The 51,500-nt window shown below is 68.6% G+C and carries 42 protein-coding genes and 1 pseudogene; 29 read left to right on the top strand and 14 right to left on the bottom strand.

Annotated features, from left to right (window positions below; genetic code table 11):
* Nucleotides 1-89: 89 nt before the first annotated feature.
* Entirely contained in the window at nt 90-1,733 is a 1,644-nt protein-coding gene (locus tag ACIA3K_RS07650; protein WP_396799728.1) for a lectin, read from the bottom strand.
* 329 nt (nt 1,734-2,062) lie between these two features.
* On the opposite strand from ACIA3K_RS07650, the gene ACIA3K_RS07655 reads away from it, so the two are divergent.
* Nucleotides 2,063-2,539 (top strand): GNAT family N-acetyltransferase, encoded by a 477-nt coding sequence (locus ACIA3K_RS07655; protein ID WP_396799729.1) that lies wholly within the window; start codon nt 2,063-2,065, stop codon nt 2,537-2,539.
* A gap of 124 nt (nt 2,540-2,663) precedes the next feature.
* On the opposite strand, the gene ACIA3K_RS07660 is transcribed toward ACIA3K_RS07655, so the two are convergent.
* Nucleotides 2,664-3,746 (bottom strand): trypsin-like serine peptidase, encoded by a 1,083-nt coding sequence (locus ACIA3K_RS07660; protein WP_396799730.1) that lies wholly within the window; start codon nt 3,744-3,746, stop codon nt 2,664-2,666.
* 356 nt (nt 3,747-4,102) lie between these two features.
* On the opposite strand from ACIA3K_RS07660, the gene ACIA3K_RS07665 reads away from it, so the two are divergent.
* The 10 genes from ACIA3K_RS07665 to ACIA3K_RS07710 all read left to right on the top strand — a co-directional run bounded on the left by ACIA3K_RS07665 (nt 4,103) and on the right by ACIA3K_RS07710 (nt 16,056).
* Complete coding sequence (locus tag ACIA3K_RS07665) at nt 4,103-4,615, top strand: flavin reductase family protein (protein WP_396799731.1); 513 nt, start codon at nt 4,103-4,105, stop codon at nt 4,613-4,615.
* Nucleotides 4,616-5,680, top strand: a complete 1,065-nt coding sequence (locus ACIA3K_RS07670) for an ABC transporter substrate-binding protein (RefSeq protein WP_396799732.1) — start codon at nt 4,616-4,618, stop codon at nt 5,678-5,680.
* Complete coding sequence (locus tag ACIA3K_RS07675; RefSeq protein WP_396799733.1) at nt 5,677-6,513, top strand: ABC transporter permease; 837 nt, start codon at nt 5,677-5,679, stop codon at nt 6,511-6,513. The genes ACIA3K_RS07670 and ACIA3K_RS07675 overlap by 4 nt, the downstream gene beginning before the upstream one ends.
* A complete protein-coding gene (locus ACIA3K_RS07680; protein ID WP_396799734.1) occupies nt 6,489-7,226 on the top strand; it encodes an ABC transporter ATP-binding protein in 738 nt (245 codons plus the stop codon). The genes ACIA3K_RS07675 and ACIA3K_RS07680 overlap by 25 nt, the downstream gene beginning before the upstream one ends.
* A gap of 2 nt (nt 7,227-7,228) precedes the next feature.
* Nucleotides 7,229-8,560, top strand: a complete 1,332-nt coding sequence (locus tag ACIA3K_RS07685) for an LLM class flavin-dependent oxidoreductase (RefSeq protein ID WP_396799735.1) — start codon at nt 7,229-7,231, stop codon at nt 8,558-8,560.
* Between the two features lie 20 nt (nt 8,561-8,580).
* Nucleotides 8,581-9,645 carry an aldo/keto reductase gene (locus ACIA3K_RS07690; RefSeq protein WP_396799736.1) on the top strand — a complete coding sequence of 355 codons (1,065 nt, stop codon included), beginning with the start codon at nt 8,581-8,583 and terminating at the stop codon, nt 9,643-9,645.
* Nucleotides 9,646-9,694: 49 nt separating this feature from the next.
* Nucleotides 9,695-10,930 carry a vanadium-dependent haloperoxidase gene (locus tag ACIA3K_RS07695; protein ID WP_396799737.1) on the top strand — a complete coding sequence of 412 codons (1,236 nt, stop codon included), beginning with the start codon at nt 9,695-9,697 and terminating at the stop codon, nt 10,928-10,930.
* A gap of 62 nt (nt 10,931-10,992) precedes the next feature.
* A complete protein-coding gene (locus ACIA3K_RS07700) occupies nt 10,993-12,054 on the top strand; it encodes an LLM class flavin-dependent oxidoreductase (protein ID WP_396799738.1) in 1,062 nt (353 codons plus the stop codon).
* Nucleotides 12,055-12,209: 155 nt separating this feature from the next.
* Nucleotides 12,210-15,704 (top strand): NACHT domain-containing protein, encoded by a 3,495-nt coding sequence (locus tag ACIA3K_RS07705; RefSeq protein WP_396799739.1) that lies wholly within the window; start codon nt 12,210-12,212, stop codon nt 15,702-15,704.
* 64 nt (nt 15,705-15,768) lie between these two features.
* Nucleotides 15,769-16,056, top strand: a complete 288-nt coding sequence (locus tag ACIA3K_RS07710; RefSeq protein ID WP_396799785.1) for an NUDIX domain-containing protein — start codon at nt 15,769-15,771, stop codon at nt 16,054-16,056.
* A 117-nt stretch (nt 16,057-16,173) separates the two neighbouring features.
* On the opposite strand, the gene ACIA3K_RS07715 is transcribed toward ACIA3K_RS07710, so the two are convergent.
* Genes ACIA3K_RS07715 through ACIA3K_RS07725 form a run of 3 tightly spaced genes read right to left on the bottom strand, consistent with a single transcriptional unit; the run spans nt 16,174 to nt 18,356 of the window.
* Nucleotides 16,174-16,437: a phosphopantetheine-binding protein gene (locus ACIA3K_RS07715; RefSeq protein WP_396799740.1), complete on the bottom strand. Its 264-nt coding sequence runs from the start codon at nt 16,435-16,437 to the stop codon at nt 16,174-16,176.
* Nucleotides 16,438-16,468: 31 nt separating this feature from the next.
* Nucleotides 16,469-17,569, bottom strand: a complete 1,101-nt coding sequence (locus tag ACIA3K_RS07720) for a nucleotidyltransferase family protein (protein WP_396799741.1) — start codon at nt 17,567-17,569, stop codon at nt 16,469-16,471.
* Nucleotides 17,570-17,600: 31 nt separating this feature from the next.
* Complete coding sequence (locus ACIA3K_RS07725) at nt 17,601-18,356, bottom strand: hypothetical protein (RefSeq protein WP_396799742.1); 756 nt, start codon at nt 18,354-18,356, stop codon at nt 17,601-17,603.
* A gap of 627 nt (nt 18,357-18,983) precedes the next feature.
* Between ACIA3K_RS07725 and ACIA3K_RS07730 the strand changes: the two genes are divergently transcribed.
* The 4 genes and pseudogenes from ACIA3K_RS07730 to ACIA3K_RS07745 all read left to right on the top strand — a co-directional run bounded on the left by ACIA3K_RS07730 (nt 18,984) and on the right by ACIA3K_RS07745 (nt 23,492).
* Nucleotides 18,984-20,258 carry a condensation domain-containing protein gene (locus ACIA3K_RS07730; protein WP_396799786.1) on the top strand — a complete coding sequence of 425 codons (1,275 nt, stop codon included), beginning with the start codon at nt 18,984-18,986 and terminating at the stop codon, nt 20,256-20,258.
* Between the two features lie 37 nt (nt 20,259-20,295).
* Nucleotides 20,296-20,436 (top strand): annotated as a pseudogene (locus ACIA3K_RS07735) (MbtH family NRPS accessory protein); the annotation flags it as partial.
* Between the two features lie 48 nt (nt 20,437-20,484).
* Nucleotides 20,485-22,269 (top strand): non-ribosomal peptide synthetase, encoded by a 1,785-nt coding sequence (locus ACIA3K_RS07740; protein ID WP_396799787.1) that lies wholly within the window; start codon nt 20,485-20,487, stop codon nt 22,267-22,269.
* Nucleotides 22,266-23,492, top strand: a complete 1,227-nt coding sequence (locus tag ACIA3K_RS07745; RefSeq protein ID WP_396799743.1) for a cytochrome P450 — start codon at nt 22,266-22,268, stop codon at nt 23,490-23,492. The genes ACIA3K_RS07740 and ACIA3K_RS07745 overlap by 4 nt, the downstream gene beginning before the upstream one ends.
* Nucleotides 23,493-23,542: 50 nt before the next feature.
* On the opposite strand, the gene ACIA3K_RS07750 is transcribed toward ACIA3K_RS07745, so the two are convergent.
* The 6 genes from ACIA3K_RS07750 to ACIA3K_RS07775 form a co-directional block, all read right to left on the bottom strand.
* Nucleotides 23,543-23,818, bottom strand: coding sequence for a phosphopantetheine-binding protein (locus ACIA3K_RS07750; protein ID WP_396799744.1), 276 nt, complete (start codon nt 23,816-23,818; stop codon nt 23,543-23,545).
* Nucleotides 23,819-23,829: 11 nt separating this feature from the next.
* Complete coding sequence (locus ACIA3K_RS07755) at nt 23,830-25,650, bottom strand: non-ribosomal peptide synthetase (RefSeq protein ID WP_396799745.1); 1,821 nt, start codon at nt 25,648-25,650, stop codon at nt 23,830-23,832.
* Nucleotides 25,634-26,344, bottom strand: a complete 711-nt coding sequence (locus tag ACIA3K_RS07760) for a thioesterase II family protein (protein WP_396799746.1) — start codon at nt 26,342-26,344, stop codon at nt 25,634-25,636. The genes ACIA3K_RS07755 and ACIA3K_RS07760 overlap by 17 nt, the downstream gene beginning before the upstream one ends.
* A 5-nt stretch (nt 26,345-26,349) precedes the next feature.
* The gene (locus ACIA3K_RS07765) at nt 26,350-27,015 is read right to left on the bottom strand and encodes a hypothetical protein (RefSeq protein ID WP_396799747.1); all 666 of its coding nucleotides are present in this window, start codon (nt 27,013-27,015) and stop codon (nt 26,350-26,352) included.
* Nucleotides 27,016-27,085: 70 nt separating this feature from the next.
* Nucleotides 27,086-28,162, bottom strand: coding sequence for a pyruvate kinase (locus ACIA3K_RS07770; RefSeq protein WP_396799748.1), 1,077 nt, complete (start codon nt 28,160-28,162; stop codon nt 27,086-27,088).
* Nucleotides 28,163-28,324: 162 nt separating this feature from the next.
* Complete coding sequence (locus ACIA3K_RS07775) at nt 28,325-29,707, bottom strand: aspartate aminotransferase family protein (RefSeq protein ID WP_396799749.1); 1,383 nt, start codon at nt 29,705-29,707, stop codon at nt 28,325-28,327.
* A 214-nt stretch (nt 29,708-29,921) separates the two neighbouring features.
* Between ACIA3K_RS07775 and ACIA3K_RS07780 the strand changes: the two genes are divergently transcribed.
* From ACIA3K_RS07780 to ACIA3K_RS07825, 10 genes are all read left to right on the top strand, one after another.
* Nucleotides 29,922-31,250, top strand: a complete 1,329-nt coding sequence (locus ACIA3K_RS07780; protein WP_396799750.1) for a hypothetical protein — start codon at nt 29,922-29,924, stop codon at nt 31,248-31,250.
* On the top strand, nt 31,247-32,254 hold the full coding sequence (locus ACIA3K_RS07785) for an aminotransferase class I/II-fold pyridoxal phosphate-dependent enzyme (RefSeq protein WP_396799751.1): 1,008 nt from the start codon (nt 31,247-31,249) through the stop codon (nt 32,252-32,254). The genes ACIA3K_RS07780 and ACIA3K_RS07785 overlap by 4 nt, the downstream gene beginning before the upstream one ends.
* A gap of 399 nt (nt 32,255-32,653) precedes the next feature.
* Nucleotides 32,654-34,147: an FAD-binding oxidoreductase gene (locus tag ACIA3K_RS07790; RefSeq protein ID WP_396799752.1), complete on the top strand. Its 1,494-nt coding sequence runs from the start codon at nt 32,654-32,656 to the stop codon at nt 34,145-34,147.
* Nucleotides 34,140-35,186 carry an aspartate carbamoyltransferase gene (locus tag ACIA3K_RS07795; RefSeq protein WP_396799753.1) on the top strand — a complete coding sequence of 349 codons (1,047 nt, stop codon included), beginning with the start codon at nt 34,140-34,142 and terminating at the stop codon, nt 35,184-35,186. The genes ACIA3K_RS07790 and ACIA3K_RS07795 overlap by 8 nt, the downstream gene beginning before the upstream one ends.
* On the top strand, nt 35,183-36,376 hold the full coding sequence (locus tag ACIA3K_RS07800) for an acyl-CoA dehydrogenase family protein (protein WP_396799754.1): 1,194 nt from the start codon (nt 35,183-35,185) through the stop codon (nt 36,374-36,376). The genes ACIA3K_RS07795 and ACIA3K_RS07800 overlap by 4 nt, the downstream gene beginning before the upstream one ends.
* Nucleotides 36,376-37,380 (top strand): phosphotransferase, encoded by a 1,005-nt coding sequence (locus tag ACIA3K_RS07805; protein ID WP_396799755.1) that lies wholly within the window; start codon nt 36,376-36,378, stop codon nt 37,378-37,380. Before ACIA3K_RS07800 ends, ACIA3K_RS07805 begins: the two co-directional genes overlap by 1 nt.
* Nucleotides 37,381-38,226 (top strand): hypothetical protein, encoded by an 846-nt coding sequence (locus ACIA3K_RS07810; RefSeq protein ID WP_396799756.1) that lies wholly within the window; start codon nt 37,381-37,383, stop codon nt 38,224-38,226. It abuts the gene before it with no gap.
* A gap of 51 nt (nt 38,227-38,277) precedes the next feature.
* Nucleotides 38,278-38,568, top strand: coding sequence for a hypothetical protein (locus tag ACIA3K_RS07815; RefSeq protein ID WP_396799757.1), 291 nt, complete (start codon nt 38,278-38,280; stop codon nt 38,566-38,568).
* A gap of 4 nt (nt 38,569-38,572) precedes the next feature.
* Nucleotides 38,573-40,216 carry a carbamoyltransferase N-terminal domain-containing protein gene (locus tag ACIA3K_RS07820; RefSeq protein ID WP_396799758.1) on the top strand — a complete coding sequence of 548 codons (1,644 nt, stop codon included), beginning with the start codon at nt 38,573-38,575 and terminating at the stop codon, nt 40,214-40,216.
* Nucleotides 40,216-41,292 (top strand): pyruvate kinase, encoded by a 1,077-nt coding sequence (locus tag ACIA3K_RS07825; RefSeq protein WP_396799759.1) that lies wholly within the window; start codon nt 40,216-40,218, stop codon nt 41,290-41,292. The genes ACIA3K_RS07820 and ACIA3K_RS07825 overlap by 1 nt, the downstream gene beginning before the upstream one ends.
* 244 nt (nt 41,293-41,536) lie before the next feature.
* Here the strand turns inward: ACIA3K_RS07825 and ACIA3K_RS07830 are convergent, their stop codons facing one another.
* Nucleotides 41,537-41,806, bottom strand: a complete 270-nt coding sequence (locus ACIA3K_RS07830) for a hypothetical protein (protein WP_396799760.1) — start codon at nt 41,804-41,806, stop codon at nt 41,537-41,539.
* Nucleotides 41,807-42,023: 217 nt separating this feature from the next.
* On the opposite strand from ACIA3K_RS07830, the gene ACIA3K_RS07835 reads away from it, so the two are divergent.
* Nucleotides 42,024-44,075 (top strand): hypothetical protein, encoded by a 2,052-nt coding sequence (locus tag ACIA3K_RS07835; RefSeq protein WP_396799761.1) that lies wholly within the window; start codon nt 42,024-42,026, stop codon nt 44,073-44,075.
* A gap of 33 nt (nt 44,076-44,108) precedes the next feature.
* A complete protein-coding gene (locus ACIA3K_RS07840) occupies nt 44,109-45,377 on the top strand; it encodes an MFS transporter (RefSeq protein WP_396799762.1) in 1,269 nt (422 codons plus the stop codon).
* On the opposite strand, the gene ACIA3K_RS07845 is transcribed toward ACIA3K_RS07840, so the two are convergent.
* On the bottom strand, nt 45,348-46,466 hold the full coding sequence (locus ACIA3K_RS07845; RefSeq protein ID WP_396799763.1) for an SDR family oxidoreductase: 1,119 nt from the start codon (nt 46,464-46,466) through the stop codon (nt 45,348-45,350). The genes ACIA3K_RS07840 and ACIA3K_RS07845 overlap by 30 nt on opposite strands.
* Entirely contained in the window at nt 46,463-48,046 is a 1,584-nt protein-coding gene (locus ACIA3K_RS07850; RefSeq protein ID WP_396799764.1) for a class I adenylate-forming enzyme family protein, read from the bottom strand. The genes ACIA3K_RS07845 and ACIA3K_RS07850 overlap by 4 nt, the downstream gene beginning before the upstream one ends.
* Before the next feature lie 263 nt (nt 48,047-48,309).
* Between ACIA3K_RS07850 and ACIA3K_RS07855 the strand changes: the two genes are divergently transcribed.
* Both ACIA3K_RS07855 and ACIA3K_RS07860 read left to right on the top strand, forming a co-directional pair.
* A complete protein-coding gene (locus ACIA3K_RS07855; protein WP_396799765.1) occupies nt 48,310-50,214 on the top strand; it encodes a B12-binding domain-containing radical SAM protein in 1,905 nt (634 codons plus the stop codon).
* A complete protein-coding gene (locus ACIA3K_RS07860; protein ID WP_396799766.1) occupies nt 50,211-51,371 on the top strand; it encodes a MalY/PatB family protein in 1,161 nt (386 codons plus the stop codon). Before ACIA3K_RS07855 ends, ACIA3K_RS07860 begins: the two co-directional genes overlap by 4 nt.
* Nucleotides 51,372-51,500 lie beyond the last annotated feature (129 nt).

The following is a 51,500-nucleotide window of genomic DNA, read 5'->3' on the forward strand; positions in this document are numbered from 1 at the left end:
CCGGTCGGGGCCGCGCGGTGGCGTGTCACCGGCGTGTGGTGGTGGTTGGGCCGCGCCGCCGAGGCCGACTTCCCCACGCCGCTCTGGTTCTAGACGAGGTCGAAGGACTCCCACGGGCCGATCGCCGTGCGGTTCGCGATCAGGGCCCCGGCGCCGGCGTCCTCCGCGCAGACGTACCTGCCGTTCGCGGCGCTGCGGAAACTGACGCTGCCGTCCGGGTTCGTCACCTTCGTGAACGTCTCCCAGCCGCCGATCGCGTCGCGGTCGGCCACCAACGCCGCCGCGCCGGCCTCCTCCGCGCAGACGTACTTGCCGGTCCTGCTGGATCGAAGGGCCACCAGACCGCCACCGGCGTCGACGACGGTGAAGGTCTCCGACGCCGAGGTCAGCGAGGCGACCAACGGCGAGCCTCCGACGAAGCGGCCGTTGGCCCGGGCTCGGATTCCGACGGCGGCGGGCGGGGTCGGAGTGGAGCCGAGCACCGGTGCGGTCGGGCGGGTAGGGGTCAACGCGATCGCGCCCTTGAGCATCCGACCACCGTCACCGCTGAGCCGCAGGTAGTAGTCCGCCGAGCACTTCGTGCCGTCCTCGTCCAACGGCAGGAACTTCGAGCCGACCGGGACGAACGCGGCCGTCTCGGCCGTCTTGGCGATCTGGTTGCCCTCGTTGTATTCGTCGAACATGGAGATGTAGATCGCCGGCGCGCCGGCTCTGATCACGTTGTAGAACTGCCGCCACATGAAGTCACCGTGCGCACGCTGACGTTCCTGCAGGTCACCGGGGAGCACGCAGGGCTGGTAGTCGATGCCGTGCGCCACGCAGTCCTGCACGTCGGGCAGCGTGACGTTCGTGTAGAACCAGTCCGACCCGGAGACGTCACCGATCCGGCCCACCATCCACGGCGAGATCATGTCGTACGCGTGGTAGACGTCGGAGAAGCCGGACCGCGAGTCGCCGTTGCTGTCGCCGCTGCGCCAGTGCGTCGGCGTACCACCCATGACGTACACGCCCTGCGCCTTGAACCAGTTGATGACGTCCAGGCAGACCGGGGCGCTCCACGGATGGTTGCTGTCGTTGAAGCCGAATCCCCAGATGCCGACGACGGGCTTGCCGTTCTGCCTCGCGTACGCCGGGGAGACGGTGTACGCCTTCATCTTGTTCGTCCAGTCGTCCTTGATCTGCTGCTGCATGTCCGTCCAGCCGCTGACGTCGTACATGATGTAGAACTTGCGGCCGAACTCCTCGGCCGCGTTGCGGACCTTGATCGTGACGGCGTCGCGGATCGGCCCCTCTCCGCCGACCGGGTTGAAGCGCTGTAGCGCGGCGGTGTCCAGCCCGTTCTCCCGCATCCAGCGGAAGTGCGTGTCCACGGTCTGCTGGTCGTAGGACGAGAAGAGCGACGCGGGCTGCCCGTTGCCCAGGTTCTGGTATCCGGTCTTGTACACCCGGTCGTAGTCGCGCACGTCCGGCCACGACTTGAGCGCCTCGTTGACGGGCGACGGGGTCTTCTGCCAGTCCTGACCGTAGTGCCACCAGCCCGACAACGGGCTTCCGTCGCCGGCCCCGGTGAACCACCCCTGGTAGCCGACGGTGATCTTGCCGACCACGTCGCCGGGCGGGCTGACCGCGGCAGCGGCGGGACCGGCCGTCAGGGCGTCGAGCGAGACGCCGGCGACGGTGGCCGCGGTGCCGGCCATCGCGGAGCCGAGCAGGGTACGGCGGGACAGCCTCATGACAGTGGCAACTTTCCTCAGGGGACGTTTCGCCCGGATCGTGGAGCTGAGGGTGATCCGGACGGGATGAGGTTAGTGAGCCGGTTTGCCGAGCATCAAGTGGAGCGGAAGAACTTCAAAGAACCTTAAGAGTACGAGGATTCCGGCCGCGGATCGTCGACGGCCGACCGCTGCGCCCGGTCAGTGGCCGGATGTGAGCCGGGTCATCCCGTCGGCCCCGAACTTTGTCCTCCGCCGCGAGCATCTTGCCAGGTGGAGGGCCGGTACGGACCTTGGATCATCCCCGATTCCGCTGAATGAGGCTTCTCGTGAATGTGTGCTCTGAAACAGTGCGGGAGGCAGCCGGCTCGGCCGCCGAGGTGGCCACCGCGGCGGGTCACCGGCTGCGGATACGCCGGGCCGCGGCCGGCGACCTGGACCTCGTCAATCACTTTCACCTGCGAAACTGCTCCGCCGCAAGCCGGGTGGCCCGCTACCACGCGGGCCGGAACCGGATCCGGGCGAGCGAGTGGCGACACCTGACCCGACCCGACAACGGCTATACCGTCCTGATCTCGACGTGTGACCAGGATCGCCTGGTGGGCCTCGCCCATCTCCTCTGGCAGGAGCACGCGCCGCCGGAGGTCGCGATACTGATCGCCGACGACTGGCAGGACATCGGCGTCGGTACGGCGGTCGCCCGGTGGCTGGCCGGACTGGCCGCCGCGCACGGGCACCTCGTTCAACAGGCCTACATCGCGCCGGACAACGTACGCGCCCTGCGGCTGGCCCGGCACTTCGGCGCGATCGTCGATCGCATCGGCTGAACGACGGCAGGTGGCTGCGCGACGGTCGCCCTCATCCGCCGCGGCCGCGCGCCGTGTCGAGGCGCTGCTGAGCGGCACACCTGAAAGGTGTGCCGCTCAGGACCGCATCCGCCCCCGGCAGAGGTCAGGAGTTACCCGTCCCGGCCCGCTGGGCGCGGTCGTAGAGCGGCCTGGTGATCGCTGAGGTGAACTGGGGACCGATCAGGTGACGGGTGCAGGTCTCGTTGTCGGATTCACACACCTCGTGGGTGGCGTCGAAGTAGTCGGCCCAGGTGTTGACGCCCACGACGCTTCCCAGGCCGGACAGGGGATCGAATCCCGCCATGCGCGGGCCGCCGCTGGAGCCACCACCCATCACGCAGGCCGCACCCCACTGGCCCTTCGGAGTGGGCCAGTCGGCGGTGCCGGGATGCTCCCAGGCCCGGCCCGCGCAGTAGGCCAGTCGCCGCCCGGTGTACTCCGCGAGGCCCTCCCTGGCCGGGTCGGAGGCGGAGCGTGGGTATCCGAACTGGACGACCCTCTGCGCCCCCGGCACGTCGAAGCCGACGCTCTGCGCGGCCCCGACCGCGTCCTGCACCCGCCGGCCACGCTCATTCTTGTTGAGGACGACGAAGGCCTGGTCGTACGAGTCGAACGTCGGGTCCTGGCCATCGTTCCGCGTCCAGGCCGAATCGACGACCGCGACGCGTCCAACGAACCTGCCGTAGGGCGCCCGACCCGCACTGTAGCCGGGTACGAACATCACCTGCGTCGCCCACTCGCCGTTCTCGCCGAGAAGGTCGGTGCTGTGTACGCAGTGCCCGGCCGTCACCACGGTGCTCCGGTTGGCGCTGTCGACGACGGTCGCCGTGCAACTGGAGTCCTCGCCCCGGCTGGTGAAGAAGAGCCGGCCCACGGTCTGCACCACGGCGTTGGACCGGGTCCAGGGAGCACCGTCCGGTCCGCTGGTCGGAGGATTGGCGGACAGGGGCTCGTTCAGTGCCGCGAGCCGCGCCGAGGTCCAGTAGTCGAGGACCGCCTGCCGCTCGGCGGAGCTGACGGCCTGCTCGTGCGTCGCCACGCTCGCCGCCCGGCCGACCGCCGACGGGACAGCCGCGGTGGCCACGCCCGGCATGGCTGTCCCACCACCGAGAACCAGCATCGCCGACGTCAGCATGATCGAGACGCGTCTGCCCTCGCCGGACCAGCGGCGTGTTGGTGTCGTCATGCGCGACAACCTACGGATCGGGTGTTAGGAACCTGTCAGAAAGCGTTGTGGATGTCTCAGCGCCTGAAATCCTACTTGACACATAGGAGATGTAGGTTAGCGTCGTATCCGTGACCAGCCAACACACCCTGCTTCAGGGCACCGCCATCGCGGTGTCGCGGGGATGCTGCCGTGGCTGGACCGCCGCCTGCGGCTGCTGCCGCTGAGCCCGCGATCCTCCCTGTTTCCCCTCGCGCCGCCGACTCGACGACGACCGGCAGCCGATTCCTCGTACCGATCGACGGTTGCTCGCCGCCCTGGGTCCACGCGTACCCGTGACGGCGCGTAGCTGTCGTCGTCGACCCAGGAGGACAGCCATGACCGTCATCGCCGAACCCGTGACCCCGCTCGACGCGACCATGTTTCGTGCTCTTCTGCGGCGGCACGCCGCCGGGGTCGCGGTGGTCACCGCCGCGGGCGAGCCACCGGTCGGGTTCACCGTCTCCTCGCTCACGTCGGTGTCGCTACGGCCGCCGTTGGTGTCGTTCTGCCTGGCCCGATCGTCGTCGAGCTGGCCGACGATCGCCGACGCGGAGCACGTCGCGGTGCACCTGCTCGGTGAGGACCAGGAGGACGTCGCGCGGACCTTCGCGACGAGTGGCATCGACCGGTTCGCGGCACATCCGGCGTGGCGGTACGGGCCGCACCGGGTGCCGCTGCTGGACGAGCCGGTCGCGTGGCTCCTGTGTCGCGTGACCCAACGGGTACCCGCGGGCGACCACACCATCGTGATCGCCGAACCGCTGGTCGCCAGCCACCGCGACGGTGCGCCTCTGCTCTACCACATGGGGCGCTACGCCGCCCTGCAACCAGCGACGAAGGAGTTGTAAGTGACCTCACCATCCCTCCTGGACCGTCGGGCCTTCCTGGCCGCGACCGTCGGCGCGGTCACACTGGGCCTGACCGGCTGCGCCGGTGACGACCCACCCGTTGCGGCGTTGGCCGCGGGCGCTCCGCTGCCGCAGGCCGTGCCGAAGGGCACCAAGCTCGTCGTCGGGGACAAGGAGCACCAGAAGGCGATCGAGTTCTCCGGCGAGGCGGACAAGTTCAGCTTCGAGGTGGAGTGGGCGAACATCAGCGGCGGCCCGCAGACCCTGGAGGCGTTCCGCGCGAAGGCGCTGGACATCGGCTCGGTGGCGGACATCCCGCCGATCCACTCGCACTGGACGGGCATCCCCACGAAGATCGTGGCCTCGAAGTTCCGCCAGGACCCCCTCAACCACGCCATCTACCGGCTCGGCATCGCACCGGGCGTCACGGTCGCCACCCTCACCGACCTCGCGGGGAAGAAGATCGCGTACAGCCCGGGCCAGGCGCAGGGCGCACTGGTACTGCGGGTACTGCACAAGGCCGGCCTCACCAAGAAGGACGTCAAGCTGGTCGAGCTGCCGAGCACGGGCGACGTCTACAACACCGCGCTCGCCAGCCGCCAGGTCGAGGTGGCGCCCATCGGCGGTGTGCAGATCAAGCGGTACGAGACCAAGTACACCCGGGACGGCGGCACGACGATCGCGCACGGCCTGCGCGACGACCCCGGTCACCTGTACGCGCCCGTCACCGTGCTCGGTGATCCGGCGAAGGCCGCGGCGATCCGCGAGTACGTGCAGGCGTGGGCGCGGGCATGGCGGTGGCGCGAGGCCAATCCGGACGAGTGGATCGAGCGCTACTACGTCAAGGACCAGGGCCTGACCGCCGACGACGGCAGGTGGCTGGTCGCCAACAGTGGCGTGGCCGACATCCCGGCGAGCTGGACCGAGGCCATCGCTCGGCACCAGGAGACCATCGACCTGCTGGCGAAGGAGACCGGCAACAAGCGCCTCACGGCTGAGGACCTGTACGACCGGCGGTACGAATCGCTGGGCGCGCAGGCCCTGACCGCCGGAGGTGCCCAGTGAGCGCCTCGACCCTGGTCCGACCCCGGTCGGACGCCGCCCTTCCCGTCGGCCGGCCGCGACGCCGGCTCACTCCGCGCCGCCCCATCCCGTTCGGGGCGGCGATCGGCCCGACCCTGCTGCTGGCGGTGTGGGCGGCCGGCTCGGCAACCGGCTGGATCGACCCCCGCACCCTGTCGGCGCCCTGGACCGTGGTGACCACGGCAGGTGACCTCATCGCCGACGGCCGGTTGCAGGACAACCTGGCCATCTCGGCTCAACGGGCGGGCCTGGGCCTGGCCATCGGCACGGCCGTCGGCACGGTGCTGGCCGTGCTCGCCGGTCTGAGCCGGTGGGGCGAGGCCATCCTCGACGGCCCGGTCCAGATCAAACGGGCCATCCCGGCCCTCGCGCTGATTCCGCTGCTCGTTCTCTGGTTCGGCATCGGCGAGCAGATGAAGGTCATCACCATCACGCTTGGCGTGTTCGTTCCCGTCTACATACATACCCACAACGGGCTGCGCACCATCGACAGCCGGTACGTCGAACTGGGCGAGTCGCTACGGCTGCGCCGTACCGCCTTCATCCGCCGGATCGTGCTGCCCGGCGCCCTGCCCGGCTTCCTGCTCGGCATGCGGTTCGCGGTCGTCGGGGCGTGGCTGTCCCTGGTGGTCGTCGAGCAGATCAACTCCACCAGCGGCATCGGCTACATGATGGAGCTGGCCCGCGAGTACGGCCAGACCGACGTGATCATCGTTGGGCTCGTGCTGTACGGACTGCTCGGGCTGCTGTCCGACGGCGCCGTCCGGCTCGCGCAGAGGAGGGCGCTGTCGTGGCGACGCACGCTGGCGGACTGACCGCGTCCCGCGCCGTGCGCGTGCACGGCCTGGCGCGAGGATTCGGGGACCGGGTGATCCTCGACGGATTCGACCTGGAGATCACCAGTGGCGAGTTCGTCGCGCTGCTGGGGCGCAGCGGCTCGGGCAAGAGCACCATGCTGCGTGCACTCGCCGGCCTGGACGGCGACGCCACCGGCGCAGGCCTGATCGACGTACCGGAAAAATCATCTGTCGTCTTCCAGGATGCCCGTCTCCTGCCGTGGCAGCGCGTGCTGGACAACGTCGTCCTCGGCCTGCGCGGGTCGGACGCCACCGAACGTGGCCGTGCCGCGCTCGCCGAGGTCGGCCTCGACGGCCGGGAACGGGCCTGGCCCAATGAGCTGTCCGGCGGCGAGCAGCAACGCGTGGCGCTGGCCCGGGCGCTGGTGTCCGAACCGGACCTCCTGCTCGCCGATGAGCCGTTCGGCGCGCTGGACGCGCTGACCCGCCTGCGCATGCACGCCCTCCTGCGCGTGCTGCATGCCCGACACCGACCCACGGTGCTGCTCGTGACCCACGACGTCGACGAAGCCATCACTCTCGCGGACCGCGTGCTGCTGCTGGACAGCGGTCGGATCGCCGTCGACCTCGCCATCGACCTGCCCGCCCCGAGGTCGTACCGACAGCCGCAGTTCCTCGCGTACCGCGAAACCCTGCTGCGGGCGCTCGGTGTCGACCAGACCGAAGGATGACCATGCTGCATCTCAACGCGTTCCTGATGGGCGTCGGCCACCACGAGGCCGCCTGGCGCCTGCCCGACAGCGACCCGTTCGCGCAGACCGACGTCGAACACTTCACGCGCCTGGCCCGGATTGCCGAGCGCGGCAAGCTCGACTCGCTGTTCCTCGCCGACAGCCCGGTGCTCTGGAACAGCATCGGTCGACGGCCGGGCGGCACGTTGGAACCGACCGTCCTGCTCACCGCCCTGGCCGGGGCGACGAGCCACATCGGGCTCATCGCGACGGCGTCGACGACGTACAACGAGCCGTTCAACCTGGCCCGCCGCTTCGCCTCGCTGGACCACGTCAGTGGCGGCCGGGCCGGCTGGAACATCGTCACCACCGCCGGCGAGAAGGCGGCCCGCAACTTCAACCTGGACGACCTGCCGGCGCACCGGGACCGGTACGAGCGGGCGGCCGAGTTCATCGAGGTGTCCCAGAAACTCTGGGACAGCTGGGACGACGCCGCGCCGCTCGGCGACAAGGACGCCGGGCGGTGGGGCGACGACGAGCTGCTCTATCCGCCGGAGCACTCCGGGCGGTACTTCAAGGTGGCTGGCCCACTCAACGTCCCGCGCTCACCCCAGGGCTATCCACTGCTGGTGCAGGCCGGGTCGTCCGAGGACGGCAAGGACCTGGCCGCCCGCTACGCGGAGGCCGTCTTCACCGCCCAGCAGACGCTCGGCGAGGCGCAGGCGTTCTACCGCGACCTAAAGCAGCGCGCCGCGAAGGTCGGCCGCGACCCGGACACCATCAAGATCCTGCCGGGCATCGTGCCGGCCATCGGGGCCACCGAGGCCGAGGCCCGCGCGCTGGAGGAGGAGTTGGACCGGTTGATCAAACCGGAGTACGCCCAGCAGCAGCTCGCCACGACGTTGCGGGTCGCCCCGGAGGACCTCGACCTGGACCGGGAACTCCCCGCCGACCTGCCGAGCGAGGACGAGATCGAGGGCGCCAAGAGCCGCTACACGCTGATCGTCACCCTGGCCCGGCGCGAACGCCTGACCGTCCGCCAGCTCATCGGCCGGCTCGGCGGCGGGCGCGGACACCGCACGTTCGCCGGCACGCCGGAGCAGGTCGCCGACGCCATCGAGCAGTGGTACCGCAGCGGCGCGGCCGACGGCTTCAACATCATGCCTCCGGTGCTGCCGTCCGGGTTGGAGACGTTCGTCGACCACGTCGTGCCGATCCTGCAACGCCGCAAGCTGTTCCGCACCGAGTACACCGGGACCACCCTGCGCGAGCACTACGGGCTGACCCGACCGACGAACCAGTTCACGCGGCAGCTCACCACCGCGTCCCGCTGACCCACCGGCAAGGAGAAGTCATGGTCGACCAACGGCCCTTCGGACGCACCGGCGTCCGCATCAGCTCCCTGACCCTGGGCGCGATGAACTTCGGACGACAGGGCGACCCGGACCACGCAGACGGCATCCGGATCATCCACCGGGCCCTCGACGAGGGCATCAACGCCATCGACACCGCGGACATCTACTCCAACGGCGAGTCGGAGGAGATCGTCGGAAAGGCCCTCGCGGGCGGGCGACGAGACGACGTCTTCCTGGCCACCAAGTTCCACGGCCAGGTCGGTGACAACCCGCAACACCGCGGCAACTCACGCCGCTGGATCGTCCAAGCGGTGGAGAACAGCCTGCGCCGGCTGGGCACCGACTGGATCGACCTCTACCAGGCACACCGGCCGGAGCCGGAGACCGACTTCGACGAAACCCTCGGCGCCCTCACCGACCTGGTACGCCAGGGCAAGATCCGCTACATCGGCACGTCCACGTTCGAGCCGTCCGCGATCGTCGAGGGGCAGTGGATCGCGCAACGACGCGGCCGGGAGCGGGTGGTCAGCGAGCAGCCGCCGTACTCGATTCTGGCCCGCGGCATCGAGCGCGAGGTGCTACCGGTGGCCCAGCGGTACGGGCTGGCGGTCATCGGGTGGAGCCCGCTGGCGGGCGGGTGGCTGTCCGGCCGCTACCACTCCGGTCTGAAGGCGCCGATCTCCGGACGCGCCGAACGGTTCCCGGCCCGGTTCGACCCGACCCTGCCCGCCAACGCCGCCAAGCTGGCCGCCGTCGACGAACTGACCACACTCGCCGACGAGGCCGGGCTCTCCCTCATCCATCTCGCGATCGCCTTCGTCCTCGAACACCCCGCGATCACGTCGGCGATCATCGGACCGCGCACCCTGGCACACCTGGAGTCTCAGCTCGGCGCCGCCAAGGTGACCCTGTCCGAGGACGTACTCGCCCGCATCGACGCCATCGTCCCGCCCGGCACCACCCTGAACCCCGCCGACGCCGGCTACCAGCCGCCGTCGCTGAGCGATCCGGCCAACCGCCGACGCGGCGGGACGACGCCACGCGCCGCCGGACCGGCCCGATGAGCAGCCTTTCCTCCCCCTGCACCCTTCCCCCGCGAGGAGCCACCGCATCATGATCCTGTCGAGCCGCCGCGGCTGGCGCCGTGGTGTGGCGATGATCGCCGCCGCCGTCCTGGTCACCGGCCTGCCCGCCGTGCCGGCCGCCGCCACCACCACGACCGACACCGCTCTGGAGTGGTACGACGCCACCGCTGCCGCCGTCGCGACCGGCACCCGGCCGCAGGTCACCAACAACCGCGCGTGGGCGATCAGCTGGCTCGCCGCGGCCCGCGCCACCCGCACCGCGCCCACCGGAAACCCCCGCCACTACCGGGACGCCGCACTCGCGTCCGCCGTCCACACCGCGCTGAGCACCCTGATTCCCGAGAATGCCGCCGCGCTCGACACGGCACTGCGGACCACACTGGACCGGATCCCCGACGGACGGGCCAAGGACCGGGGCACGTCCACCGGCCGCGCCGAAGCACGCTCGCTGCTGAGCCAGCGGGCGGGCGACGGGCTCGACCCCGCCTCCGTCAATCCGGCGTATCCGAACCCCGTACCGGGTCCGGGCATCTGGGAGCCCACCCCACCGGGCTTCTCCCCCGCTCAGCAGGCCGGAAACCGCTTCGCCCGGCCGTTCCTGCTCGACCGCCCGGACCGGTACCGGCCCGGTCCACCGCCCGCGCTGGACTCGGAGCGCTACCGGGCGGACCTCGCCGAGGTCCGGGCGTACGGGGCTGTGGACAGCGCCGTACGCACACCGCAGCAGACCGACCTGGCGACCTTCTGGCTCGGCTCCTCACTGACCCTCTACACCGGGATCCTGCGCGCCGCACTCGCGCAGTCCACCGGGCCGGTCGCCGGGCGGGCGAGCCTGGTGGCCATCTTCCACGTCGCGCTCGTCGACACCCAGATCGCGACCTCCGACGCCAAGTACGCCCACCTCCGCTGGCGACCGGTCACCGCCATCCGGAGCGGCGCGGGCGGGGATCCGGCCTGGACGCCCCTGCACACCACACCGGCGCATCCGGACTACCCGAGCGGGCACAACACCTACTCCGGCGCCGCCGAGCAGGTGCTCACCGCACTGCTCGGGCCGCAGGCCCGAAAGCCGTACACCATCACCAGCCCGAGCCTTCCCGGCGCCACCCGGACCTACCGCGACTGGCGACGACCCACCAGGGAGAACGTCGACGCCCGGGTGTGGTCGGGCATCCACACCCGTACCGCGGACGAGGTCGGCGTCCACCTGGGCCACGACGTCGCCGCGCACACGCTCCGCAACGCACGCCAGCTGTTCGGCTGACCGAACCCATCGGGGCGGGACGGCTGTCGCCGTTCCGCCCCCGAGAGCGGGGAGACCCTCCGATGAGCCTCGAGTTCCTCTGGTACATCCCGAACCAGGTCCAGCCCGGCCACCGCGGCGACGACGTGATCGACAACCACAACAGCCTGGAAACCCTCACCAACCACGCCAGGGCCCTGGAGGAGCACGGGTGGGGCGGCGCGCTCATCGGGACCGGTTGGGGCCGGCCCGACACCTTCACCGTGGCCACCGCGCTCGCCGCCCGGACGACCACGTTCCAGCCGCTGATCGCGATCCGACCGGGCTACTGGCGGCCCGCCAACTTCGCCTCCGCCGCCGCGACCCTCGACCACCTCAGCCAGGGCCGCACGTTGATCAACATCGTCTCGGGCAAGGACGACCTGGCCGCGTACGGCGACGGCGAGAGCGACCCGGCCCACCGCTACGCCCGTACCCGAGAGTTCCTGCAGATCGTGCGCAAGCTGTGGACCCAGGAGAGCGTCACCTACCAGGGGGAGCACTTCGCCGTAACCGGGTCCACCCTGGCGCAGCGACCGTTCGTCCGAGGCGAGCGCCGCCACCCCCGGCTCTACTTCGGTGGCGCCTCCCCCGCCGCCGAGGAGGTGGCCGCCACCGAGGCCGACGTCCAGCTCTTCTGGGGTGAGCCACTCGACGGCGTGGCCGATCGGATCGAGCGACTCAAGCAGCTCAGCGAGAAGCTGGGACGCGAACACGCTCCGCTGGAATTCGGACTACGGGTCACCACACTGGTGCGGGACACCACCGAAGAGGCCTGGGCCGACGCGGAGGCCAAGGTTGCCGCCATGGCCAAGGGCGCCGGTGTCGCCCGCGACCACAACTGGCAGACCGCCGTCGGCCAGCGCCGCCTGCTCGACCTCGCCGCACGCGGAGAGGTCCTCGACGACAACCTCTACACCACCCCCGGCAGGTTCGGTGGCGGCGGAGCGGGCACCACCTGGCTGGTCGGCTCCGCCGAGGACGTGGCGAGTTCGCTGCGCAGATACCAGCGGCTGGGCGTCACGCACTTCGTGCTCTCCGACACGCCGTACCTCGGGGAGATCAGGCGTCAGGGCGAACAACTGCTGCCGCTGCTGCGCACCTGACTCGGTGTAGCCCTTACCGGTCCGCCGTGCTGGGGAGTTCCGTGACTGCCCGGCCGAGCATGTCAGCCCGTGATCCGGATTCGCTCGCGTGAATCCGACTGACCCCCCGGGCGACGGGGCCCATGGGCCGACGCAGTGTGGTCGATAATGGCGAGGTGAGCTCGGACGGTCGCCACAAGTCACCGTGGGTCTGGAGGACCGTCGCCTTCTTCGTTGCCGCCGTCGGCGGTCTCGGATTCCTGATCTGGTTCATGTCCTCTCGGGGCCTTGAGGAATCGGACCAGTGGGCCAGCGTCCTGGGCGCGGTACTCGGCTACATCGGGGCGGTCGCCGCTCCCCTGATCTGGATGATGAACCGCGCGGGCCGTACCGCGGAGGTGGACGAGGAAGCTGCCCTGGTCCGATTGCGAGAAGCGGTACGCGGGACCTGGACGCGGGAGGTCGCCGCGCGCAGTCTGCACCTTCCGCGCCCCATTAGGCTGCACTGGCGTCCGACCACGCGGCCGAGCGTGCAGGTCGCCTCGGATCGCGGGCCACGGACATCGCAGCGTCAGGGTTCGCTGGTCACCGACGACGGGGCGCCACCCGGGGCAGTCCTTGTCGATATCGTCGCCGATCCGGGCTTGCGGCAGGTCGTCATCGTCGGCGAGCCGGGGGCAGGCAAGAGCACTCTCACGATCCTGTACGTCGTCGCTGCCGTCACGACCGATGAAGAGCGGGATGCCGTGCCCGTGCCGTTGTCCGCCGCGGGTTGGGACCCGACCCGGCCGGATGGCGTGGAGGGCTGGATCATCCAGCAGATTTGTCAGGACTATCCCCAGTTGCGCCCGGTCGAGGCGGATCAGTTGGTGCGCCGGCGCCGAGTGATTCCGGTGCTCGATGGCCTGGATGAAATGCCACCCGGTGTACGCAGCTCAGCCCTGGAACGGCTCGAAGAGGCGGTCGGCGCTGGGCTTCGCGCGGTGGTGACCTGCCGAACCGACGAGTTCGCCGAGGCAACCGGCGAGGTCGGCGCGCTCCCCCAGGCCGTCGTCCTGGAAATCGAACCGGTTGATCCCGAGGACGCGGCGACATACCTCACGGATCGCGAAACGCTGGTCAGTACCCGCTGGGACCAGGTCACCACCGCGCTGCGGACCGATCGTGACGGACCGATCGCGACAGCGCTGTCGACCCCCCTGATGATCTCTCTCGCCCGGCAGGTCTACCAGCGACCACAATCCAGGCCGGGGGAACTGGCCGGTCTGGACGACCCCGACGCGGTCCAGCAGCAACTACTGTCCCGTTTTCTGCCCTCGGTGTACGGGGCAGACCGTGCTGATCGCGCTGGCCGCTGGCTCGCGTTTCTGATCCGGCGTCTGGCGGCGGGACCGACGGACCCCGACCTGCGCTGGTGGCGGCTGGGGCAGACGCTGCCCCGCTGGCTGCTGATCGCGTCGATCACCGCGGTGTCCACGGCTCTGGGCCTGTTCTACGGGCTCATCGTCGGTGTCGTGATCCGCGATATTGGGCTCCTGCCCTGGCTGCTTCTCTTCGGCATCACCTCCTTCTTCCTCGGGCTGATCGGCTCCCTACACACGGCGCGGGTCACATCGCCTGAACCACCAAGACCATCCCGCTGGTCCGGCCTGCGGGACATCGCCTTGGGCATCGGCGACATCTATCTCGCGGCGGCCGTGATGTCGGGGATAGGTACGATCGTCATCCTCGCCCAGTACCTGGGCGCACCAGCGGCAGACGCGGTCAGCGTAGGCGTTGTGGACATTCTCGGCAGCTTGTCACCGCTGAGCATCGCCACAATCCTGGCCCTGATCGGTGTATCGCACGTCCTGGTCTACCGGCTCGGCTCCGGTCGTGCTGGGCTACCCCGTCGCAGCACGCCGGACCTGCGAGCGCTGTCATCGCATCTCGTACCCGGCCTCGGGGTCGGCTTGCTATTCGGGGTTCCGGTGGCGTTCGTCGGCCTCGCCGACATCGGGGTTACCCCTCGAGGGGCCTTGATCTCGGCGGGCGTCACCACCGCTTTCATCGCCGTGGTACTGAGTGTCGGGCGTTGGTTGAATTCTCCCGTTACCGACACACAGCACAGCCTCTCACCCCGGTCGGTCCTGGCTGCCGACCGGACCGCCCTACTGGCGACGGTCGGCGGTGTCATCGTGGCGGTGACGCTCTGCTCCGCCGCGGCACTAGGAGCATTCGACATCAAGGCCCCTCCCGCAGTAATCCTCGCGATGGGCTTCGGCCTGGCCAGCTTGACCGGGAACCTCGTTCTGGCCGGTTCGGCGTCGGCCTGGCTGTTGTACTCCGTTGCCCGGATATCTTTCGCCCTGCGGCGCCAGCTGCCCTGGCGGCTGATGGGATTCCTGCGCGATGCACACCACAGCGGGGTCCTCCGCCAGGCTGGTGCCGCGTACCAGATCCGTCACGACCTGGTCCGGTCACACATCGCCGATAGGTGGGCGGCATCGCCGATCGGCGTGACGACGCGGCCAAGTCCCGGGCCAGACCCGGTGCCGGGCAGCGGTTGGAAGACCGCCCGCCGGCGGATCGCCGTCATCGTCGTGGCCACTGTCGTACTGGCGGCGTTGCCCATCACCGCCCGACTCTCGGATCCCCGCGCCTTCGTGTATCTCGGAGAGTCATGGGCGGACCCGGTCTTCAGCTCCGACGGGCGGGTGGTGGCGACTCTCAGCGAGAGCGGAACGATCCACTTGTGGGATGGTCAGACAGGAAGGACGCGGGCCGAAACCACGGTTCGGATAAGCCGGCGCGGACCGATGGCCTTCTCGCACCTGGCCATGACGGCGGACGGGTCGCGCGTGACGGCCGTCGACGGCCTGTCCGAAGAGGTGTTGACGCTTGACACCCGGACTAATACCGAATCACACCTGGTGGACGTCGGTAGAGTGGTCGCCCTGGCTCAGGATGGACAGACGTTGGCTGTCGACTCTGGTCAAGATGGGTTCCGGCTATGGAACCCCTTCACCGGATGGTCAGCGGCTCTTGACGACGACCCACACCGAGAGTTGCTGCCCTACGGGCCGCCAAGCGCATTCAGTCCCGACGGCCGGACCCTGGTCGCGGTCGCCATCGGCAGTTGGCAGCTCTGGGACGTCCGGAGCCGCAAGCCGATTGGGGCACCGAAGCCGACCACAGCCGGGATCAACGAGCCCGCCTTCAGCGCCGACGGACGACTATTGGTCACCTCCGAGCTTGACGACGGGACCGTGTCGCTGTGGGACACCGGCACGGGATCGGAAATACACCGAGTCGTCACCGACCGAGACGGGGAGGCTGACCTCATGGTCAGCCCTGACGGGCAAATGGTGGCGATCAACGGGTTTGGTGAGGACCTCAAGGTCTGGGACCCCTCGACCGGCGGGCTCGTAGCCACCATCCACGGAATCGGCAGATACGTCGCCTTCCGCCCTGGTGGGCAGACCCTGGCCGTAGTTCGGGGCGGAGGCCACCTGCGGTTGTACAACCCCGACGCCTCCCGCGTCGCCGTACCGTGGATCGATCAGGCCCAGAGCGGGTTCTTCTTCAACTCCGACGGGACTCGGCTCCTTACTCGGGACGACGAGTTCAGGGTGCGTCTGTGGGACCTCACGTCTCGGCCGGGCCGACGCCACAGTACGCGCACGCCGTAGCACACCTAAGCGCTCCACTCAGGTCAAACGTTGTGCCGACGACGAACAGTTTGATCAATCCGGCCTGCGGGTCCCTGCTGGCACGGTTCGTGATGGCGAGCTCCCGGAGCAGGCTGTGCTGCGCGAGGCATTCGAGGAGACCGCCCTGCATGGACCACGCATCGAGCGGTACCTCGGCGTAGCGGAGTGGGACATGCGGCCCCACGCCGACGCGGTGCACGTGCGGAATACGGCGAAAATCGGCCACCAGCGCCGATGGTGGGCCGTCCCCACCGTCACTCGGTCAGTCACCCGATTCCTTCGGGACTGCGGTCGGCTCGTCCGTCCTCCGTCAACAGCCGCTTACTCGTGACACTCGTCGCCGCGGCGGTCAGAAACGACCAAGGTCATCTGATCCTTCGCCGCCACCCCGCCCACCGGGTCGAGTGCCGGCGTCCGCCTACGATGGACATCAGGCCGTGAGTCGATGTCAGATGCGCTCGCTGACGCCCGCACAGAGGGTGCCGAGCGACTTGAACAGGCTTCTGGAGAGGGCGCCCTCGTCGAATCTGATCGCCCACTCTTCCTCGATCGACAGGATCACGGTGACCGTCTCGAGCGACGACACACCGGCGGCGAGGAGATCCGTGTCCCGGTCGATCCCCATCGCATCAGGAATCCCGGTGTCCCGATCCAGGATCTCCCGCAGCCGCCGCTCGATGGCGGCATCCTTTTCGCTTACCGTGGACGTCATCGCCCTCTCCCCTCAGTCGCGTCGCCGAAAATCATCTGGGCAGTTCGCTCCGAGACTGGACAAATCGGCTTCGCTCCGGGTCGAACAGCCTGGTGACGAAGTCGATCGGCCAAGTCGCTTTGGCATGGTCCATCTCGCCGTACTGGTCGAGGTAGGCCACATCGTCCGGACGAAGCCGCGCGAGCAGCTCCTGCGGAATGATCGAGGGGAAGAGGATATCGGTGAAGTGGAGTGCGTAGTACACCTCACGGCACAGGTCGTACGACTCCACGAGCGAGCCCAACCGTGCCTCGTCCGGCCGTGAATCACCACTGGCGAAAATCGCCGCGATATCCAGGAACCGCATCAGGCGGAGGTCTTTGTTCGCATCGATCGACGCGAGAGTTATCGCTTCGCGGTAGAGATGGACGGCCACGTCGATCAAGAAGTGCTCGCGAGACGCCACGTGGAACGACATGCCGTACGCGTGGACGGCCTCGGCCCCGCCGAACCAGTCCTCCATGGGGAGGCTCTTCCCCGTGACCGGTTCAAGCAGCCCGAAGCGGAGATCGACGCGGTAGTGGTTGATGTAGTCATTGGCCGCCGGGCGGATGAAGATGGGGACCGACGACGCGTTCAACCGCCAGAACACCTCGGTCCGACGGGCGATGGGTTTGACGACGCGGGCGTCCTTCGTCAACGTGCCCTGCGCATAGCCCAGCTCGGTGAGAACTGCCGAAGCCCGCTCCCGATCGGATTCATGGATGAGGAGATCGAGATCGTTGAACTCCCTGACCGCGGCTTCCGGGTAGATGGAGTAGGCAAGATAGCCGCCTTTTCGGACCAACACCTCCAGATCATGAGCAGCCATCCGCTTCGTGATGCTCGCGATCTCCTGCGCGAACAGCCAACTGCGTTCGCGATTGTAGAGGTAATAGGTCTCGAGGAGCGTCGTGACGAATAGCGGCGCATTGAGGGATCGAGCAAAGGAACCGAGGACCGCGCCCACCCGGTGATAGGCGGCCAGATAGCTCAGCCGTGCCCACTCGTCTCCCGATAGCTTTACTTGTTCGCTTGCCTGATAGTCGGGCTGAAGCAGGCGCCGGCACAGGTCGATCAGCAGCCGGGCCTCATTTGAAATATCCATGATCATCCAACCGTCTACGCAGTCGTCGCCAAGGGGATTAATCGTTGGTCGGCTGACTGTTCCAAGTCTCCAGCATCGACCCGCACAGGTCCGCACTGGGATTGTCTGCGCCCAAGAAGATGGTCTGAGCCATCATGCGGAAACCCGACATCTTCTCGCGAAGGGTCTCGATCGACTCCTCCGGGTGGACCGAGTCGATGATCGCGTTCGGCCCGAATGCGTTGAACTGATGAGAAGTACCGCGTGGAATCTGCAGATCCGCCCACGTGTTGGGCGGAACGACCACGTTATAGCGGGTCGAATCGCCGAGGCTGTCCGGGAGCTGGTCCGTGAATGACTCGAACTCGATGGGGTCGCTTCCGACCGGCCCGCTCAGGACCTGCAGCGGAGACAGGCTCGACACCTGAATACACGTGTCGCGCCCGGTCATCATGCGAACGAATCGCAGACCGGTGTGAAAGTGCATACGCGAACAGATTCCACGCGACGTCACATCGAAGAAGTCCATCAGATATCTGTCGGCGAAGAATCCTGTGAAGGGTGACTCGAGCATGTAGACGTCCCCCTCCTCGAACGTCTGCGCGCGTACGACCCCCTCGCGGTCCGGAACGCTCGCGCGGCCCGAAGCGTGGGCGGCGCGGACCAGGTTTCCGAGGGCGTCGACGATGGCTTGGGCGACGTGCGGCTCCAGGGTCATCACAGGCGTCAACCGGCACGACGCCTGGTCGGTGAACTCCTCGAGATCATGCACTTCGTTTGTTGAGTCAGGGTCAGCCTTGAGCCTGTCGGTCACGATACCTCGCCCCCATGAAGAGATCGACGATCTTCCGCCGGGCGAGTCTACGTTCTGGCCGCCGACCCGACCAGCCCACACGGAATCACGCTGGTCAGGCCATCCTCCAGCGTGGACCGACGACGGCTCGTCCGCCGCCGACAGAACATGACCTTGCAGCCTCCGCTGGAGTCATGGATACTGATGCCTCAGCAGTCGGGGGTCGATGCGCATCGATCACTTGATGCCGCGCAACACACGCGACCTACGCTCGTCGGGGGGACGGACGCGACCGCATATTTTCCCGCGAAGGCCTCGTGCGTCATCCCACAGTGGAGGCTCCGCTCCGGCGCCTCTCGAGCGACGTGCCAGACGACGCGCGGGCCGCTGAGACGTTCGCCGCTCCGTCAGCGGGCAGGATGAATGTGGGCGGCAGAACACCCACCGTTGACATACTCGCTTTGTAGCGGGCGGGTGACGTAGGACTGCATCCGAATCAGGTGTGGGCGCGGCAGCGGTAGGCAGAGGAGCGGCGTGACGGCAGACAGGCAGGATCGACTCCAGTCTTTCTTTTCACCCGGCGAACAGGTGGAGCGTCCGGCCGCAGGTCATCCGAAGCGTTATCGGGCGAACGCCCTTCAACAGCAGATGTGGGCGCTGGACCAGCTTCAGGACGGGCCCGGGGCGTACGTTGCCGGGTTCGCCTGGCGCCTCAGCGGACGAATCGATCCGGAGAGGCTGGCCACCGCCGTTGACGCACTGGTCGCCCGCCACGAAGCGCTGAGGACGACGTTCGAGCGCGTCCAACACCGCATCGAGGCCGTGGTCCACCCGCCGCATGGCGGCCATCTGCGCATCTGGGACCTGACCCAATCGGCAACGGCAGCCGTGCCGACCGATCCGATGGCCCACATCGAGGGTGAGCTGCGGAAGCCGTTCGACCTGCGCAGGGGCCCGATCTTCAGAGCTCACCTCTATGTCGGGGGCCCAACCAGCGCCGTGCTGCTGCTGACCATGCACCACATCGCGGTGGACGGTGGCTCGGAGGGGGTCATCAACCGCGACCTCGGTGCCCTCTACCGCGGCGATTCGAACCTGCCCACGCTGGCGACGAGTTCTGATTTCCGGGCGCCGCTGGTGAACGGCGAAGAGGCGCCGGCGGAAACGATCGAGTTCTGGCGGAAGACCATGGCCGGAACGACCCGGACGAAGCTCCCGCTGGACCGGGCAGCGGGCGACCGCCTCGATCCCCGTGGCGCGACGCTCAGCTTCCCGTTGGCCGCCGAGGACGCGGCCGCCGTCCTCGCCGCGGCGAGACGGCAGCACGCCACCCCGTTCCTGCTGCTGCTCACTGCCCACATGATCGCCCTCGCGGCGTTCTGTGGCGACGACGACATCGTCACAGGCGTACCCGTGCAGCATCGCGACGCCGAGGAGCTGCAGGACGTGGTGGGGGTGTTCGTCAGCTCGCTGCCGATCCGGGTCCAGCTGGCCGGGGACGACGAGATCCCGGTGGTCCTCGACCGGGTCCGGGACGCGCTCTACGACGCGTTGGAGCACCGGAACGTTCCCCTGCAGACCATCGTCTCGGCTGCCGCCACGGAGCGGGACCCGACGGTCCATCCGCTGTTCCAGACCATCTTCAGCTACACCATGGTGGAGCGCTCAGACCTTCAACTCGGTGACGTCTCGGCCACCGCGCTCGAGCTTCCGTTCGGCACGGCCAAGTTCGACCTGACCCTGGCCGTTCGTCAGCAGCGGCAGGCGTTCACCGTCGCGGTCGAGTACCGCACGAGCATCTTCGAACAGGTGACGATCGCGGCCTTCGCGGAGCGGTACCTGGCGATCCTGCGCGCGGTAACGGCCGAGCAGCCCGCGCCGCTGGCCACGCTGCTGGACCATCGGCCCGCCCGACGGTCGTGACTTCTCCACCACAGCACAGAGAAACAGGAGCCGCAGCATGAACGGGGAAACCGAAAAAGAACATGACACGTGCCAGGTCGTCGTCAACGACCACGGCCAGCACAGCCTTTGGGATCAGGCGCGCCCGCTACCCTCCGGATGGCGTCCGGTGGGTCGGCCCGCATCCCGCGAAGACTGTCTGCGGTCGATCTCTGCCAGCTGGCTCGACATCCGTCCGCGAGGACCGGTGCCCCAGCCGACCGACGGCCGGCCCGCGACGCTGCTGGAGAGTTTCCGGCGCACAGTCACTGAGCATGCGGATCGGCCCGCCGTCAGCGACGACGACCAACGGCTCACCTACCGGGAACTCGACGCCCGGTCCACCGCGCTGGCGACACTCGTCGCCGACCGTGGCATCGGCGTCGAGGACAGGGTGGCGCTCTACCTGGAACGCGGCGTGGACTTCCTCGTCGCCGTGGTCGGCGTCCTCAAGGCCGGTGCGGCGTACGTAGCGGTCGATCCCCGGTATCCGGACAACCGTCGCGACTTCATGATCGGGGCCAGTGGCGCCCGGCTCATCCTGACCACGCCCGGCTGGTCCACCCGGATCAGCCACCTGGACGTCACCGTGGAGGAGTTTCGGAGCGCGCCGGTGTCCGGGGAGGCGGCGGGCCCGGCCCCCGCGATCGCGCCCGACAGCCTCGCGTGCCTGCTCTTCACCTCGGGCACGTCGGGCAGCCCGAAGGCCATCGCGCTCGAACACCGCAACCTGGTGGCGTTCGGGGCCAACCCGGCGCTCCCGGCCCTGCGCCCGGACGACCGGGTGGCCCAGGTGTCGAGCGTCTCGTTCGACGCGTTCCACTTCGAGACCTGGTGCAGCTTCGCCCACGGCGCGGAGATCGTCGTCCTGCCGTCCTTCCCTGACCTGATCGGCGGCGAGGTACAGCGTGAATTGCGACAGCGGCGCATCACCGCCATGCTCGCGCCGACGATGGCGGTGAACCAGGTGCTGCGCGAGGACCGGGACACGTTCACCGGCCTGCGGATCCTGCACACCGGCGGGGACGTCCTGCTGCCGGCTGCCAGCCGGGATCTGCTCGACAGCGGTTTCAGCGGCGAGTTCTTCAACCTCTACGGGCCCTCCGAGGGAACGACCGCCTGCACGGCGTACCAGGTACGGGAGGTGCCCGACGACGCCGACACAGTGCCGATCGGAGCAGCCCTGGCGGGGGTCCGGATCCACCTTCTGAACTCCGCCCTCGACCCGGTCGCGGACGGTGCGACCGGCGAGATCCACATCGGCGGCGACGGTGTGGCCAGGGGCTACGTCAACGACCCGGCGCTCACCGCCGAGCGTTTCCTGCCCGACCCCTTCGCTGGGGAGGGGCGACGGATGTACGCCACAGGTGACCTGGCCCGCGTCAACGCGGCCGGCCAGCTCGAGTTCCTCGGCAGGGTCGACGACCAGGTGAAGATCAGGGGCTACCGGGTCGAGCCGCGGGAGGCCGAACGCGCGCTCTACCAACACCCCGACGTACGCGACGCGGCTGTGCTCGTCGCCGGCACCGCGGACAATCGCCACCTCGTGGCATTCATCGTCCCCCACGAGACCGCGTCACCGAAGAGCGTCCGGGCGCACGCCGAGAAGGCGTTACCCGACTACCTGGTGCCGAGTGACTTCATCATCGTCCCCGCGATCCCCGGCGATGACCACGGGAAGCGGGATCTCGGCCACCTCCACCGCCTGCTGGCGGAGCACCAGTCCCGCCGTGAACGCTGGGTGGAGCCGAGCCGGCCCCACGAGAAGTACCTAGCCGATCTGTGGGAGAAGCTTCTGGCGGCCGAGAACATCGGCACCGCCGACGACTTCTTCGAGTTGGGTGGCCACTCGCTGCTGGCCTTCCGGGTGCAGCGCGCCATCCAGCGCGACCTCGGCATCAAGGTCGAGTTCCGGGCCATCCTCGAGAACGGTGTCCTGCGGTCGTTGGCCGAGGTGATCGAGCTTCAGCTCCAGGCGGACGGCACCCGATGACGCATTCGGATACCGCCATCGACCTGGCCGACGTCGACATGTTCGTGCGGCAGGAGCACCACCGTGCCTTCGCCTACCTGCGGCAGCACTCGCCGGTCTATTGGAACGAATCTCCCGACGGCTTGGCGTTCTGGGCGTTGACGCGCCACGACGACGTCCTGATGGCCTACCGGAACCATGCCTCCTTCAGCTCGCAACGCGGCGCGGTGCTCGGTGGCTCGTTCCGCAGCGAGAAGGACACGGCCGCGGGTCGCATGTTGGTCGCCTCGGACCCGCCGCGGCACCGCATGATCCGGCGGGCGCTGCACCCGGCGTTCGACCGGGACATGGTGCTGAAGGTCGAGCTCCAGATCCGTCAACTGGTCGACGAGGCGCTGACGCGCCTGGTCGAGGACGGCGGGGGTGACTTCGCGGAGCGAATCGTGCCGCAACTGCCGGCCGGTGCGGTCATGGCGATGATGGACGTCGACTACCAGACCGCCCACGAGCTGGTCGGTCTGACTCGACAGATGATCGGCTTCCGGGACCCCCTGTACGACGGTGGGATCGACTCCGCGCAACTCCGGCTCGCGTACTTCCAGAGCCAGATCTTCGACTTCTTCGCCGACCTCGTCCGGACCCGTCGGCAGAAGCCCGGCGACGACGTCGTCAGCATGCTGCTGCGCGCCGAGGTGAACGGGCGGCCGATGCGGGAGGAGGACATCCTCTACAACTGCATGAACGTCGCCGTCGGCGGCAACGAGACGACCTCTTACACGGCGTCGAGCGGAATGATCGCCCTGATGGAGAATCCCGGCGAGTACGACAGGCTGCTGAAGGACCCCGGAACGCGAGACACCGCGATCGAGGAGTTCCTCCGTTGGGCCTCGACCAACGCCTACGTGCAACGCGTGGCGACCCGCGACGTCCCGATCAGGGACACGCTGATCCGGGCGGGCGACTCGGTGACACTGTGGAACGTTTCGGCGAACCGGGACGAGGAACAATTCACGAACCCGGACCGCTTCGACGTGACCCGCCAGCCCAATCGCCACGTGTCATACGGAAGCGGCATCCATCGCTGCGCCGGGGCGGTCACCGGGCACACCGAGCTCACCGTCCTGCTCGACGCGATCATCGCTCGACAGCTGCGGCTGGAGCCCGCCGGCGCTCCACAGCACCTGAGGTCGAACTTCATCCTGGGTGTGAACAGCCTCCCGGTGGCGGTGGTCGGCACCCGATAGCTCCAGGAGACCGACGCATGCCGCACCGGACCGCTCCGGTGCGGCACGCGTCATCGATCGGAGGCCAGCCGCTGGTGGAGCTGCGACGCGAGCAAGGCGACGGTCGGGAACCTCAACAGCTCCACGATCGCGACCTCGCACCCGTCGATGGTCTCCTCGATCTCGGCCCGAACCATCAGCATCTTGAAGGAATCACCCCCGACCGCGAAGAAGTCATCGTCGTAGCCGAAGTCCGAGGTGCCGAGGACGGACCGCCAGATGGCGCCGATGCGGTCCTGGAGGTCCTCAACGGAGTTGATGTCGATGGCCTCTGCTCCTTGTCCCATCGATGTTCCGGTCAGGTACTGGCCAACGCGGTGGCCAGGGCGCGCGGAGTCGGGTTGCGCATCAGATCCACGAGTCGCAGTGTGATGCCGACGGCGCGCATCTCGACGAGGACGTTCACCGCTCGCGCCGAATTGCCGCCGACGACGAAGAAGTCGTCGTCCGGCCCGATCTCGGTGTCCAGCATCCGGGTCCAGATCTCCTGGATACGGCTGGTGAGGTCGACGTCCGGCGAGGTGGGACCGGGCGTTCCGGCCGTCGGCTCCGGCAACGCCGACACGTCGAGCTTCCCGTTGACCGTCAACGGAAGCGCACCCAGCACGGTGATGGTGGCCGGGCTCATGTACGCGGGCAGCGAAGCGCTCGCATGCGAGGCGACGTCGTCGGTGTCGACCGTGGCCGTTCCCGCCGCTACGACGTACGCGTCGAGCCGGGCGGTGTTCGGATCGTCCGCCGCCGCCCTGCGCACCACCACCGCCGAAGCGCCCACTCTCGGGTGACGTTGCAGCACGGCGCGGATCTCGTCGAGCTCGATGCGATGGCCCCGAACCTTGACCTGGTTGTCCAGTCTGCCGAGGTGTTCCAAGCCGCCGTCGGGCAGAAACCTGCCGAGGTCGCCGCTGCGATATGCGACTCCGCCCCGCAACGGATCCGGCAGGAATCGTCGCGCGGTCAGCTCATGCCGGTTGAGGTAGCCGAGCGCGACACCCGCACCACCGACGTGGATCTCTCCGGTGCGGCCCTGCTCGACGGGCGACCCGGCCTCGTCGAGAAGGTAGACGTACCAACCGGGTAATGGCCTCCCGACCGACCGGGAGCCTGTTTCAGCGAGCGCCCGGGTGATCGTCTGCTCGGTGACGTGCACGGTGGTCTCGGTAATGCCGAACATGTTGACGACGCGGCAATCCGGGTGTGCGTCGAACCAGGGCAGCAGGCTCCGGGTATCGAGTGGTTCCCCGCCGAAGATCAACAACCGCACGTCGACGTCGTCATGGGGTACGGCGAGCAGTTGAGCGAACGCCGACGGCGTCTGGTTGAGCACGGTGACCGACTCGCCGACCAGCAGGTCGCGGAAGCGCTCGGGGCTCCGGGAGTCAAGGCCGGACACGACGACGAGCCGGCCACCGGTCAGCAGGCAGCCCCAGATCTCCCAGACGGAGAAGTCGAACGCGCTGGAGTGGAAGAGGGTCCACACGTCGCCTTCGTCGAACTCGTACTCGCCCCTGGTTGCCTCGATCAGCCAGGTCACGTTCCGGTGTGGGACGACGACACCCTTCGGCTCCCCGGTGGATCCGGACGTGTAGATGACGTAGGCGGGGTCGTCCGGAGTTCGGTCCGGGGTGGGGCGGTCGGGGCCGGCGAGCCCGCGCAGCGCTTCGGGGGACGCGGTTCGCGCCGGGACCTCGATGCCGTTCAGCCGGGTGATCATGACGTTCGCCCCGGTGTCGTGGATGAGGTGGGTGAACCTGCCCACCGGGTAGGACGGGTCGGTCGGCACGTACACCGCGCCCGCCTTCAGCACCCCGAGCAGCACCGCGACCAGATCGGCAGATCGGTCGAGGCAGACGACCACCATGTCACCCGGAGCCACCCCGAGGGTGATCAGCCCGCGCGCCACCTCCCCGGCATTGCGCGCCAGTTCCGCGAAGGTCATGCTGCTGGCGCCGTCGGTGACCGCGACCGCGTCAGGCGTGCCCGCGGAGACCCGGTCGAAGGCCGAGGTGATCGTCCCGGGATCGGCGTCCACGGATCGCGGCGACGCCCCGAGCGCGATCAACTCGGCGGTCGGAGGGTCGCCGCGGAACAGGTCGCGCCGGTCAGACGCGGGGTTCACCCGGTCCCCCTCCGTGCACGGTCGCGTCGATGAGCGACAGCACCTGCTCGACGCTGTCGGTCAGGTACATGTGTCCGCCGGGCAGGTCGAACATGGCGAAGTCCTTGCTGGTCGCTCTCGACCAGCCCGCCACCTTGTCCCGGGGGACCAGCACGTCGTCCCTGCCGACCATCGCGGTGATCGGAACCGGCAACAGCTCTGCGGTGCTCGGCGCGTAGCGCTCGAACATCTCCACGTCGGCCCGCAACGTCGGCAGGATCAGCTCGCGCAGCTCGGGGTCGGACATCGCCGCGTCGGTGAACCCGGCGAACCCCGCCACCCGGTCGAGGAACGCGTCATCCGGCAGCCCGGTGGCCCCCAGCGAACGTTCTTCGGCCGGGGCGGCGGCCCCGCTGACGAACAGCGCGGCCACGGTGACGTCCGGTTCCGCGACGAGGCGGTGGGCCAACTCGAACGCGATCAGGGCGCCGAGACAGTGCCCGAAGAGCACCACCTCGCCGGCCACGGCCAGTGTGGGCAGGAGGTCGTCGACCGCCGCCTGCACATCCCGCAACGGTTCGGCGTCGATACGCCGCTCCCGACCGGGCAGGAGACCGGGCCGAATGTCGAAGCGGTCACCGCACAGCGGTCGCCACGCGTGGTAATAGGACGTGCCCGCGCCCGCGAATGGCAGACAGATCAGCGGCGTCGCCATGTGGGTCAGATCGCTGCGGAGCGCACCGACGCCGCGGCCCGGTCGTATTCCGCCACGGCTGCGGCGGCGACCTCCTCGGGGGAAAGGCCGTCCGTCGAGAGGATCAACCACGTCGGATCGTCGGCGATCAACTCCCGGCAGAAGGAGTCGAACCTGTCGAGCTGGTCGAGGTTGGTGCGGAAGTACGCGTTGAGTCCGTGGGCGTCGCCGTCTCGGGACAAGGACCGGCGCTTGCGCTCGGCCGGCGAACAAGTCAGATAGATCTGGGCCGTGAACCGGGGGGTGCACTGGGCACGCCACTGCTGGGACAGGTATCCCTCACCCGGGTTGAAGAACTCGTTGCCGCCGAAAACGCTGAGCCAATACCGATCCTGAACCAGGATCGGACCATCGTCCGAGGCGTAGGGTGACGTCGCGGCCGCTTCGGCATCCACGATCATCTGCGCTGACTTCAAGACATGGAACGGGCGCAGGAGGTCGGGATTCGGGAACAACCGGCTCGTGCCGTCCTTCACCGCCTGCCTCGCCGCGACCTCCAGCGAGTCGGTGATCTCACTCTTGGTGATGTGGCAACGCCGGCGCTCGACGCGTTCGCCTCTCGCCTCTAGCATTTCGTACACCCGACCGGTGGTGGTGGTCTTTCCGCCGAAGTTGAGGCCCTCGAACAACACGCCTCGGATTTCAACGCGACTCGGAACACTCATTGTCGAAGCCTTTCGAGAAATATGCGGGGGCGGGTGTTCAGGGCAGCCGGGTCGGGAACATCGGCTTGCCATCGGGCGACGGGGCATACCGCGACCGCAACGTCGACAGCGCCTCCACCGTCCGCACGGGCTGCGCACCGACCGTCGTCTCGTACGCGAGCATCAGACCGTCGATGCCGGCTTCCCACAGCTGCGAGATGTATGCCAGCTCCGAACGATGCGGAAGCCAACTGTCGGCCAGGCTGTCGAACAGCTGGGTGCCCACGATCACCGGGCAGGACAGGTCGGCCGCCGTCTTGATCACGTCACGGCAGAGGGCGTAGAAGTCGACTTCACCGGCTTCGAGCAGGAGATCGCCCCGGCCGAGCAGAATCGCATCGGCACTGCGCGCGATGTCAGCCACGGCGAGCGCGCCGGCCCGGGTCTCCACCTTGGCGACCACGGCCGGCAGGTCGTCGCGGCCACTCTCGCGCATGAGAGCACGGGCCTGCTCGACGATGGACGCCGACTCGACGAACGACAGGATCACCGCCGAGAACACGGTGGACGGCGCGAGGCGCAGCGCGGCCGCGTCGCTGGAGGTCAGGTCGTCGAAGCGGGGCATCTTCCCGCTGACCACCGCACCTCGACGCCGGGCTAGCATGCCTCCGGTGAGCGGCGTCGTCAGGCAGTGGTCGCCGTGCACCTCGTCGACCCGCAGCGCGTCCTCACCGTCGCCGATCAGGATCACGTCACCCGGCTCGAGGAAATGGCCCATGTCGTTGCCGGACAGGCCGAGCCGGGGCACCGCCGCGTGCTCGTCCGACGGCGTCGGCGCAAAGTCCACGCGGATCTTCGGGATGCCCGCCAGCGAGAACTCGACGTCGTTGGTGAACCGGCTCTTGGCTCCGGGCAGGTCCAGCAACAGGTCCTGTGGCCGCCCGAGCTTCTCGGCGGTCGACGCGATCTCCACCGCCAGACGGGCCAGCTCATCGATCGGCAGTTTGGAGGCCGGGAACCGGAACGCGTCCGCGCCGGCGACCACGAGCCGCTCGGCGACGCCGGGTTCCATACTGGATGGCCCCAGCGTAACGACGATATTGGACACGTTGGATCCCCGTTTCGCCAAATCCACCGTTTGATGTCCGGACTATCGGACGATCCCGGATGGGCGGATCGTACGAGTAACGATCTTAGGTAGCGGCTATGGCGCCGTCAAGGTTTCCTAGCGTCCAGGCGTTCTTGCAGGTCAGACAGAGATCTGGCGCGCGAACGCACGAACATTGTCCGGCATGGATCAGCCGGTGTAGTACTCATCGGCGGTGTTGAGCGCCTCATCCAGAATCGCCAGACCCTCGCGTGCCTCAGCCTCGGTCGTGGTGCACGGCGGGACGATGTGGATTCGGTTGCGGTTGGTCCTCGGCCACAGCCCACGCTGCTTGCAAGCAGCCGTCACGGCCTTCATCGCCGCGGCGCCCGCACCGGTCCTGGAACGCACGAGCGGTTCGCGGGTCGTACGGTCGCGAACGAGTTCCAGAGCCCAGAACACCCCAAGTCCCCGCACCTCACCGACTGAGGGGTGCCGGGCGAAGATCTTGGCTAACTCCGGCCCGATGACCTCACCGCCCAGCTTCCGGGCGTTCTCCAGGATGTGTTCGTCCTTGAAGATTTCGATCGAGGCGACCGCGCTGGCGCACGCGAGGGGGTGGCCCTGGTAGGTCAACCCGCCGGGGTAGCTCCGATCGTCGAACGTCGCCGCGACCTCCTCGGAGACGATGACGCCCCCGAGTGGGATGTAGCCGGAATTCACGCCCTTGGCGAATGTGATCAGGTCCGCCCTGACATCCCAGTGTTGGATGGAGAACCATTCACCACAGCGCCCGAATCCGGCCATCACCTCATCGGCGATCAGCAGAATCCCGTACTGGTCACAAATCTCGCGGACGCCGGCGAGGTAACCGGGCGGCGGCACCAGGATGCCGTTGGTGCCGACAACCGGCTCGAGAATGATCGCCGCGATCGTATGGCCACCTTCGGCCATGACGGTGTCCCGCAGGTGCGCGAGTGCTCGCTCGGTTTCCTGCTCGGGACTGTCACTGTGGAAGGCTGAGCGATAGAGATATGGACCCCAGAAGTGCACGGCCCCGGGGACCGTGTACGGCTCGGTCCCCCAGCGTCGCTCGTCGCCCGTCACGCCGATGACGCCATGGGTCGCGCCGTGATAACTGCGATACATGGCGAGGATCTTTGATCTGCCCGTGTGCAGTCGTGCCATCCGGATGGCGTTCTCGTTGGCCTCAGCGCCGGCATTCGTGAAGAAGACGCTGCGAAATCCTGGCCCCGCGACCTCGCAGATGAGGCGGGCCGCCTCCGAGCGAGCGCCGTTGGCGAACGCGGGCTGGATGGTGGTCAGGTGTGCGGCGTAGTCCTGGATCGCTTTGACCAGCCGCGGGTGTTGATGGCCGATATTGACATTGACCATCTGACTGGAGAAGTCCAGATAACGCTTGCCGTCGTAGTCGACGAAGTAGGACCCCGATGCCGACGCGACGGGCAGCGGGTCGACCTGCGCCTGCGCTGACCAGGAGTGGAAGACATGAGCACGAGCGAGCCGAACGATGGTGGCCTTGTCGGCCGGGATGCCGGCGAGGGGATCGGCGAGTTCGCCATTCTCGGTCATGGATGCGCTTCCTCAGAGGTTCGACGTCGGTACCGGACACCCTAGCCTTCAGCCGTCCGTCCAAAGTGGACGCTTGGTCGGGGCTCGGACATCGATGCTGCTAAGACTGATGTCTAGCTATGCGAGATCATCTCACTTAGAATCTTGGCCGAGAGACTGCCCGCAGAGTGACAGCGCACGGCGAGGGGACCACAGTGCAACTCGGGATTGTTCGATGAGCGCCGCGCCGATCGGATCGCTGGTCAAGCGGTTGAGCGCCCTCTACCCGCGCGACGACGACGCGCAGATGGCCGCGGCCATCGCCAAGGTCGACGACGAGCAGCTCGGCTTCGCCATCGCCAAGGAGAAGGCGGCCACGCTGGCCATGAACCGACTCGCCGCCATCGCCCCGGAGCGCGTCGAACGACTACGCACGGTCACGGAGTTGGCTGCCCGGCTCGACCTGGTGGGCGCCAGCCGCCAGCGGTTCCCCGCTCTCTGCGCCAAGATGGACGAGGCCGCCGGTCGGATGGGGATGCCGATCTGGACTATCAAGGGCCTGGGCGCCCTCGAGTGGTACCAGGATCCCTACGCGCGCGACATCGGCTGCGACGTCGATGTCATGGTCACCGATGTGGACCACGCCATGACACTGACGACGTGGTTGCGATCGACCGAGGGATACGACTACACCCGCCAGGAGCTGCCCTGGTTGAAGGCGACCGCCGCTGGCGAGGTCTACGGCCAGGTCAACCTGAGCCACCCTGACCCTGAGATACCGAGCGTTGACATCCACTTCGGCGGTTACTCGGTCCGACACTGCGGCTGGCTGCCCTTGATCGGGCCGACTCCACCGCCTGGGCTCCACTCCTACTCCCCCACGGGCACCGTGCTACACGTTGTGGCCAACTCGGCCGGTGACTACTTCGTCCTGGCCAAGGACCTCAACGACCTGGCGGCCGCCTTGAGCGACGACCGCATCGACTGGGACGTCGTGCTGAGCAACCTGGACGCGGTCGCCCTGACTGGATATCTCGGATACCTCCTGGGCGAGGTGATCGCTTTCCAGGCGCTCGACGAGCCGCTGCTCGCGAAGGCTCAGCGGCTCCGTGACCGCTGCCCGGCCAAGCGTCTGCGGCCCGCGACAGCCGACTACTGGGGCGCGTCACACTGGCGACGCCGGTGGATCGGCACCTCCTTGCACGCCTTCGAGCTAGGCCGTCGCCGATCGCTGAAGGAGGGCGTGCGGCTGGGCGTCAGTGCGGCGCGCTACTACCGTCCGCGCTTGAAGCTGGCCGTCCGGAAGGACGCCGAACCGCTGCGTCTTGCGCAGTTGACGAGCTGGGAGTGCATCCGCCTGGTCCCGACCGACGTGGCCGCGGAACTGGTGAGCCCCGCTCCGCCGCGCTCGACCGAGGAGCCGGACGGCGCCCGCGACCCGCTCGGCAAGCAGATTGAGATCGTCCGGACCGGCGCCGGTGACCTGGTCCGCACGCCAGACACGGTCTTCGTGCCCACATTGGACTACAACCTGAGCGAGAGCCTGGTGCGGAGCGTGGCGTGACCGCCACGATCGACCTCACCGGTCGCCAGCCGGGCTGGCCAGCCCACGCCACGCAGCTCTGGAGCGAGTGCGTCGCCGAGGCCATCCGGGACGATCGCCACAGTCGCACCCCGCCGCGAGCCGGGCTGGCCGAGCTTCGGGCCGAGCTCGGTCAGCGATGGGGAATGGACCCTGAGCGGATGGTGGTCACCACCGGGGTGTGCGCAGCCGCCGCGCTGCTCACCCGGCCAGGGGACGTCGCGTTGGTGGAGAGCCCGGGGTTCAGCGGTCTCCCGGCCACCCTGCGGGCCATGGGCGCTGACGTCACCCTGACGTCGTGGGAACGGATGCCCGCCGACGCCGCCGCGGCGGGAGAGGCCCGCTGCTGGGTGACGTCACCGGGCCGCAACCCGGACGGCGCGACCCTGCCAGCCGCCATCGCCGAACGGATCGGCCCGCACCGGCTCGTGGTGAACGAGATCTACCGGCCTTACGATCCGGACGCCGCGGTCGTGGACGCGGACATTCGGCTGGCCTCCCTGTCCAAGGTCGCCGGGGGTGGCAGCCGGCTCGGCTGGCTGACCGTTCCGCCGGACCAGCTCGACTCCCTGCTCGGTCGGCATCTCGCCTGGCCCGCCACTCTCAGCCAACTGGCCTGGACCTTGTTCCTCCGGCGCGGCGGGCTGGATGAGGTGCGGGAGGTCTATGTCATGCGATGCCACGAGGCCCGGACCGCCTTCGTGACGGTCGCCGACGGCGTGCTCGACGATCGCGCCCGCGCGGCCGGTGGGTCCTCGCTGCTGCTGTCCACGGCCCAGCCGGATGCCGTGGCGGTGTTGCGCGACCACGGCGTCCTGGTCGGGCCGGGACCGGATTTCCTGGCCGGCCCGGAGCAGGTCCGCCTGTGCTTCAGCGACGTCACGCCGGAGGAGGCGACAGACGCCGGCCATCGGATCGTGTCCCTGGTCAACGCCGGCCGGTTGACCATTCCGCAACTCCTCCAACCCGCGGTCACGAACGTGTGACCCGCCCGATGGAACGCAACTGTCGCTCTGATGTGGACAGGCTGTCGAAGGGTCGGTTCGTGGACCCGGGCCTCGGCCTGCGCTGAGGTCCGGGTCGGGTGGTTTTGGCGGCACGGCCCTCTACCGCACGTATCGGCCGCGCACGTTGGCCAAGTCCATCGGCCCAGGGGCACGTCACCGAGCCCCTGGGGGACGATCGGCGCGGGATCCGGACACCTTGACACCCGCAGAGCGGGTAACTAGGTTCAACTAGGCGCGAGACGATCTTCGATACTTCGATACGTTCGCTATGAATCGTCGTCTCGCGATGCGCTCATGTCGCACGCGATGAACCGAGGTGCACCAACGCCTTTGCCCTGACTGTACATCGTGAGCGGTGCAAGCACGGGGAGAACATGCATGACATCTGTGGGCGTTGAGCTCGGCCAGGACGGACACGACGAGCTAGGCCGACTGGCGATCGAGATCCTACACCGAACCGTCCGGTCCGAACAGATCCGTCTGCCGTCCGATGTCGGGCGCAACAGTGGCGCGTTCCGCTCTCGCCGCATTCTTGCCATCGTCCGACCGGCCGACGTGACCGAGGTCCGCGCCCTCGTCGCCGATCTTGCGCGGCTGGGTGACGGTCGCCTGCACCTGCACCCGGTCAGTTCCGGGCGCAACTGGGGATTCGGATCGGCCGAGCCGGTGAGCGACGGCGCGATCGTGCTCGACATGAGCGGGCTGGCCGCCATCCGCCTGCTCGACATCGAGGCAGGTGTGGCCGTGGTGGAACCCGGTGTCAGCCAGGGGGAACTGGCCGCGCGCCTGCGCGATACGGACCACTTCCTCAACGTCACGGCGTCATCCGCCACGACGAGCGTGGTGGGCAACACCTTGGACCGGGGCATCGGGTTGCACCGGCAGCGCACCGACGACCTCGTCGGGCTGGAGGTCGTGCTCGCCGACGGCACGATCGCCCACCTAGGACGCTGGCCCCGGCCGGACGTCGCGACGGCGCCGTACGCCTTCCAGCCCGGCCCCAACGCGTTGCACCTGTTCACGCAGTCCAACCTCGGCGTGGTCACCGCCGCCGCGGTGCGCCTCCTGCCGCGCCCGCGAGCACGCCGCGTGGTGCGCCTGAGCTTCGACGCCGCGCGGTTGGCCGACGCCATCGACCGACTGCGCACGTTTCAGGCCAACGGCTTGACCAGCGGCATCATCAAGATCTTCAGCGTCGGCGCGCAAGCGGCGTACGGTGGCGAAGGCGGCACCGGCTACTACGCGTACCTGCATGTGCGAGGTACCGAGGCGCTGGTCGCCGCGACCGTCGACGAGCTGGGCAAGGCCGTCGTCGAGGACGGCGTCTTCACCGACAGCCGAGTGCTGGATCCGGAGGTCGACCCGGGCGAGTCCGTCGCCGAGCGGGCGGCGCTGCGCGGCTATCTCGGCGACCCGGACGCCAACGACGCGATGGTCAGCGGGATCTTCGGTACGCCCGCCGACCAGGTCGACTCGGCCGGCGCCGACGGCTGGCTGTTCTGCGTGCCCGTCGTGCCGTTCACCGCGGCCGCGATCACGAGTGTCTCGCGACTGTTGAACGAGCAAGCGCGGCAGGTCGCTCCGCACATCGTCCTGGGCCACACGCTCAACGTGCTGCCCGACGGTTGGGTCGACGCCGTGGTGTCCATGCGCTTCGCGCGCACCCCCGCCGACGAGACCCGGGCCCACGCGCTTCTGGACACCCTGCACGAACGCCTCGCGGCGTCCGGCTTTCACCCTTACCGGCTGGACATCGAGCACATGCGGGGGGCGCCCGGCTTGCGGGGCGACCCCGGCCAGGAGGAGATCCTTCGTCGCCTCAAAGCTGTGCTCGACCCGTCGGCCCTCATCTCCAGGGGGCGCTATGAGTAGCCACCGATCCTTTCCCGCGCATCTGGTATCGGTCCGAGACCTGGACCACGACCAAGTCCGGGACCTGTTCTCGGGTGCGGCGGCTTTCCGGGACATGCCTCGGGCCGAGGCCGTGACGCTACTGCGCGGCCACGTGGTCGCGATGATGTTCTACCAGCCGAGCACCCGTACACGGCTGGGCTTCGAAGCCGCGGCGCTGCGCCTGGGCGCCTCGGTCATGGGTTTCGCCGATCCGTCGACGACCCGGTCGGTGGACTACATCGGCGAGACGCTCGAAGACACGATCAACGTCGTCGCCGAACTCAGCGACGCCATCGTGATGCGCCACTTCCTGGCCGGTGCGGCCAGCCGGGCCGCGGCCGTGTCGTCGCGTCCGGTCCTCAACGGGGGAGACGGCTCGAACGAGCACCCGACCCAGGCCCTCACCGACTCGTGGGTGATGGCATCGCGCCTGGGCGACCTCGAGGGCGCGGTCATCGGCCTGGTCGGCGATCCCGGCACCCGGGTGCTCCGGTCGCTCACGCTCCTGCTGGCCATGTTGAAGGTCAAGCGGATGCTCTTCCTGGTGCCGCCGAGCGCGCCCCTGATGTCCGCGTACGCCTCGTCGTCGTTCGTGCACACCACGCTGCCCGGCGATCTACGGGCGGCGCTGCACGCCCACGGCATCGAGTACGACTTCCGCTCCGACGTCTGCGACCTGCTGGCCGAGGCGGACGCCATCGAGCTGATGCCGATCGACATCCCGGCGCTCGAGGCCGTTCCGGCGTCGCTGCGCAAGCAGCACAACGTCACGCCGGAGCAGTTCCGGGTCACGGCGGCCAAGATTCACGCCACCGGGTCCAAGGCGCTGGTGCTGCATCCCGGCCCGCGCAAGGACGAGTTGCACCCCGATGTCGACAGCCTGCCCAACGGGCTCTACTTCGACCAGGTGCGCGAGTCCCTCCACATCCGCATGGCGGTCCTGGCACAGCTGTGCGGAGTGAACGCGCGCCGGACCGATCGGCCGGGCGCTGTCGACGTGAGGGAGGCCACGGCATGATCGGAGTAGACACCGGGACGACAGCCCCGGACGAGGTGAAGCTCGGCTTCTCCGACATCCTCGACCGGATCCGGCAGCTCACGCCATCCATCGCGGAGCGCCGCGAGGAGATCGACAACGGACGGCGGCTGCCGCCCGATCTGGTCGCCGCCCTGCGCGACACCGGGGTGTTCCGCGCGGCGATGCCGACCGCCTGGGGCGGGCCGGGGCTGAGCTCCATGGAGCAGATCCTGTTGATCGAGGAGCTGGCCCGGGCTGACGGATCGGTCGGCTGGTGCGCCATGATCGGCATGGATTCCGGCATCTACTCCGGTTATCTGCGGCCCGATGTCGCGCGGACGATGTTCCCCCGGCTGGACATGATCTCCGCCGGCTGGACACCGCCGATGGGCCGCGCCCACGAGGTCGAGGGCGGCTACCGGGTCGAGGGCCACTGGCGGTTCGGGAGCGGATGCCTCCACGCCGACGTCCTCAGCGGCGGTTGCACCGTGTTCCGGGACGGCTCGCCGCTGCTCGACGAGCACGGCAAGCCGACCTGGCGGGTGATGATGGCCCACCCGGGGTCCTATGCGATCGACGAGGCGTCGTGGGACACCACCGGTCTCTTCGGCACGGGTAGCTGCGACTACCGGGCGACGGACCTGTTCGTCCCGCAGGAGCACTCGTTCTCGTTCCAGGAGCCCTACCGCGAAGGGCCGCTGCATCAGCGCTCGGACGCCATCCTGCGCAAGATGCCCGGGGTTCCCCTCGGCGTCGCACGGGCCGCCATCGACTATGTGTACGAGATCGCCGACCGCAAGACCGACCAGCCGGGCGTCAGCTGGCGCCGGTCGCAACGCGTGCAGATGGTGGTCGCCGAGTGCGAGACGAGGCTGTTGGCCGCCCGCAGCGCCGTGTTCGCGACGGTCGAGGGCCAATGGGAGCGCCTCGCCGCCGGCCAGCCGCTGACGAAGCAGGAGCGCGCCGCCGCGGCGCTGGCCCGCTACAACGCTTTCCGGGCCGCCAAGGACATCACGTCGACGCTGGTCGACCTCGTCGGTGGTGATGCGATCTACCGCCGGCGTACGCCGCTGGACCGCCACGCACGCGACATGATCACCGCCTGTCAGCACGCCGTCGGGCAACACCGGATCGCCGAATCATCCGGACAGCTGCTGATGGGTTCCGAGACCGACGCGGCGTTCATCTGATGCGCGGGGGGACGAAGCACGAGCGCGTCGCGCACATCGTCAAGGCCCTGCGGCCATCGGTGGTCGCCAAGACGACCGCGTTCCCGCCGACGCCGACACCGTGGGCCGCCACCTATCGCGTGGACTGGCCCGACCTCGGCGATTCATGCGTGGTCCGACTCCTCGACGACAACACGGATCCGACCGAGACGGCGGTCGAGTTCGCCGCGGCACAGCGGTTCGCCGAGATCGGCGTCGGGCCCGGTGTACGGATGGCCGACCCCGCCGCCGGTGTTCTGGTGATGGACTTCATCGGCGGCTCGCCGGCACGGCCGCCGAGCGCACCGCAGGCGCTGGCGTTGGCCGACGCCCTCGCCCGGTTGCACGGTGCCGACTGGCACATCGACCAGCGCCTGTACGCGACCAAACGGGAAGCCGCGAAGGCGACCGTCCGTGAACTGACCGCGGCACACGATCACCTGACCCTCTACCGGACGGTGCTCGACGAGTTCGACGGGCTGCGCGCCGGTCTGGCCACCGTGGGCAGCCCGCGAGCGCTGTGCCACAACGATCTCAACCCGACAAATGTGCTCTTTGACGGCGACACCCCCTGGCTCATCGACTTCGACCACGTCGGGTTGGGTGATCCGCTGTTCGATGTCGCCACGGCCATGAAGGCGCTCGATCTGCGGGACGAGCGGGCGGACCAGTTCGTCACCCGTTATCTGGGCCGGCCGGCGACCGAGGCCGAACTGGCCCGGTTGGAGCTGCTGAGCTGTCTGGCACTGCTGCGCTACGGATTGATGACACTGACCCTCGTGCCGGCCGACGATCTGTCCCGCCTCGCCTCATGGGGTCCGGACCAGGTCGGCGAGGCGTTCGTGTTCGCCCGGCCGGCCGGCGAGTCCTTCGGCGGCTCGATCTTCCGGCTGAGTCTCGGCTTCGCGACGGAGGGACTGGCCCGGCTGCGTGCCGAACCGGCCCGTGCCGCCGCGGCCCTGCTGCGGATCCCGGTGGGGCGCTGAATGGGCGTGTCAGTTGCCAACATCCTCGCGGCCGATGTCACCGCCGACATCGGTGGCCTCGTCGCGGCCGTACGCCCGTCTGACACGCTGCTGGCCGTCGGCTCGCTCGTCAACGGCCTGGGCAGCAGCTCGACCGAGCTCGACCTGCTCCTGCTCGGCAGTGGCGTACCCAACATGGGTGTGTCCGCGACCGTCGCGTCGATGAGTTCCAGCTTCTACCGGACGGGGTCAGGCCGGGCGGTGAAGGTCAGGTTCTGCAGCGACGAGGAGCTGTACCGGATCGCCAGGACGGTGGACCACTTCGGCCAGGCGCTCATCGAACCGTCGGCGTGGGCGAACCTGCCGCATCTGGAGGAGCCCGCCCAGGTTCTGCTGCACGAGGTACGCAACGGGATCGTGCTGACCAACGCCTCGATCGCCCAGTCGTGGCGCGAGACGTTGCGGGTCGACCAGTTCCACCTCTACGTGGCTACGTTGTCCCTGCTGCGGTACGCCGCGCGCAGGCGCAACGTGTTGCAGCAGATGCAGGACGGTGACGCCGAGAACGCCGAGTGGATGCTGCTCGAATGCCTGGAGGCGATCCTGGCCGGGGCGCTGGCCGCAGCGGGCGAGACGAACCCGCGCCGGCGGTGGCATCTCCGGCTGGCGCGCCGACTCGACGCCGGTTTCCAGGAAGCCGGGGTCGCCCGGGTCATCGAGATGATTCGCACGAGGGCATCCGCCGACACCGGCGAGGCAGTCGCCGTCGGGCTCTCCGTCGCCGATGAGCTGCGCGATCACCTGCTGCGTCGCTGCCCGCAACTGTCCATGCTGGCCGCGCCCAGCACGGTCACGGCTGGCGAATGAGGCCACCCGACCGCATCGTTGGATCACCATCCCGGGAAACGAGGAGCAGTCATGCCCGCAATCGAGTTCATCGGCTATTCCCGTGAGGAAGCAGTCGAGCGAATGAACCGTTACATCCCGCTGTTCGCCCACCTGGAGTGGGTCGATGACTTCATCTTTCAGATCGAGGCCGACTCCAAGGTGATCGGTTCGAACCGCATCGAGCAGCCGCTGGTTCGGGTCCGGTCCCGGTTCCCGGAGCGGATCGAGATCACGCGGAACATCCTGCTCGACTACGAGGACGTGGAATCACTCGTCATCGACTTCCGACCGCGTCGCACGGCGTCTGAGCCGAAGGAATAGCCACATGCTCATCTGCGGAATCAAGACCACCCATGACGGCGGGGTCGCGCTCATCGACGACGGCCGGCTGATCTTCTCGTACGAGATGGAGAAGCTGAACAACAACCACCGGTACGCGAAGATCGAAGACCTGTCCATCGTCTTCGATCTTCTGGTGCAGCACGGATACCGCCCGGAGGACGTCGACCATTACGTCCTGGACGGCTGGTTCAAGACCCACAAGGTTCTTCTCTGGCAGGGCCAGGAGGTCGAGATCACGCTCGCGCCCTACCGGCGCGGGCTGATCGACACCGACGTGCTCCGGCCGTACTCATTCCAGACGCAGGACCTGTCCTATCTGAGCTTCACCCACTATGCCGGTCACGTGGCCTCGGGGTACGTCACGAGCCCGTTCGCCCAGGCCGGTCAGGGGTCGTACGTGCTCAGCTGGGACGGCTGGATGTTCCCGTTCCTGTACTACATCGACGGCGAGACCCGCCAGGTGACCAGCTGCGGTCCGGTCATGCCGCTCATCGGCGAGGCCTACAACCAGCTCGGCAGCCTGTTCCCGCCGTTCGACGAGCCGATCGAGTACCCACACGTGCTCGCGCAGGCCGGCAAGATCATGGCGTACGTCGCCCTCGGCCAGGCTCGCGAGGAAGTCATCGAGCACCTGGGGAACGTCACCGAGGCAGCGTTCCGCCACGTCCTGGGTGCGGGCAGGGACGACGACCACTTCTACACCGTGGAAAACGGCAAGAAGATTCTCAAGGAGATGAAGAAGACCACCGCCGTGCCGGGGGTGAGCACCGACGACATGCTCGCCTCGCTCCACGTGTTCCTCCAGCGCAAGCTCGTCGACGGCGTCCGTCGGGTGGTAGCCGAGTCGCCGTTCCCGGACCGCAATCTGGTCGTGGTCGGCGGGTGTGCCCTGAACATCAAGTGGAACAGCGCCCTGCGCGACAGTGAAGTCTTCGATCATGTCTGGGTGCCGCCGTTCCCGAACGACGCCGGCAGCGCGCTCGGCACCGCCTCGGCGGCCATGCTGAGCCAGAGCGACCGGGCCAGCCTGTCGTGGAACGTCTACTCCGGGCCTCCGCTGAACGCCCCGGATCCGCTGCCGTCGTGGAAGCAGCAGCCGTGCACACTCGAAGATCTGGCGCTGATTCTGCACGAGCAGGACGAGCCCGTCGTGTTCCTGAACGGACTTGCCGAACTGGGTCCCCGCGCGCTGGGCAACCGCAGCATTCTCGCGCCGGCGGGCTCGGCGAAGATGAAGGATCTGCTCAACGAATACAAGGAGCGGGCCTCCTACCGTCCGGTCGCGCCGATCTGTCTGCAGGAACGGGCCCCTGAGGTGTTCGCGCCCGGCACCCCGGATCCCTACATGCTCTTCGACCACCAGGTACGCGCCGAGTGGGTCGACCGGGTTCCGGCCATCTGCCATCTGGACGGCAGTGCCCGGTTGCAGACGGTGACCGCCGAGGAGAACCCGGCGATCTTCCAGCTCCTGACCGCGTACGAGGCGCTCAGCGGGATCCCGCTGCTGTGCAACACGAGCGCGAACTTCAACGGCTCGGGCTTCTTCCCGAACGTGCGCTCGGCGATGGAGTGGGGGCGGATCCGGCTGATCTGGTCCGACGGAACCCTCTACGTCCGGGGCGAGTGATGCCACCGACCGAGGGACCGCGTACGTCCAGCCTGGTCGCGAGCGCCGGACCGGCGATCTTCAGCCCGGAGAACTTCCGCAAGGCGATCGCCGCCGGTGCCTCAGCCATCCGCGTGTCGGCGTCGAAGTACCCGCTGGACGTGTTGGCCGAGAAGGCCGACGTTGTCGTGGCCGCGGCGAAGGAACTCGAACGCCCGGTCGACTTGTGGCTGGACCTGCCCGGTTCGAAGAGTCGGTTCACGAACGACGACTTCTTTCCGCTGGCGGGTCTCGAGCGTGTACGCGTCTGGTACCAGCCGGTGCCGGCCCGCCGCGACATCGCCGTTCCCGAGATCGGGCTCACCGGAGACGACCTCGGTGCCATCATCGAACCCGGTGACATCCTCATCGCGGGCGACGGCGAGGACGCGTTGCGGGTCGAGAGCGTCGCCGAGGACCACTGCATGGCACAGCCGTTGACCTTCGGGGACCTGGGGCGCCGCAAGGGGGCCACGGTCGCGGGCAAACGGCAATCGTACGTGTCGCTCACCGAATCGGATCTCGAAGCCCTGGCGACGATCGGCGACACACCGTACTCGGCCGTTGTCGTGTCCTTCGTCGAGGACGCGAAGACGATTGAGACGGTGCGCGCGGCGATGGCCGCCGGCACACCGACCGACCGCCAGCCGGCGGTGATCGCGAAAGTGGAGACCCGAGCCGGAGTGGCAGCGGCGCGCGAGATCGCCGAGGCGTCGGACGCGGTGCTGCTGGGCCGGGGCGACCTGCTGATGGACTGCGGGGAGCTGGACTTCTACGACCTCGGGAAGGAGGTCCTGAAGACGTGTGCGAAGGCCGGTGTCCCGGTGATCGTCGGCACGCAGCTCATGCCGAGCATGTCCGTCGGGTGGCTCCCGAACCGCTCGGAGCTGGCCTACCTGTCGCATCTGATCGAGAAGAACGTCGACGGGCTCATGCTGGCCTTCGAGACCACGGTCGGCAAGCAGCCGATCCGCACCATCGCACTGGTGGCCGAACTGATCCAACGCTACGGCGGCGGGCCGACGCGGCCGATGTTCCCTCTGCGCTATGAGATGTGAATGAGCGAGCCGCGCTCGTCGATCGGGCCTGTCCTGTGGTGGGACAGGCCCGATCAACCCCGGTGCAGGGCAGCCGGGCTGAGCCGTGGAAGTAGCATTCGGCCCGGCTCGCCCCTGACCGGAATCAGCGCATTCCGACGCCCGGTGGGCGGCGATCGCACCCCGCCTGACCGCCTGGCGACAGACCCGCACCCACGGCGGCGTCAGCGGACGCACACCCACCCGCGACCTGCGCGACAACGTCTCAGGGTGAGTGGTGGTCAGCCCCGGCGGTCATGCCGAACCGGGCCGCGACGGTCGCGGCCCGGGCGCAGTCGATCGCGTCCCGCAACGCCTTCACCCGGTTTTCGGCGGACAGTCCGTCCGAGACCAGGGCGACGTGGGCCAGTTGCTCGATGGCCTCGGTCAGCGCGACCAGGCTCTCCACGAGCGGGTCGCTGCGATCGGCCTCACGCATCATGACGTCGAGCGCGCGGTGGATCAGCGCGACGGGATGCTCGTGTTGACCGCCCACTCCGTGGTGGACGCTGTCGTTGCCTTGGGCGGGCTTGACGAGCAAAGGATCCCCCGGTCATTGCACTGCCCGATGTCGACGATCATGCCGTCCATGGGCGACTTACGATACGTGTTCGCATTGATGGGACGCAAGGTTCCTCGCCGGCCTCGACCTACCCTTGACCGGCACCGCAGGACTGATCGAAGGGTTCTCCGCCGATGAACGCCATCTCGACGTGACCACGTCGCCCAACGGCGGCCGGATCACGACGGTCACCGATCCGCAGTCCTACGCCGCGCTCGCGCAGCGGGTGGATCCCGACCTCGCGCTCGTTCCGGTCCTGGCTCCGCCGGACGCGCCATCCGCGTTGGTCTCCGAGCCGGCGACCGCGTTGCCGGGCCCGCGCGCTTGGCAGGGCGTGGTGCTGGTGACCGACGACGACTTCGAACCCGTCGGCCAGGTGCTGGCCCGCGGATCGGGGCGGCCGATGCGGCGTGCCACCCTCGCCGAGGCGGTCCGGCTCAGCACGGACGTCCCGGTCACCCTGGTGGGTGCCGTCGACGGCGTGACCTCGGCGGTGCTCGCCGCGCTGCCCACCCATTCCCGACTCGGCCTCTTCGTGGCCCGGGACCCGGCCACGGCCAGCGGGCTCGCCGCTCGAACGCTTCTTTACGGGCCGACCGTGGCCGCCACGTCCGCCGACCTCTCCTTCGACACGGTCACCGAGGTCGACGGGCCGGACCGGCTGACCGGGCTCGACATCACGACGGCGGGGCTGCGGGCGGCCACGCGGAGCGGCGTCGCCATCCTCACCGGCCGCGGGCACGCCAAGAACTGCTCGATCAACCTGCTGGACGGGATGATCTGCGGCCGACTCGACGAACAGGCTCTGCTGCCCGTCGAGCCGGTCCGGCCCGACCGCTGGTCGGGGCATCTCGCCGCCTGTCAGCAGAGCCAACAGTGCTGCAGGTTCGGCTACAAGATCAGCGACAATCTGCGCGCCACGGAGGTCCGTGCGGCCTTCGTGGTGTTCGACGCCTGCCGCATCGCCGCCAGCGGCGATGGCGCGGTGCGCACCGACGTGTCGGTTCCGCTGACCATGCTCGCCGGTTCCTCCCTCGCCGTGATCTGCGCGGTGGGCACCCGTGGCGGCAGTTCCTGGGCGGCGCCGCTGCTGCGAGGGCTGCTCCGCGCCGGCCTGCCGCTCGGCACGGCGCTGGCCGAGGTCAACCAGGCGATCGCGGTGGACCCGACGGGCCTGGGCCGGCTGGTTCTCTATGGCGACGCCGGTCTGGCGCCGATGCCCGGCGCCACGGCCGTCCGCGTGACGGCGTCGGCCGACGGGACGACGGAGATCCCCGCCGGTCCCGCGGCGACGCTGCTGGACGGGACCGGCCTGCTTCCGGTGCGCCCCGGCGGCCCCGTGGTGGTGACCCGGGCGGACGGCACGACCAGTTGGGCCCTGACCGAGGCGTACGGCCGGTCGACCGGTCCGGTCGCGCCCGCGCCGGGGCTACTCGACGTGTCCTGGCGGGACCGGTACCGGCCGTGGTCACAGCGGCTGCGCGAGCTCCCCGAGATCGGCATGCGGGTCGACGGCGACCGGCTGGACGCGCTCGACCGCGCAGCGCGGACGGCGGTAGAGCAGCGCGCCGCGGCCGAGCATCTGGGCGCTGCCCGCGAGGCGGCGGAGGCGTACGCGTCGGCCCGCGCGGGACTGTTCGCCGTGCAGCACGCCGCGATCGAGCAGGAGCTGACCGTCGTAGCCAGCTCCTTCTACCACTCCTACGGCGGCTGGCCGGAGCCCTGGCAGGTGCTGCGGACGGCCGACGACGCGGAGCGGTGTCTCTTCTGCATGGACGTCACCGCCGTCCGCCACGACGTCATCCCGGCGGCGGGCACCGGTCCCCGGTTGTGCTACCTGGTCTGCTCCCGCTGTGGCGAGGTCTTCTGCGGTGCGGCGGAGTTCGACGCGACGGTCCTGATCACGGCACCCGCCGAGGTGGCCCGTGGTGAGCGGTTCCGCCTCGGCGTCGAGGTCACCGCCTCGGCGGACCGGGCCGTCGCGGTGACGGTCGGCGCTGCCTTCCGCCGGCAGGATCTGCTGCGGTGCCGGCTCGACGGAATCGAGTCCGTCGAGCTGGCCGCCGGGGCCGGCCACACGGTGGAGCTGCACGGAGAGAGCGAACCGGAACGAACGATTCCTGACATGCACAACATCTATGTCCTCGTCGCCGTCGACGGAGCGGTCCGCTGCTTCACGCGTGCGATCTGGCTGGGGGCCTAGCGCGTGGACGCGACAAACCGCCTTGGGGCGCTCGTGGAGCGGCCCTTCCGCATGCTCTGGATCGGACGGACGACGTCGTCGTTCGGCGACGCGCTGATGCCCGTCACCCTCGCCTTCGCGGTGCTGTCGGTGGGCGGCTCGGCGTCCGACATCGGCACCGTGCTGGCCGCCTCCACGGTGGCCAAGGTGGTGCTGCTGATGCTCGGCGGCACGCTCGCCGACCGGATGTCCCGCCGGTTACTGCTCGTGGGCAGCGACACCTTCCTGCTGGTCATCCAGGCTGGCGTCGGCGTTCTTCTCCTCGCCGGTCGACCGAACGTCGCGGTGCTGACGGGTGCCGCGGTCTGCTCCGGCGCGGCGGCCGCGATCGGCAAGCCCGCCTTCACCGGGATGGTCCCCCAGACGGTCAGCTCACCACGCCTGCAGCAGGCCAACGCGTTGATGGGCATCTCCCGCAGCACCGCCGAGATTCTCGGGCCGCTGGTGGCGGGCATCCTCGTAGCCACGACCGCGGTCGGCTGGGTCTATCTGCTGAACGCCGTCACCTTCCTGGTCAGCGCCGTCGCCGTCGGCCTGCTCAAACTGCCGCCCAGCCGGCCTCGTGGACGCACCAGCTTCTTCACGGACCTGGCGGTGGGCTGGCGCGAGATGGCCTCGCGCTCCTGGTACTGGATCGCCCTGTGCTGTCACGCGATCTGGAACCTCGGATACTGCGCCTTCCTGGTGCTCGGTCCGGTCATCCTGGACCGGCAGGCCGGCGGCGCGTCCGCCTGGGGTCTGATCAGCACCAGCATGGCGGTCGGCGCGCTGGCCGGTGGGGCGCTCTCGCTGCGCTGGCGGCCCCGGCACCCGCTGACCATCGCCCACCTGGGCCTGGCGCTGACCGCTCTGCAGCTCGCCGCCCTGATCGGCCCGTCGCCGATCCTGGTGAGCGTGGCCGCGGCCGTGGCCGCGATGGCCGGGGTCTCGTTTGTGAACAACGTCTGGCTGACAGCCATTCAGCGCCTCATCCCCGAGGAAGTGCTCTCCCGGGTGAGTTCGTACGACTGGCTGGTGTCCTTCACCGTCGCGCCGCTGGGTTTCGTGGCGGTCGGTCCGCTGAGCGGCCGGATCGGCGAGACCGAGGTACTGCTGCTGGGCGCGGCGTGCGTATGCCTCTCGGTGGTCGCCGTGCTCCTGGTCCCCCGGATCCGGTCGTTGCGACAGGACCGCAACGGAAACCTGCACGGCTGGCCCGAGCTGGACGAACCGGCCCGCGCGGGGCTGGCCGACTCACCGGTTTCGGCCGCCCGGGGCTCGTAGGAAGCCGCGCTCAGTGGCCCAGTGAATCGTCTTCGGGAGGTTCGCCACATTCCACGACCGCGGAGGCACGCCCCCCACCGGCTCCACATCGCCGCCGTTCTCAGTCTCGGGCTGGTGTGGCAACCTCAGCGCGAGGACTCTCATCGACGTCTCGTCGCGAGCCCTGGCCCGACCTCGCATCGTGTCGAACCACGTCTCACGGTCAACCTTGTCCAGGTCGTACCCGAGACGGACCAGTTCCTCGAAGACCGCATCCCAGGTCGGGCTGGCCGGCGCCAGAAGGCCATAGCGGGCGGCCGGATCGGGATCATGGGCGACGACATTCGCCACCATCCTGGCCGCCACATCCACTGGCAGCCATCGTGGACCGCCACGGCCGGCCGGCCAGCACCCGGATTCGAGGCCGGCTCGCATGGTGAGCCACCGCCAGTCCCTGAGATTCACCTCGCCGGTCTCCGTGTCGGGACCCAGGCCACCCACCCGGTACGTACTGACGGCGAACCCCGCCGTCTGGCAAATCTCGATCAGGGATTCCGCCAACCACTTCGATTGGGCGTATCCGCCGGACGGAGGTTGGGACGGTAGCTCTTGCGCGTAGCTCCCGGCCCTGCTCCGACCGAGAACTGCCACGGAAGATATGAAGTGCATGCGCTTGCTGCGAGATTCGCCGGCCAGGCGCAGGAGCGCGAGCGTCCCCGAGACGTTCGCGTCTACCAGCCGCTCGAACGGAAGGGAGTGGTTCACCAACGCCCCCGCATGCACGATGGTGGCCACCTCCCGGCCCAGCTCCCCCCACTTTCGCGCCGAGAGGCCCAGGAATGGCAGCGACAGGTCTCCCACTATCGACTGGACCTGGCCGGTGGCGTCGATCCTGGAGGTGACGTCGCGTACCAAACAGTAGATCTCCTGATCGGGCATGGCTGTCGTGATCTGCTTCAGCAGGCTGCGCCCGAAGAATCCGGACACACCCGTGAGCAACAGCTTGCCGTTCCCCGCGCCGTAATGGCCCGGCGGACGGAGTTCCGCCGCCGATCGACGGTAACGGGACACAAGCCCAACCAGGCTGCTGTCCTCCCCGTCACGAGTCACCGCGAACCCACGTTCGCGGCCGCTTGCGACGCGAGCTGCCTCCGGTCCGGCTTTCCCGAGCGCAGCCGGGGTATGGCCGCTAGCCGCACGATTCGCAGCCCCAGCAGAGACGGCGAAGCGACCCGTGCGCAGGCATCTCTGACGAGTTGCTGGTTCAGCTCATGATCCGCGCGAGTCACGTAGAACACCGTCACGGCCTCGCCGCGATGCACGTCGGGCCGGGCAGCCGCACAGGCGTCGTCGACCCCGACAACGCCCAGGACGACGCGGTCGAGTTCATCCAGGGAGATCGAGGCGCCGGCGCACTTGACCACGTTCTTGATTCTCCCGGTGAGGTACAGGAGCGAATGCCCTGGGTACCGCGAACTTGGCTCGACGAGCCCCAGGTCGCCGGTATGGAACCAACCGCCGGCGAAGGCCTCTTCGGTCGCGGCAGGGTTGTCCGCGTAGCCCGACATCACCGAGTGCCCGCGAACGACGACCTCTCCGACCTCCCCCGCGGGTACGAAAGCTCCGTTGGATTGAATCGCGATCTCGTTCCCGTGTATCGCCGACCCGACCGACGGAATATGCGGAAAATTCGCGCCGAACTCACAACCGTGCAGCACGCCCCCACGGCTCGCGTAGGGCATCACGGTCGAGAAGTTCATGGTTTCGGAAAGTCCGTAGCCCTGAACGGCGCACTTGCCCCGCTCGTGGATGCCCTCCAGGACCTCCGACGGCAGCGGCGCGGCCGCCGACACGAAGTAACGCAGACGTTCGAGGCTGGGCCATTCCCGAATGCTCGACAGCGCCCGCAGAAGCGGCGGAACCGTCGTCGCGAGCGTCGCCTCCTGGCGATGAAGGGTGGAGATGAAGTGGAACGGGTCGAATTCTCCGTACAAGAGGCAGTGCGCTCCGCGCAACAGGGTCGCGAACAGTCCGAATTCGAGGCCGTTGACATGCGAGATCGGCAACGGACACGCGACGACGTCAGTGTGCGTCATCCTGTGATGACGTGCGACGGCCAACGCGTTGATCACGATCGAGTACTCGGCCTGGATGACCACTTTCGAAGCCGCTGTCGACCCTGTCGTGCACACCATCACGCACGGTCGGTGCGTGGCCGACTCCTCGTCACCGACGCGCGGCGGACGAATCCGTCTCCGGCCGTTGCCCGGCCTCAGGTCGACCGTTGCCGCGCTCGTGACTATCTCGTTCGAGCGCACCTCCGGCTCGTTCGCGTCCACCAGGAGTGCCGCGCCGCCGGCCGCGATGACCGAGAGGATGGAGACGACACTCTCTATCGAGTTGCTGACGTGGATCCCACAGATGTCGCCGGCTCCGACGCCAGATCCGGCAAGTTCACGTTGCCCGGCCGACACCCGGGCCCATAGTTCGGCGTACGAGCACGACTCGTCGCCATCAGGTCGCAGCACGGTGATCGCCGGCGCGTCTCGCCGCACTTGCGCCTGTTCTGCCACGCGTTCGATCAACGAAGGCCGTGGGACCAGCGCCTGGGACCAAGGAACTCCCTGGTACGTATGGGCCTCCAGGAAGTCCGCCGTCGACGCGCCGGCCACTGGCGTCTCACTCGTCATGATCAATGTTATAGCACGCAGCGTCCTGGCCGGACGCCACGACGATCTTGGTGGTGACGGACTGCTACGAAGGCGACCCACCACCGACCACTGTGGACGCTTTGACGCTCGGTGACCGCGCCGACGGTCTCGGCCACGACGCGATCAAGCCGGCTTCGCTGGGTCGCAGTACCACGGCGACAGTCTATATCCTTGATCAGTCTGCCTCCTGAAACCTGGCACCGATCAGGAGGAAACGGGGGCGGCGATAGGGAGAATGCTCAATGCCAGACGCGACAGACGTCCGACGGATCCCGCGTACCGGCCTCTCGCCAGGCTTCGCCCAGCTACTGACCGAACGCCGGGCTCGGCTCGCCGAGCAACTGACGACCGGCCGGCGCACCCATCGCTGGTTTCCGGTGCTCTCGGTGCTCGCGCCGGTCATGACGCAGGCGGAGGGTGAGATCACCTACCCCGGTGACCCGATGTGCCTGTACGCGGCTCTGTCGGTGGCCGTGCACAACGCGGTCCACGACGCGGTGCCCCTGGACCAGGCGAAGCACTACAACGACCTCGCGCCGCACTGGACCAGATTTCCGGATCCGGCCTACCGCAACGCCGTCAGCCACGATGGCTATCGCCCCTACGGCGAGGATCCGAACACCGACGAGACGGTCTTCGACCCGCGAGTCTGGGACCAGAACGCCAAGCAGCGCTGGCGGGACCTCGTCCGCCAGACGCGACCATCGGTGGTCCTCATCTCCAGCGTCTCCCCCGCTCACCGCTACGCGCTCGAGATCGCCGAGATTGCCAAGGCGGAGGCACCCGGCGTGTTCGTCGTGCTCGGGGGCCGACACGTCGACGAGACCATCACCTGCGCACCGCGCAGCGAGACACTGACGGTGGCCGCGAGCAGCACCCTGGCGGTGATGCGAGCCGGCGAGGTGCCCCACGTCGTGGACGCCACGATCTCCGGGGAGGCCTACCACTCTCTCGACCTGCTGATGCGGGCCGTCGCGTCCACCGTGGATCTGGACACCGGCGAGGTCGACCCCGAGGCCGTACGCGGCTCGCTCGAGGAGATGCTCGCCGCGTGGGGGACGGCACCCGGGCGATCCCTGATCACGCTGATGACGCCGGCCCAGACGGTCGCCTATCCACAGCACGGTACGCAGATCGACCTGGCCGCGCTCCCGGCACCCTACGAGGGCTTCGCGATCCGCTCCCGCTTCCCCATCTTCGTCGACCCGCGCACCGGTGACATCCGGCGGACCGCCCACATCATGATCTCCAACGCCTGCCCCTACCAGTGCAACTTCTGTTCGGAGACGGCGAACCTGGCCGGCGGCCTGAAGAAGTTCCGCCGGACCAGTGCGGGCATCGACCGGGTCGTCGAGTACGTCGGCTACGGCGCGGAGGCGATGTTCTTCGACGACTCGATCTTCTGGAGCGGGACGTACCGCGATATTCTCGACTTCTGCGCCGAACTGCGCGAGCTGCGCTCCGCGCCGGCGGACGCGCTCCCGGAGCGCCACCGCCGCAGCCTGCCCTCCGCAGCCGACATCGATCGGCTACGGAGGCTGGAGTGGGGCGCACAGCTGACGGTGGACGTCCTCGCCGCCCTGAACACGCCGGACAGGTCCCGTCAGGTCCTGGCGGCAATGCGGGAAGTCGGGTGCAGCTACGTCTACATCGGCATCGAGAGCTTGTCCGACCAGGTGATGGACAACATTCACAAGAATCTGCGACGCGTCGAGGGACGAGGCTGGGCCACGAAGGTCCGCGAGGCCGCGGTGCTGGTGAAGTCAGCCGGTCTGCGGGTGGGCTCGGCGGTCCTGTTCGGCCTCGACGGCGAGACGCGGGCCAGCATCGAGGAGACCATCACCGGGGTGGCCGGCCTGGTCGCCGACGGTCTCATCGATGTGGCCAGTCCGAACATCCTCACCTACCACCCCGCCACACCGATCACCAGGTTGCACGGCATGACCGACAAGCTGGACTACCACTCGCCGAACATCGACAACCGCGCGCCCTACATCTACTTCGAGGAGGCGTTTCCCGGCGTGATCTCCACCGCGCTGACCGAGGACGACCTGTGGTACATCCACTCCGAGACGACGCGCCATTGGGGCACCGCGCGCAACGACAACACGGCGACTCCACTTGATCGGTACGAGGTGAGCCTGTGACGAGATCCGACCCGGTGGATCTGGCTGCGCTGCGGCGGCGGGACGGGGAGAAGTGGGCGGCGGTCGACGACGGGGTCCTGCCCGCGTGGATCGCCGACATGGATTTCCCGGTGGCCCCGGCGGTGCGCGACGCTCTGCTGCACCGCGTCGACACCGACCTCGGCTACGCCACCGGATACGACGAGTCGGACGGCGGCCCGCTCGGGCATACCTTCGCCGACCGCACGCGCCGCCGGTTCGACTGGGCCGCGGACCCGGCCCACGTCCGCACGTTCACCGACATCAACCAGGCGATGCAGGTCGTGCTCCACCTGGGCACCACTCCGGGCGATCCGGTGGTGCTGCACTCCCCCGCCTGCCCGCCCTTCGCCGACGTGCTGGTCCGGCTCGATCGGCCGCCGCGCCTCGTGCCGGTGGTCCACCGCGACGACGACTGGCAGCTGAACCTGGACCGGATCGCCGACGAGGTCCGGCGCGGCGCCCGCGCGCTGCTCCTGGTGAATCCGCACAACCCGACCGGACGCGTGTTTCGCCGCGCCGAACTGGAGTGGCTGGCCGCGCTCGCTGTCGAGCACGACCTACTGGTGATCTCCGACGAGGTTCACGCCGACCTGGTGTACGAGGGTGGCCGTCACATTCCGTTCGCCTCCCTCTCGCCGGAGGCGGCGGCACACAGCGTCACACTCACCTCGGGCAGCAAGGCCTTCAACCTGGGCGGGATCCGCTGCGCCGTCGCCCATATCGGCGTCCCGCGGCTGCGCGAGGCCGTCGACGCCCATCGCGGCATCCTCTTCGGGCAGGTCGGCGTGCTCGCCATGACCGCGCTGAAGGCGGCGTGGAGCTCCGGGGACGATTGGCTCGACAGCGTCCTCGGGGTCATCGCCCGAAACCGCCAGCAGGTGCACCGGGATCTCCCCTCCCCGCTGGTGCACCGGTTGCCCGAAGCCACCTTCCTGTCCTGGATCGACTGCCGCCCGGCCGGTCTCGGCGACGACCCGGCCGCGTTCTTCGCCCGCGAGGCCCGCGTCATGCTGTTCCGGGGCAGCGACTTCGGGCCGGAGGGACGCGGGCACGTGCGGCTCAACTTCGCCACGGAGCCGGAGGTCCTCACCGAGATCCTGCGCCGCCTGAACGACGCCGTGACAGGTCTGCCGTGACCCGTTGGCCGGGGAGGACCGGCCGCCCGTCTCCCAGGGGTTGTTTCATAAGGGCGGTCGAGCCGAGGCGGAGTCCGGGCGGCGATCCGGCAAGGCGCGGTTTCGTCCGGATACCGGTGTTGTATCCGG

The organism is Micromonospora sp. NPDC051543 (genome assembly GCF_044454415.1).
GTDB lineage: Bacteria > Actinomycetota > Actinomycetes > Mycobacteriales > Micromonosporaceae > Micromonospora.

What these genes read in the sequence shown, in the direction of transcription:
- ACIA3K_RS07650 (WP_396799728.1), bottom strand. Translation starts at nt 1,733, where the DNA reads ATGAGGCTGTCCCGCCGTACCCTGCTCGGCTCCGCGATGGCCGGCACC.
- ACIA3K_RS07660 (WP_396799730.1), bottom strand. Translation starts at nt 3,746, where the DNA reads ATGACGACACCAACACGCCGCTGGTCCGGCGAGGGCAGACGCGTCTCG.
- ACIA3K_RS07665 (WP_396799731.1), top strand. Translation starts at nt 4,103, where the DNA reads ATGACCGTCATCGCCGAACCCGTGACCCCGCTCGACGCGACCATGTTT.
- ACIA3K_RS07685 (WP_396799735.1), top strand. Translation starts at nt 7,229, where the DNA reads ATGCTGCATCTCAACGCGTTCCTGATGGGCGTCGGCCACCACGAGGCC.
- ACIA3K_RS07690 (WP_396799736.1), top strand. Translation starts at nt 8,581, where the DNA reads ATGGTCGACCAACGGCCCTTCGGACGCACCGGCGTCCGCATCAGCTCC.
- ACIA3K_RS07695 (WP_396799737.1), top strand. Translation starts at nt 9,695, where the DNA reads ATGATCCTGTCGAGCCGCCGCGGCTGGCGCCGTGGTGTGGCGATGATC.
- ACIA3K_RS07700 (WP_396799738.1), top strand. Translation starts at nt 10,993, where the DNA reads ATGAGCCTCGAGTTCCTCTGGTACATCCCGAACCAGGTCCAGCCCGGC.
- ACIA3K_RS07715 (WP_396799740.1), bottom strand. Translation starts at nt 16,437, where the DNA reads ATGACGTCCACGGTAAGCGAAAAGGATGCCGCCATCGAGCGGCGGCTG.
- ACIA3K_RS07720 (WP_396799741.1), bottom strand. Translation starts at nt 17,569, where the DNA reads ATGATCATGGATATTTCAAATGAGGCCCGGCTGCTGATCGACCTGTGC.
- ACIA3K_RS07730 (WP_396799786.1), top strand. Translation starts at nt 18,984, where the DNA reads ATGTGGGCGCTGGACCAGCTTCAGGACGGGCCCGGGGCGTACGTTGCC.
- ACIA3K_RS07745 (WP_396799743.1), top strand. Translation starts at nt 22,266, where the DNA reads ATGACGCATTCGGATACCGCCATCGACCTGGCCGACGTCGACATGTTC.
- ACIA3K_RS07750 (WP_396799744.1), bottom strand. Translation starts at nt 23,818, where the DNA reads ATGGGACAAGGAGCAGAGGCCATCGACATCAACTCCGTTGAGGACCTC.
- ACIA3K_RS07760 (WP_396799746.1), bottom strand. Translation starts at nt 26,344, where the DNA reads ATGGCGACGCCGCTGATCTGTCTGCCATTCGCGGGCGCGGGCACGTCC.
- ACIA3K_RS07775 (WP_396799749.1), bottom strand. Translation starts at nt 29,707, where the DNA reads ATGACCGAGAATGGCGAACTCGCCGATCCCCTCGCCGGCATCCCGGCC.
- ACIA3K_RS07780 (WP_396799750.1), top strand. Translation starts at nt 29,922, where the DNA reads ATGAGCGCCGCGCCGATCGGATCGCTGGTCAAGCGGTTGAGCGCCCTC.
- ACIA3K_RS07790 (WP_396799752.1), top strand. Translation starts at nt 32,654, where the DNA reads ATGACATCTGTGGGCGTTGAGCTCGGCCAGGACGGACACGACGAGCTA.
- ACIA3K_RS07795 (WP_396799753.1), top strand. Translation starts at nt 34,140, where the DNA reads ATGAGTAGCCACCGATCCTTTCCCGCGCATCTGGTATCGGTCCGAGAC.
- ACIA3K_RS07800 (WP_396799754.1), top strand. Translation starts at nt 35,183, where the DNA reads ATGATCGGAGTAGACACCGGGACGACAGCCCCGGACGAGGTGAAGCTC.
- ACIA3K_RS07805 (WP_396799755.1), top strand. Translation starts at nt 36,376, where the DNA reads ATGCGCGGGGGGACGAAGCACGAGCGCGTCGCGCACATCGTCAAGGCC.
- ACIA3K_RS07810 (WP_396799756.1), top strand. Translation starts at nt 37,381, where the DNA reads ATGGGCGTGTCAGTTGCCAACATCCTCGCGGCCGATGTCACCGCCGAC.
- ACIA3K_RS07815 (WP_396799757.1), top strand. Translation starts at nt 38,278, where the DNA reads ATGCCCGCAATCGAGTTCATCGGCTATTCCCGTGAGGAAGCAGTCGAG.
- ACIA3K_RS07820 (WP_396799758.1), top strand. Translation starts at nt 38,573, where the DNA reads ATGCTCATCTGCGGAATCAAGACCACCCATGACGGCGGGGTCGCGCTC.
- ACIA3K_RS07825 (WP_396799759.1), top strand. Translation starts at nt 40,216, where the DNA reads ATGCCACCGACCGAGGGACCGCGTACGTCCAGCCTGGTCGCGAGCGCC.
- ACIA3K_RS07850 (WP_396799764.1), bottom strand. Translation starts at nt 48,046, where the DNA reads ATGACGAGTGAGACGCCAGTGGCCGGCGCGTCGACGGCGGACTTCCTG.
- ACIA3K_RS07855 (WP_396799765.1), top strand. Translation starts at nt 48,310, where the DNA reads ATGCCAGACGCGACAGACGTCCGACGGATCCCGCGTACCGGCCTCTCG.